Source organism: uncultured Tissierella sp. (genome assembly GCF_902479755.1).
In the GTDB taxonomy this organism is placed as follows: Bacteria; Bacillota; Clostridia; order Tissierellales; family Tissierellaceae; genus Tissierella; species Tissierella carlieri.
This window is the reverse complement of sequence record NZ_CABSQO010000030.1, coordinates 1-50,571: the sequence shown is the minus strand read 5'-3', so window position 1 is coordinate 50,571 and position 50,571 is coordinate 1. Positions and strand designations below refer to the sequence as shown.

At 32.1% G+C, this 50,571-nt stretch carries 42 protein-coding genes and 1 other annotated feature; of the genes, 38 read left to right on the top strand and 4 right to left on the bottom strand.

What is annotated here, in order from left to right:
- Positions 1-278 precede the first annotated feature (278 nt).
- Both RDK80_RS14805 and RDK80_RS14800 read left to right on the top strand, forming a co-directional pair.
- Positions 279-1,601 carry a 5-bromo-4-chloroindolyl phosphate hydrolysis family protein gene (locus RDK80_RS14805; protein ID WP_094899935.1) on the top strand — a complete coding sequence of 441 codons (1,323 nt, stop codon included), beginning with the start codon at positions 279-281 and terminating at the stop codon, positions 1,599-1,601.
- 18 nt (positions 1,602-1,619) lie between these two features.
- On the top strand, positions 1,620-2,768 hold the full coding sequence (locus tag RDK80_RS14800; protein WP_094899936.1) for a toxic anion resistance protein: 1,149 nt from the start codon (positions 1,620-1,622) through the stop codon (positions 2,766-2,768).
- Positions 2,769-3,016: 248 nt separating this feature from the next.
- Here the strand turns inward: RDK80_RS14800 and RDK80_RS14795 are convergent, their stop codons facing one another.
- Positions 3,017-4,846 carry an acyltransferase family protein gene (locus RDK80_RS14795; protein WP_308524718.1) on the bottom strand — a complete coding sequence of 610 codons (1,830 nt, stop codon included), beginning with the start codon at positions 4,844-4,846 and terminating at the stop codon, positions 3,017-3,019.
- A 118-nt stretch (positions 4,847-4,964) separates the two neighbouring features.
- Between RDK80_RS14795 and RDK80_RS14790 the strand changes: the two genes are divergently transcribed.
- From RDK80_RS14790 to RDK80_RS14705, 18 genes are all read left to right on the top strand, one after another.
- On the top strand, positions 4,965-5,246 hold the full coding sequence (locus RDK80_RS14790; RefSeq protein ID WP_308524717.1) for a hypothetical protein: 282 nt from the start codon (positions 4,965-4,967) through the stop codon (positions 5,244-5,246).
- A 294-nt stretch (positions 5,247-5,540) separates the two neighbouring features.
- The gene (locus RDK80_RS14785; protein ID WP_308524720.1) at positions 5,541-6,236 is read left to right on the top strand and encodes a response regulator transcription factor; all 696 of its coding nucleotides are present in this window, start codon (positions 5,541-5,543) and stop codon (positions 6,234-6,236) included.
- A gap of 1 nt (position 6,237) precedes the next feature.
- Entirely contained in the window at positions 6,238-7,152 is a 915-nt protein-coding gene (locus RDK80_RS14780) for a HAMP domain-containing sensor histidine kinase (RefSeq protein WP_308524716.1), read from the top strand.
- Between the two features lie 68 nt (positions 7,153-7,220).
- Positions 7,221-8,138, top strand: coding sequence for an ABC transporter ATP-binding protein (locus RDK80_RS14775; RefSeq protein ID WP_308524715.1), 918 nt, complete (start codon positions 7,221-7,223; stop codon positions 8,136-8,138).
- Complete coding sequence (locus RDK80_RS14770; protein ID WP_094899939.1) at positions 8,135-8,869, top strand: ABC transporter permease; 735 nt, start codon at positions 8,135-8,137, stop codon at positions 8,867-8,869. Before RDK80_RS14775 ends, RDK80_RS14770 begins: the two co-directional genes overlap by 4 nt.
- A gap of 301 nt (positions 8,870-9,170) precedes the next feature.
- A complete protein-coding gene (locus tag RDK80_RS14765; RefSeq protein WP_308524714.1) occupies positions 9,171-9,692 on the top strand; it encodes a TetR/AcrR family transcriptional regulator C-terminal domain-containing protein in 522 nt (173 codons plus the stop codon).
- A 302-nt stretch (positions 9,693-9,994) separates the two neighbouring features.
- Positions 9,995-11,788, top strand: a complete 1,794-nt coding sequence (locus RDK80_RS14760) for an oleate hydratase (RefSeq protein WP_308524713.1) — start codon at positions 9,995-9,997, stop codon at positions 11,786-11,788.
- Positions 11,789-11,927: 139 nt separating this feature from the next.
- Positions 11,928-14,039: a hypothetical protein gene (locus tag RDK80_RS14755; protein ID WP_308524712.1), complete on the top strand. Its 2,112-nt coding sequence runs from the start codon at positions 11,928-11,930 to the stop codon at positions 14,037-14,039.
- On the top strand, positions 14,036-15,268 hold the full coding sequence (locus RDK80_RS14750) for a hypothetical protein (protein ID WP_308524711.1): 1,233 nt from the start codon (positions 14,036-14,038) through the stop codon (positions 15,266-15,268). Before RDK80_RS14755 ends, RDK80_RS14750 begins: the two co-directional genes overlap by 4 nt.
- A gap of 11 nt (positions 15,269-15,279) precedes the next feature.
- Positions 15,280-17,223, top strand: coding sequence for a VWA domain-containing protein (locus RDK80_RS14745; protein WP_308524710.1), 1,944 nt, complete (start codon positions 15,280-15,282; stop codon positions 17,221-17,223).
- Positions 17,224-17,518: 295 nt separating this feature from the next.
- Entirely contained in the window at positions 17,519-18,343 is an 825-nt protein-coding gene (locus RDK80_RS14740) for a MerR family transcriptional regulator (RefSeq protein ID WP_308524719.1), read from the top strand.
- Between the two features lie 61 nt (positions 18,344-18,404).
- Entirely contained in the window at positions 18,405-19,775 is a 1,371-nt protein-coding gene (locus RDK80_RS14735) for an MATE family efflux transporter (protein WP_308524709.1), read from the top strand.
- 293 nt (positions 19,776-20,068) lie between these two features.
- A complete protein-coding gene (locus tag RDK80_RS14730) occupies positions 20,069-20,557 on the top strand; it encodes a MarR family transcriptional regulator (RefSeq protein ID WP_308524708.1) in 489 nt (162 codons plus the stop codon).
- A gap of 3 nt (positions 20,558-20,560) precedes the next feature.
- Positions 20,561-21,913: a serine hydrolase gene (locus RDK80_RS14725; RefSeq protein ID WP_308524707.1), complete on the top strand. Its 1,353-nt coding sequence runs from the start codon at positions 20,561-20,563 to the stop codon at positions 21,911-21,913.
- Between the two features lie 108 nt (positions 21,914-22,021).
- Entirely contained in the window at positions 22,022-22,522 is a 501-nt protein-coding gene (locus RDK80_RS14720; RefSeq protein ID WP_308524706.1) for a C39 family peptidase, read from the top strand.
- Positions 22,523-23,122: 600 nt separating this feature from the next.
- Complete coding sequence (locus RDK80_RS14715; protein ID WP_308524705.1) at positions 23,123-23,557, top strand: MarR family transcriptional regulator; 435 nt, start codon at positions 23,123-23,125, stop codon at positions 23,555-23,557.
- A gap of 3 nt (positions 23,558-23,560) precedes the next feature.
- Positions 23,561-24,271 carry a hypothetical protein gene (locus RDK80_RS14710; protein WP_308524704.1) on the top strand — a complete coding sequence of 237 codons (711 nt, stop codon included), beginning with the start codon at positions 23,561-23,563 and terminating at the stop codon, positions 24,269-24,271.
- Between the two features lie 4 nt (positions 24,272-24,275).
- Positions 24,276-24,893, top strand: a complete 618-nt coding sequence (locus RDK80_RS14705; RefSeq protein ID WP_308524703.1) for a cation transporter — start codon at positions 24,276-24,278, stop codon at positions 24,891-24,893.
- Between the two features lie 568 nt (positions 24,894-25,461).
- Here the strand turns inward: RDK80_RS14705 and RDK80_RS14700 are convergent.
- Complete coding sequence (locus RDK80_RS14700; RefSeq protein ID WP_308524702.1) at positions 25,462-26,952, bottom strand: PLP-dependent aminotransferase family protein; 1,491 nt, start codon at positions 26,950-26,952, stop codon at positions 25,462-25,464.
- A gap of 116 nt (positions 26,953-27,068) precedes the next feature.
- Between RDK80_RS14700 and RDK80_RS14695 the strand changes: the two genes are divergently transcribed.
- Both RDK80_RS14695 and RDK80_RS14690 read left to right on the top strand, forming a co-directional pair.
- Positions 27,069-28,496: a pyridoxal-dependent decarboxylase gene (locus tag RDK80_RS14695; RefSeq protein WP_308524701.1), complete on the top strand. Its 1,428-nt coding sequence runs from the start codon at positions 27,069-27,071 to the stop codon at positions 28,494-28,496.
- 161 nt (positions 28,497-28,657) lie between these two features.
- The gene (locus tag RDK80_RS14690) at positions 28,658-29,452 is read left to right on the top strand and encodes an endonuclease/exonuclease/phosphatase family protein (RefSeq protein WP_308524700.1); all 795 of its coding nucleotides are present in this window, start codon (positions 28,658-28,660) and stop codon (positions 29,450-29,452) included.
- Between the two features lie 57 nt (positions 29,453-29,509).
- Here RDK80_RS14690 and RDK80_RS20125 read toward each other — a convergent pair whose 3' ends face one another.
- Both RDK80_RS20125 and RDK80_RS14685 read right to left on the bottom strand, forming a co-directional pair.
- Positions 29,510-29,632, bottom strand: coding sequence for an IS3 family transposase (locus tag RDK80_RS20125; protein ID WP_374041675.1), 123 nt, complete (start codon positions 29,630-29,632; stop codon positions 29,510-29,512).
- Between the two features lie 27 nt (positions 29,633-29,659).
- Positions 29,660-30,487: a MerR family DNA-binding transcriptional regulator gene (locus RDK80_RS14685; protein ID WP_308524699.1), complete on the bottom strand. Its 828-nt coding sequence runs from the start codon at positions 30,485-30,487 to the stop codon at positions 29,660-29,662.
- Between the two features lie 111 nt (positions 30,488-30,598).
- On the opposite strand from RDK80_RS14685, the gene RDK80_RS14680 reads away from it, so the two are divergent.
- The 16 genes from RDK80_RS14680 (at position 30,599) to RDK80_RS14605 (ending at position 50,540) form a co-directional block, all read left to right on the top strand.
- Positions 30,599-31,216, top strand: a complete 618-nt coding sequence (locus RDK80_RS14680) for a GNAT family N-acetyltransferase (protein ID WP_308524698.1) — start codon at positions 30,599-30,601, stop codon at positions 31,214-31,216.
- A gap of 705 nt (positions 31,217-31,921) precedes the next feature.
- Positions 31,922-32,440, top strand: coding sequence for an AAA family ATPase (locus RDK80_RS14675; RefSeq protein ID WP_308524697.1), 519 nt, complete (start codon positions 31,922-31,924; stop codon positions 32,438-32,440).
- A gap of 246 nt (positions 32,441-32,686) precedes the next feature.
- Positions 32,687-32,943 (top strand) — a binding site (T-box leader).
- A gap of 64 nt (positions 32,944-33,007) precedes the next feature.
- The gene (locus RDK80_RS14670) at positions 33,008-35,380 is read left to right on the top strand and encodes a valine--tRNA ligase (protein ID WP_308524696.1); all 2,373 of its coding nucleotides are present in this window, start codon (positions 33,008-33,010) and stop codon (positions 35,378-35,380) included.
- Between the two features lie 464 nt (positions 35,381-35,844).
- Complete coding sequence (locus RDK80_RS14665) at positions 35,845-37,380, top strand: ABC-F family ATP-binding cassette domain-containing protein (protein ID WP_094899968.1); 1,536 nt, start codon at positions 35,845-35,847, stop codon at positions 37,378-37,380.
- A gap of 10 nt (positions 37,381-37,390) precedes the next feature.
- Positions 37,391-38,599: an MFS transporter gene (locus tag RDK80_RS14660; RefSeq protein WP_308524695.1), complete on the top strand. Its 1,209-nt coding sequence runs from the start codon at positions 37,391-37,393 to the stop codon at positions 38,597-38,599.
- A 61-nt stretch (positions 38,600-38,660) separates the two neighbouring features.
- Positions 38,661-39,611 (top strand): aminoglycoside phosphotransferase family protein, encoded by a 951-nt coding sequence (locus RDK80_RS14655; protein ID WP_308524694.1) that lies wholly within the window; start codon positions 38,661-38,663, stop codon positions 39,609-39,611.
- Between the two features lie 364 nt (positions 39,612-39,975).
- The gene (locus RDK80_RS14650; protein WP_308524693.1) at positions 39,976-41,340 is read left to right on the top strand and encodes a S41 family peptidase; all 1,365 of its coding nucleotides are present in this window, start codon (positions 39,976-39,978) and stop codon (positions 41,338-41,340) included.
- A 244-nt stretch (positions 41,341-41,584) separates the two neighbouring features.
- Positions 41,585-42,025 (top strand): GNAT family N-acetyltransferase, encoded by a 441-nt coding sequence (locus RDK80_RS14645; protein WP_308524692.1) that lies wholly within the window; start codon positions 41,585-41,587, stop codon positions 42,023-42,025.
- A gap of 34 nt (positions 42,026-42,059) precedes the next feature.
- The gene (locus tag RDK80_RS14640) at positions 42,060-42,608 is read left to right on the top strand and encodes a GNAT family N-acetyltransferase (RefSeq protein WP_308524691.1); all 549 of its coding nucleotides are present in this window, start codon (positions 42,060-42,062) and stop codon (positions 42,606-42,608) included.
- 278 nt (positions 42,609-42,886) lie between these two features.
- Positions 42,887-44,056, top strand: a complete 1,170-nt coding sequence (locus RDK80_RS14635) for a GGDEF domain-containing protein (RefSeq protein ID WP_308524690.1) — start codon at positions 42,887-42,889, stop codon at positions 44,054-44,056.
- Positions 44,057-44,227: 171 nt separating this feature from the next.
- Complete coding sequence (locus RDK80_RS14630; RefSeq protein WP_094899975.1) at positions 44,228-44,623, top strand: helix-turn-helix transcriptional regulator; 396 nt, start codon at positions 44,228-44,230, stop codon at positions 44,621-44,623.
- A gap of 24 nt (positions 44,624-44,647) precedes the next feature.
- Positions 44,648-45,523 (top strand): methionyl aminopeptidase, encoded by an 876-nt coding sequence (locus RDK80_RS14625; RefSeq protein WP_308524689.1) that lies wholly within the window; start codon positions 44,648-44,650, stop codon positions 45,521-45,523.
- A gap of 345 nt (positions 45,524-45,868) precedes the next feature.
- A complete protein-coding gene (locus tag RDK80_RS14620; RefSeq protein WP_094899977.1) occupies positions 45,869-46,525 on the top strand; it encodes a biosynthetic peptidoglycan transglycosylase in 657 nt (218 codons plus the stop codon).
- 205 nt (positions 46,526-46,730) lie between these two features.
- Positions 46,731-47,462 carry an ABC transporter ATP-binding protein gene (locus RDK80_RS14615; protein WP_308524688.1) on the top strand — a complete coding sequence of 244 codons (732 nt, stop codon included), beginning with the start codon at positions 46,731-46,733 and terminating at the stop codon, positions 47,460-47,462.
- On the top strand, positions 47,449-48,192 hold the full coding sequence (locus tag RDK80_RS14610) for an ABC transporter permease (RefSeq protein ID WP_308524687.1): 744 nt from the start codon (positions 47,449-47,451) through the stop codon (positions 48,190-48,192). The genes RDK80_RS14615 and RDK80_RS14610 overlap by 14 nt, the downstream gene beginning before the upstream one ends.
- A gap of 413 nt (positions 48,193-48,605) precedes the next feature.
- Positions 48,606-50,540: a UvrD-helicase domain-containing protein gene (locus tag RDK80_RS14605; protein WP_308524686.1), complete on the top strand. Its 1,935-nt coding sequence runs from the start codon at positions 48,606-48,608 to the stop codon at positions 50,538-50,540.
- Positions 50,541-50,571: the final 31 nt, after the last annotated feature.

Here is a 50,571-nt window from a genome sequence, read left to right as displayed (position 1 = left end):
GTGAGATAGAAAAGAGATACAGTTATTAAACTGTAACTATATTATACGAGGAGGAAGATGTATAAGGAGCAATGTAAATTTATGATAATATATTGTGATGAATTGATTCTGCAAATTTGCGTATTCTAAAGTAAGGTAGATAGATATATACAATAAAAATACCCTTTCAATGATAGTTGATTTCGAAAATAAGATATGGTATGATTTACGCAATGATAAAAATATATTTAGTACTATAGAGAAAGACATATTCTAAAGTTAATCACTTGGAGGGAAATATGAATAGGCGGGGTAATTTAAATTTAGGGAACCAAATTAAAGATATAGTTCAGGATGCGTTGAATAATGGGAATTTTAAAAGCTTAAATCGCGATATTGAGAGTGTTGTTAAAGGTGCGCTTGATGAGGTTAAAAGATCAATTGATTGGAAACAAGAGAATCATCATAACTGGAACAATCAAACTTGTAATAGTAAGCGTATTAAGATTAATGATTATAAGCATAGATACCAAAAGGATTCACAGATACTGAATGAACAAAAACAACAAATAAACAACTATAATACCATGAGTAATTACAATAACTCTTACAGTCGTGGTAAGGTAGCTTTAAGACCAACTAAGTTCACTGTTCCTGTTGGACAAGTATCAGGTATATTGCTTACTGTATTTGGAGTTATAGGAAGTACTGCATTTGGAATAGCAGTAATTGTATTAACCTTATTAGGATATCTGATTGGAGGAAGGGGTGTATTTCATACCATTGCTATGGGATTGTTTCCTCTTTTTATAGCAGGTATAATTTTATGGGTGAATGGAAGCAGGATTCGTAAAAGATTAAAAAGATTTCAAAGGTATATAGTAAAGATGTATGGGCGTAATTACTGCTTAATTAAGGATCTTTCTTCTACAACAGGATTAAGTAATAAAGCTACGGTGAAAGATCTGCGAAAAATGATTGTTAAAGGTATGTTTCCTGAAGGACATATTGATGATAAAGAGACCTGTTTTATGTTAAATAATGAATGCTATGAGCAGTATCTTGAACTGCAGGAAAATATGAGAATAAAGGATTTAGAGGAACAGCAAAAACAGAAGGCTCAGACCATAAACCAAGAGTTTACTGAGGAAGAAAAGAATAATGAAACTGATGGGTTGAAACCAGAAATTAGAAAAACAATTGATGAAGGGCGAAAATTCGTCATGGAAATTAAAGATGCTAATATCGCAATTCCAGGTGAAGAAATTTCACGTAAGCTAGATCGGTTAGAAGAAGTAACAGGAAAAATCTTTGATTATGTGGAGCTTCATCCGGAAAAATTCCCTGAAATAAAGAAGTTCACGGAATATTTTCTGCCAACAACATTGAAACTGGTGGATGCTTATAAGAAATTGGACTATCAACCTATAGAAGGAGAGAATATTTCAAATGCCAAGAAAGAAATAGAGGAAACAATGGATACCATTAATCTTGCATTTGAAAATTTATTGGATGGTTTGTTCGAGGATGTGGCAATGGATATATCCACAGATATATCTGTATTAGAAACCATGTTTGCACAAGAAGGATTAACAGAGAAGAATATGAAAGTTAAAAAATAAAACGGCGGAGGATAAAATATGAATAATGAAATACCAACACTAACTTTTGAACCTTTTGGTGATGATACATCAACTCAAGAAGTACTAAGCAAAGATATATTGAATAAAGATGATGTGCAGATTCAAAAGCAAGTATTTGATGAAAGCTATCTTTCACCTGAAGAGAAAAAGATGGTTGACGATTTTGCAAATCAGATTGATTTAAATAAATCGAATCAGATTCTCCAATATGGGGTAGGAGCTCAAAAGAAGATAGCAGACTTTTCTGAAGCAGCCTTAAATAATGTGAAAACTAAAGATCTAGGTGAAATTGGTGAGATGCTTTCAGGTGTTGTAACAGAATTGAAAAGTTTTGATGTAGAGGAAGAGGAGAAAGGATTTTTAGGGTTCTTCAAAAAATCATCAAACAAACTTACAGCAATGAAAGCAAAATATGATAAGGCAGAAGTTAATATAAATAAAATTTGTGAGGCCTTGGAGAAGAATCAGATACAGTTGCTGAAGGATATAGCAATGCTTGATAAGATGTATGAGCTTAATAAGACATATTTTAAAGAGCTTTCTATGTATATTATGGCAGGTAAAAAGAAACTGGCTAAGGTTCAGGCGGAAGAACTACCTGTACTGATAGATAAGTCTGCTGCAAGTGGTTTACCAGAGGATGCACAGGCGGTTAACGATTTAACTGCTATTTGTAACCGTTTTGAGAAAAAAATTCACGATTTGGAATTAACTAGAATGATTTCGATTCAAATGGCGCCACAGATTCGTTTGGTTCAAGGCAATGATACTATAATGGCTGAAAAAATTCAGTCTACCATCGTAAACACAATTCCGCTATGGAAAAGTCAGATGGTTTTAGCTTTGGGGGTTACTCATTCAAGTCAGGCTGCAAAAGCTCAAAGAGAAGTAACGGATATGACGAATCAGCTATTGAGGAAAAATGCTGAAACACTTAAAATGGCAACTATTGAAACAGCAAAGGAATCAGAGCGAGGAATTGTGGATATTGAGACACTTCGTATTACTAATGAATCATTAATATCGACTCTAGATGAAGTTATGCGTATTCAAGCAGAAGGTCATCAGAAGAGGAAGGAAGCAGAAATTGAGTTAAATAGAATTGAGGAAGAATTGAAAACTAAACTTTTAGAAATCAGAGGTTAATGAAATATGTCAAATGGGTATTGCAATACCCATTTGACATATTTCTTTGTGCAAATTAGAATTGTAAAAATAGCTAATATTCCATATCTATGGAGAGAAAGAGTAAGTAGTTCTTGAAGCTTAAAAAATTAGAAAGATAATCAAGTAATCCAATAACTCATGACATCATTAATCCACTTCATTAGAGTTGCTGATGATGAGCCGAAGGATGAGCCCTTGAGGATACCATATATCAAAATGTAATAAAATTATATCTTTAGATTTTTGCTAATAAGACCTACTAGAGCTTCACTTCCTTTGGAATTTAAATGTACACCATCTTGTTCAAAGTATTCAGGATGTTCAGAAGCTATAGAATACCAGTCAATTAGGGTTATATTTTCTCGTTCTTCAGCTTTTTCTTTTAAGATTTTATTGACCTTGCTTTCCCAAGAACGTGGTACACGAGTATTTACTAAAAAAACATGTGACTTTGAAAAAGAGTCAAGGAGTTCATCAATTTGTTTACTTGTAAAGTAGCCATTTGTTCCTAGTTCAATAATAACTGCTTTATCAGAATCATTAAATTCAGCATACTTAGTAGCTAAAGTTATTGCTTCTGACATTTGCCTTCCAATTTTTCCGTCAATTGTAATACTGTTATATGTCTTATTAAGGGTTGGAGTAATATCTAACATAATAGAATCTCCAATAGCCAATATCTCATTATAATCTTCCGCTGCTGTTGATGAAATATCTTCATCATTTTCCGTAGATACATTTATATCTTTTTCATTGGTTTCATTGGAATCTCCATTAGAACCCTCGCCCTCAGAAGTTTCATCTGTATTTGTTTCTGATGAATATATTTCTGCATTTTCTAGGTTCGATTTTATTCTTACTATATTATTGATACCAATAGCAAGGGATATAATCACTAGAACTGATATTATAGTTGCAGTTTTTTTTGTAAATGCTAAGGAATTCCTCTTAAAAAAACTAATGGTTAAGTAATTATAATATTTTCGAAACTCAAGTTTTCGTATTGGCAGCTCTATAAATCGATATGAAAATTCTGCAATAATACATGTAATAGTCAGTTGAATAAAGACACGTAAGTAGGATGGATTGCCTATTTCGTATATAGGGGTGCTTAGTACCATAATAGGGTAATGCCAAAGGTATATTCCATATGATCTTGTGCCAATCCAGCGCAGAGGTTTCCATGAAAGCATGGGACCTAAAATCCCTTTTGGATGACAAACACATGCTATAAGCAAAGCTGTGTTTAGACTAAACAGGAATAATCCACCTCTATACAAAAAAGAATTATATTCATCTATAAATGCAGCACTAAAAATAAAGATAGAGAAAGTAATAATGCTTAAGAGTTTCAGCTGGTTTTTGTGTTTTATAGAAACTTCCTTAGTAAAAGGTTTTTTATTTGCTGAAACAGCTGCTAGAAAACTTCCTATTAATAATTCAAAAGCACGGGTATCTGTGCCATAATATACACGGCTTGGATCAGCAGCTGGATCATAAAGTATACCCATCAAAGTTGCTGAAAGCAAGGCTCCGATAAAAATTATATACGAAAGCTTCTTAGTTTTTTTAGTATTTTTTAATACTATCATAAGTATAAAAGGCCATAAGATGTAGAATTGCTCTTGTACTGCCAAAAACCAAATATGTTTCAAGGGAGACGGTGAACCAAAGCTATCAAAATAGGAAAGCTTATGAAAAATAAACCACCAATTAGTTGTATATGAAATAGAAGATATTGTATCACCTAAGAGGTTTGTCAAAAGTCTATGGTTAAAAAAGATTACCCATAAGACGGTAATCATAATCATTAAATAAGCAGAGGGTAATAGCCTGCTAATACGATTTTTCCAAAAAGTTCTTAATTTGAAATTTTCTTGTGATAATAAAATCTTAGAGGTTACTAAATAACCAGATAAGACAAAAAAGATGTCAACTCCTAAGAAACCTCCCTTAGCCCAACTAAAACTAAAGTGATAAAAAACTACTGATAAAATTGCAAAGGCACGAAGTCCATCTAATCCTGATATATAACGACGATTATGTATAGTATTCAATATGTAAGTTCTCCTCCTACTTCCTCAATTTAAACTAATGTTAATTATAATTTTTAATTTAATTATACTAGTTAGGGAGCTAGAAAAAGTTTCAAACAGGTTATATAAGGATTACAATATGGTTACAAATATATTATTGTTCATATTTTTAACTATTCATCTAAATAATATCTCATGGCCTAAGTGGCTACAAATTCCGCTTCATTCTCCATCAATATTATTTACCATAATAAAGAACAGGATTTTATCTAGAGGAAAAAATCCATCAATCGTTTCAAGAATTCTTAATTATATAGAATTAATTAAAAAATTATTAAAAAAGTTAGATGACTTATTAGAGAAAATAAAATATTATGCAAGTACATCAGGATATAAAATTACAATATTACTAAAGGTTTAATATAATTATGAGAGAGAATGTCTCTATTGAGTAAAAGAAAGCGCCTTTAAATAATTATAGAAAATTTAAGTTTTCACCAAATGGATACCAACTATTTACTATATCATTGTGGTATACTTAAGGCATTGTGAAGTTTATTGTTTATAATAGGTTGGAGTAATATTTGTTGTTATAGAAAAATATAGGATATAAAATAAGGAGATAGGTGCTTTATTTCTATGGATTTAATTTTATTTAATATTGATCTGCAATAAGAAAATTTATATTTAGATTGGAGGAAATGATTTGGAAGAGGTGATGAGAATACTAATTGTTGAGGATGATATTGATTTAGGAAGATTACTTGTGAATTGCCTAAAGAAAGAGGACTATCATACAATACATGTTGAAAATGGAATTTTAGGATTGGAGAAGATGAAAGAAATCAAATTTGATTTGATTATTTTAGATATAATGTTGCCAGAAGTAGACGGATTTTCTGTAATAGAAAATATAAGAGAAATTAGTAGTATACCTGTTTTAATGCTAACTGCTAAAAGTGAAGAAAAAGATAAGGTAAAGGGTCTTAAATTAGGAGCAGATGATTACTTAACAAAACCCTTTGGTATTGATGAATTCTTAGCGAGAGTTAATTCAATTATAAGACGAGCAAATTATTATAATCAAGATCCAGAGAAGGGGATTATTAAATATGGAAATATTGAATTAAATAATTATTATAGAACTTTAAAAGTGAATCTTAGGGAAATTCCTTTGTCAAATAAAGAATTTGATTTACTGCTACTTTTAATGACCAATGAAAATCATATATTTACAAAAGAACAATTATATGATCAGATTTGGGGGTTAGAAGAGTATGATTCTTATGATGAAAAGAATATGGTATCATTTATTAGTAAATTACGAAGAAAGATATTTATGGATGAAGAAGAGTATGGAGGATTTATTGAAACAGTCTATGGATTAGGATATCGCTGGAGGATAAAATAACATGTTTTATATGAGATTATTATTGCCTTTTATGTTTTTCACTATTTTTTATTTAGTTTACAAAAGATATATGGAAAGGAAAAGATTAAATCAGTTAGTAAATCTTTTAAAGGAAGTAGAATCAGGGAATTATAGTAAACGAGGAGTGATTCCATTAAATGATGAATATTCGGAAATCTACTATCTTATTAATAAGATAATAAGAAGAAATCAAAACGATATTATCGAGATAAATAGGTTAAATCAGGGAAATAAAAGAATACTTACAAGTTTATCCCATGATATAAAAACCCCTATAGCCTCACTTTTAGGTTATTTAGAAGCCATAGATAAGAAATTAGTAGATGAGGATGAAAGAGAAGAATATTTTAAAATAGCACTGAATAAAGCTTATAAGTTAAATGAATATACAAATGAATTATTTCAATTGCTTCAACTGGAATCAGGAGAATATATATTAAGAAACCAGTCCTGCAATATATGTGAGGAAACTAGAAGAAGTTTTATAGCATGGGTTCCTATATTGGAGAAGCACAATATTAAATATAAGGTAAATATTCCAGAAGGAAGTATTATTACTACATTGGATGTACAAGCATATGAAAGAATTCTGGATAATTTGATTAAAAATGCAATAATTCATAGTAGATGTGAGGAAATAAGTATTGATTTAATAGAAAAAGAAAATATGATACAAGTAAAAATAAGTGATGACGGAATAGGTATACCTAGGAATTCTAAGGATATGATTATTGATAGATTATATAAGGTTGATACATCAAGGAAAACTAAAGGAAGTGGACTAGGACTTGCTATAGTAAAGGAATTGGCGGATAAATGTAATATATCTTTGAAATATGATAGTGAAGAAGGGAAAGGTTCATCATTTATCTTAGGTGTAAAGAAGGCTCTTTAAGGGCTTTTTTAATTGGCAATGATTTGGCAACATTTCATAGATATAATTGAAAGTGAGGAGGGATAAGAATGGAAAGTATTATTGAAATAAAGGGATTAACCAAAGAGTATAGTAGTTTTTTAGCTTTAGATAATATTTCATTAAAGATTAAAGGGGGTAAAATTTATGGTCTTTTAGGAAGAAATGGAGCAGGAAAAACTACAATTATGAAATCTATTTTAGGACTTACATTTCCTACTAAGGGTAAAATCTATATTAAAGATTCTCTTATAGATTATAAAGATAAGGATCAATTTTCAATAATTGGGTCTATGATAGAAACTCCTGCTTTTTATTCTAATCTATCGGCGAGAGAAAATTTAGAATTATTTGCCTTAATAAGAGGAGTCACCGAAAAGAATGCTATAGAAAAATCTTTAGATTTAGTTGGTCTTGATAGTAATTCTAATAAAACTTTTGCCTCATTTTCAATGGGAATGAAACAAAGACTTGGAATAGCCAATGCTATATTACACGAGCCAGAAGTGTTAATATTAGATGAACCTACTAATGGATTAGACCCAATTGGGATTGTTGAAGTAAGAAATATCTTAATAGATTTATGTAAGAATTATAATAAGACTATTTTAATTTCTAGCCATATATTATCTGAGATTGAGAAAATTGTTGATGATATCGCTTTTATTGAAAGAGGTAAGGTGCTGGAGGAGTCTTCTATTGAAGATATCAAAAATAGATATGAGAAATATACATCTTATATAGTTTCAGATGTGAATAATTCAGCTAGAGTATTGGAAGAAAGCTATAAGAGTTTAAATTATATTGTTATAGATAATCATGAAATCAGAGTTTTTGGACTAGATGATAGAACAAATAGGATTAACAAATTATTGATAAATAATGGTATTGATGTGTTTCAGATAACTACACAAAATGAAAGCTTAGAAGATTATTTCAAAAAACTTACAGGTGGTGATAAGAATTGAAAAATGGGATACTTGTTGAATGGAAAAAGATAAGACATAGAAAGCTATTAAAAATTTCTTTAATAACCATATTTCTATTTATAAGTTTATTAGTGCTTAAAGACATATTTATAAATATAAGAGTTAGAGAATTAGGGATAGAACATTGGATTTTTTCAATAGATACTGTATTAATCTTCTTGATTACATCAGTAATTAGTGGAATATTTTATACATTTATGATTAATAATGAATATGCTGAAAGGACAATTATAAGTTATATGCCGGCTATAGTTAACAGAAATATTTTTATTATAAGTAAAGTAATAGTATGGTTGTTCTGTCATTTATTGATGATTTTAATAGTGTATTTAGTAAGTTATATAGGGTCATTAGTAATATTTCCTACCGCTAATTTATTTATAAGGTTCTGTGATTTTGGAATTCATTTCTTTAGATCTGCTTTACTAAGTTTTCTTTCACTTGCATTATTAGTGCCTATATCTATATTTCAAAGAGCATCCTATATTCCTTCAATTGTAACAACCTTAGGAATAACGGCAGCTGGAATTTCAGCAACACAGTTGACAGGGATGTTGCCATTTATATTACCTTGGACATCTGCCGTTATTTTAAGTCAGCCAGCTGTTTTACCTAGAAATTTAATGTTTTTAGGACATATAGTTATAATTGTATCTTCATTATTATTCTATAGCTTAGGCTTAGTAATTATCAATCGTCAAGATATATAGAATTATTAATGATAGGTAAATTTTTTAGAAGAATATTGAATAGATGTTGTCTATATAGTTTTAGCATAACTATAGTTGTTTTATTGCTTAAGCATTCTTGTGTCAGTCGGCAGATGACTCGCTCTGAAGCTTCTGTTTTTGAATATAAGAAAATGTAAATAGGCATATAATACATCATACAATGAATTATTTGCAAACAACTTACTATGTGTTATAATTTTAAATACATATAAGGGGTTAAGGAGGTGGCAACTTGGCACCGCAATATACCAGAAAAATGATTCGTGAGGCATTCATAAAGATGCTCAACGAACGTCCGCTTAATAAAATTACAGTTAAAGATATTGCTACAGCATGTGAGATCAATAGAAATACTTTTTATTACTACTATACGGATGTATATGCACTTCTATCAGAAATATTCCAAACAGAACTTCAGACAGTAATTGATGAATATAATGATACACTCTCATGGGAAGAGAGCTTCATTGTGGCCGCTAAATTTGCTTTAGAAAACAGAACGGCCGTTTATCATGTATATAATTCAATGCAGAGAGAAGAATTAGTGAACTATATACACAATGTATCAGGAAATGTCATGATGCGGTATGTTGAAAAAGTAAGCAACTGTATCCCAGCTTCTTCAGGAGATAAAAAACTAATTTCTTCCTTTTATCAGTGTGCCCTTACTGAAATGGTACTACGCTGGATTGCTTCTGGAATGAAGGAAGACCCTGATACTATCATTAGGAGAATCGGACAGCTCTTTGATGGAAACATTGAGTTATCCCTTAAACGAAGTGCTGATTTAAATAGTGTATAGTAAAAGGCAACAGGAGATTTGTTTTTATCAGGCATTTTAACTCTGGTGCCTAAAAATTAGATAAATAAACTGCAGTGTTCAAACTTCGAACACTGCAGTTTATTTATCTAATGAAAAAGACATAAAAAAACTATATTATAGATTTATACAGATCTTATAGATAATAAGTACTCAACAAATAAAAGGAAAACTTATTATCTATTACACCATATTGGCATGCTAATAGAGTGAACAAAGAAGAACTCTAAATATGATAGTAGGATTTAGAAGAATATTAAAAAATTAAGAAAGAAGGAGATATAATGAAATTAAAGACATATGATGATAGACTTAAACTTACAAATGGAACTTATCATGCTTTAGTGAATGCAAGAAAACCTAAAGGAATTGAAGACAAAAAAGCGTATTTAATTGGTACTGGAATTGGTGCTTTGGCTGCTGGTTGTTTTTTGATTCGTGATGCTCACATGGATGGCAGCAAGATTACGTTTTTAGAACAATTAGACATTCCTGGGGGATCTTTGGATGGTGCAGTTCGTCAGAATGCTGGTTATGTAGCACGTGGTGGACGTGAAATGGGACATTATTTTGAAGTTTTATGGAACTTGTTTAGTTCGTTGCCATCTACAGAAGATCCTAATATGACTGTGTTAGATCATTTTTATTATACAAACTACGATGATCCGAACTTTAGTAATTGCCGTATTACTAAAAGCCAAGGTGAGCGATATGATAATGGAAAATTTAATTTGGGTCAAGACTTAGCAAAAGAATTAGCTGCTTTTGTAAATATTTCAGATGAAGAACTTCAAAACAAATCTATCGAAGATATTTTTTCTGATGAACTTTTAAACAGTGATTTCTGGACATATTGGAGAACAATGTTCGCTTTTGAAAATTGGCATAGTGCCTTAGAGATGAAATTATATATGAATCGCTTCATTCACCATGTTGGAGGCTTACCAGATCTTTCAGCTTTACAATTTTCACGACATGATCAATACACTTCATTTGTAAAGCCAATGGTTAAATATTTGGAAGACCATGGTGCTAAGTTTGAATATGGAGTCACTGTTGATAATGTTGAGTTCTCAATTTCAGATGATAAAAAAGTTGCAAAGAGAATAGTTGCAAAAGATAGAAATGGCAAAGATATTTCTATTGAGTTAACAGAGAACGATTTAGTATTTATCACTAATGGTTCTATGACTGAAGGTTCTGGATATGGTGATGATAATACTCCGGCTCCATTTAATAAAGAGCCAGAAGGATGTTGGAAGTTATGGAGAAATATAGCAGCTCAATCAGATGAATTTGGAAGACCAGATAAATTCTGTACAGAGCCAGAAAAATCTAATTGGGAGTCCTGTACAGTAACCTGCCATGATGAACGTGTTCCTAAATATATTGAAAAGATTACAAAACGTTCTCCATATGGCGGACGTACTGTAACAGGTGGTATAGTAACAGCCCTTGATTCTTCATGGTTAATGAGCTGGACAATAAATCGTCAAGAACAATATTATGGACAGCCTGAAAAGGATGTTGTTGTTTGGGTATATGGTTTATTCTCTGATACTCCTGGTGACTATATTAAAAAACCTATGAGAGATTGTACTGGTAAGGAAATCACAAAAGAATGGTTATATCATATAGGAGTTCCTACAGAGGAAATAGAAGAATTAGCAGGATCATGTACTGCGGTTCCTGTTATGATGCCATTTATTACATCTCAATTTATGGTTCGTGAATTTGGAGATCGTCCATATGTTGTACCAAAGAATGCAGTAAACTTTGCTTTCCTTGGACAATTTGCTGAAACATTAGATGATCCAGGACGTGATACAGTATTTACTATAGAATACTCAGGACGTACAGCCATGGAAGCAGTATATGTTTTAACTGGAGTTGAAAAAGGAGTTCCTGAGGTATATGGTTCAAGATATGATATACGTTATTTATTAAATGCGGGTAAATGCTTGCTAGATGGAGAAAAACCAGAAATTAATCTATCACCAATGGCTAAACGTAAAATTTTGAAACAAATAGCAGGAACAGATATTGAAAAATTATTAAGAGAGTATGGAATTGTTTAATAACATTTAAAATTAGATAACTTGATTAAAATCCCGAATTTCCAAAAATCGGGATTTTAATTTATATATATCTACTACTCATATTGTTACTTGATATCTTGGCAATATAATAGAATATCATATAAAGGAGGAAATTTATGTGAAAGGACAAAAAAATCTTAAGCAAGTTCATATTCCTACTATAGAAGAAATGCAAAGTTGGTATGAAGAGTATTTGCGCAAAAAAGCCTTAAAATCATCAGGATATGAGAATAGTAAAAAAATAGAAGAACAAGGATCATTTTTTAAAACTTTTCGAAAATTTGAAGAAATGGATGACAAAATTCCTTTTGATTCTAAGAAGAATAATGTCTATTACGAAAAGTATAAAAAGTATGTAGAAGAAGAAACAGTAAATAAGGGCAAAGAGATACAGGAAATTGAAAATTTAATTGAATATGAAAAATTTTTTCTTCGTTGGGAGAGGAGAGTCAGTAGCGAGAGTAATAACTATGGTCATTATGGTAGTAATTCAGCTACGAGATATCGAGTTAATTGCATAAAAAAGTTGAGAAAAGAGTTAGAGTTAATTATAGAAGATTCTCCAGAAGCATGGGAATTTTATTATAAACGTCAATTGATAAACGATATAGAAACCCAACATCAACAGCGTTTGTTAACGGTACCTTATGTAGTTAAAGCAAAGCAAAAAGTAATGGATTCCTTGAATTTAGGAGTCCCTGTATATATTGCAGGACATTTAGGAAGTGGAAAGACACAATTAGCAACCGAAGCTGCCTTGGATTTTACTATTCAAAATAAAATACAAAGTGAATTAGAAGATAAAATGGAGGATTGGTTTTCTGCAAATCCAAACGCTACAGAAAGAGATGCTATTAAAAAGTTTAGAGAACTTAATGAAGAAAGAAAGCTGTACTATAAGAACATTTTAACTAATGGAAGTAAAGAGGAGATAGAATCTTTACAGCCTCTATTTATATCTGGGTCGCATAATTTAACTTATGAAGATATGTTTGTAGAGAAAACTTTGTCTCTTCAGCGCAGTTTTTCTCAAGGTTCTTTTGTGGATTATCTTAATATGATTATAGAAGATTTTTATGAGTGGATGGATGAGCACAAAGCAAGACTAGAACAGATGACTGATGAAGAACAGCTGCAGCTTAAGATTCAAATATGGAAAAGTTTTTCTGATTTATTAGTAGCAAGTAATAGTGCTTTTGGTACTGAAATAAAAAAAATAGAAAGAGAAGTTTTAATTGCAGTGAGAGAAGGTCGACCTGTAATCGTAGACGAATTAAATACAATTGCCATGCAAAATTTAATTGCTTTGAACGATATTTTACAGCGTCACGCGGGAAGTACAGCTTATATTACAGGGGTTGGTCCTGTTTTGATTAAACCTGGATTTGGATTTATTGGCACAGGAAACTTATCCACTCAAATGGTCAACTATGAAGGAACAAATGAATTAAATCCAGCATTTAAATCACGGTTCCTAACGATCGAATATAATTATGTACCCCAAAGGATAACTGGTTCCTTAGAAGACCAAGAGTTTCCAGAGAAAAATGAACTTTTTAGAATAATAATAGCACGATTGGCTGATAAAAACGGAAATATCCATATTCCTGATTCCAAAAGGACCTTAGAAGAATTATTTCGCTTTTCCCAATTATGTAGGATGACTCAGAATGTTTTTATGGGTAAATGGAAAGATAATGAAATCCAAAAAGATTCTGGAATGGATGAACCAGAGCTGAGAGAGTCTGTACTATCAATCCGTAATATTTTACATGTTTTAGATAATTGGAATCAAGGGGAAGAAAAAGATTTGACCAAAGCTTTATGGGATGGTTTTATTAGTTCAATCACTTATCCTGACGACCAAAATTATATTCTCTCACAAGCGGTGCGTTTTGGTTTTTTCCCTATAAGTGAAGGATGGAAGGTTGAAACAAAAGGTATAGGAGAAGCAACGACAACATATGATGAGATCCGTACTCGTCCATATCGCTATATTCGTCCATCAATAGAAACTTTAAGCTATTTAGATGTAGTTCATTTGATATTTGGGAAAGGAACTCCGAGAAAAATTTTGCCAAAAGAACTAGCAAAAGTTTTTGAAGATGATATTGATGATTTAACGCGAATTGATGCAAAGAAATATCAAGAATTAGACCAACGATTATCTCATTTAGAGCATTCAAAATATCTACTTGAATACCTAGAGGATAATGGAGGAGAAAGATGAAAATGAATTTGGATGGAGAATATTTTAAGAGTCAAGTTAAAGCTTTAAGAAAAAAGTTAAATGAATGTCAAGAAAATGGAATTTTAGATGATGGTTTTGAAGAACAATTAGATAAACTTTCACAAATAGAAGAAAATCTATTAACTGACTTAATTCCTTATTACCGAGTTTATGTAAATAATATTAAAAGGACTTCAATGGAAATAAATCCGATAAAGCAATTGGGAACTTTTAGTTTTGATAGTTTTTTACAAAGTACATTGAGGATTAATAGAAATCTTTTTATTATAAGCAGTATAAATAGTAAGGTTCAATTTTTCTATATAGATATTCCAAATGATTTTTTTGATTATAATCAACTTGAAGTAGAGTGGAGTCCCCCTATTAAAGAAATAAAAGAGACAATTTCATTTATATATAAATTGAATGATAGAGAAATCTTACTTTTAGGAGTTACAGGGGGATGCTATCTACTTTCAAGTGATAATTTTGATAAGATACCAGATGTTAATGAACAGATTAGAGTTAAAAGGATTAGAAATGATTATAACTTTAATGGATTTGGAAGATGCTTAGCAATTAGAGATGGTTTATTTGTAGTGGAAAATGGAGAAGATACCTTAATTCTATTTGAAATAATGAAAGAAAATGATGAATATTATTTGGTTTTTCATAAAGATATATATTGCACTATTCCAGATTGGACTGTATTGGAAAAAATAAATGACGATTATTTCATAGTTGGAACAAAGAGGGGAGAATTATATTTTATCAAATATGAGAATAGACAATGTACTATTACAGAAAAAAAAGATTTTTTAAATGATGAAATAAGACAAATTAGATGCTTAGAGGATGAAAATGGTAATGAGAATTCCCTTATAGTGACAGGCAATAAGGGGCAGTTTAAGATATTTTCTTTATATGAAGACTCAAAAGCCATAAAAATAGAATTGAATGACTTAAAAGGTAATTTGTTTGATGTTCAATCTAAAAAAGGCACAGCTATAGTTTTAAGTGAGGATGGAATCATATACTTACTTGAAGAGAATTTTGGAAATTGGTATCTAAATGAAGAGGCGATGATTAAAGATGTCTTTTTCACAAATGTCTTTAAATTAGGTATTTCAAAATATTTGCTTATGGATATAGAAGGTAAATTAAATCTATTAAACATTGATCGAATTGATACACCAAAAGACTTGTGGAATCTGCCACTGTATCAATAGGAGGGATGAGTATGTTTGACTTTGATGAACTAACCCTAATTGAAGAATCTAAAAAACATTGCGAAGAATTTCTGCAAAAAGAACAACGCTCATTAGCTACATTTACGGGAGATTCTAGCTTGATGTATATTCCTGATTCAAAATTAGAAAGATTTTTATTAGATCCTTCCAAGGGCGTTTTGTACTTGCCCTTGGAAAGTTTTTTAGATAGAAAATTAGATGACAATCAAATTATGTGGCATATCTACTATGAGTTAGCCTTATACTCTGATTGGAAAAAGCAAACAAAAAAATATTTGAATAGAAAAAAAGATTGGCAGAAAGAAATTGATCGGATGACAAGCTATATTCTAGCTAGGATAAAAAAAGAAGGACTAGAAAAAGACCCTGCATATCAACCTAAAATTACTTCGAATTATGTAAAAAAAGAAATCCTTGATATGTTATATCTATTGGATAAGTATACATCTTTTCTAAGGGTTTTGCAGATGTGCCCCATATATAGAGATGAAGAAAATTTTGAAAAAATTTTTTCATATATGAAAGAAACAGGTAAGACAATTGAGTCAATTTCTCAAATGCCTAGACATAGAGCTTTTGCAAATAGTTTCTTAATTATTGAATTATATAAAATTGAGCCTAAAATAGAGGGGTGTATTGAAAATCCCTTTGATAGGAAAATTTTTAATGAACCCTTTTTTGATTTTATTCATTATCAATTAGTTAGACGAATAAATAATGATCAAGGAATTATAGAAAGGGACCCATTCATTCGTTCTTTCATCTTTCCAACTTTTGAGAAATTGTGGAAGGAAGAAATTGACGAGATGATATTCTATAAATCAAAGGGACAACAAAAAGAAAAGATTAAAGTAAGTGAAAATTCTTTTGAACAATCTAAAGCAGATGAAATATTAGATTCACTAGAATCTACTCAGGAAGAAGAGAGAAAGATTCTAGAAGAAATGCTAGAGCAGCAAGACCAAATAAGTATCAGCGTACAAAATATTATACAAGGTAATATAGATTTAAAGTCTTATGGAATTAGCCAAGCAGATCAACAATTGTTTCAATTCTATTCAAATAAAATGAAATCGGAAAGAGAACAAATGCGTCAATTTTGGAAAAAGTTAATAGGAGATGCAAAAAAAGAAATAAGTGTAAAAAAGGATGGTCAGATAAAGGGAAAACTAGATATAGATAGCTTTATTAAATTTTATCCAGATTTTGTAGAAGCTGAAAAAAAGGGAAATTATAAGAATCTTCCAATTTTTAATAGATATTTATTAGAGCCTCGGACAGATATATTACCTGAAAGAATAGAAATTTCTTTTGTTATAGACAATTCAGGATCAATGAATCAGTCAAAAATTGAGGCGGCAAGAAAAGCTTTAGCTGTGACTTTGTTGTCAATAGATGATTTTAATCAATATTTGAAAAGCAATGCAGAACAGTTGAATCAAAAAGTAGAAGTTCTAAGTGAAACTTGGTTTTTTGGCAGCAAGTATTATAATGTTAAAGAATTTAATCATAAAAATGTGAAAGAAAAAGAAAAAAGTGATATAATTCGCTCAATCGTAAAGCTAGATGCAGCAGATGGAGCAACTGACGATGCAAGTTGCCTTAGAGAAATATTCAATAGGATTACGCCTATGCAGGAAAGTGAACTTAAAAAGGGCAAACAAGTAAAGATAATCTTCGAAATTACAGATGGTGCATCGAGTTTTCCAGGATTAGCAAAAGAAGTTGTACAAGAATTATTATCTAAGCATGTCCAGATCTATGCATTTCAAATAGGAAAAAATAGCAAAGCAAATGAAAAAATCTTTAACTTTGTATGGAATGAAGGGTACAAACAACCACACGGAGTAATAATTGGTGAACAAGTGGAAAAGCTACCAAAAGAATTGCTAAAAGCAGTAGGAAAAAATATGCAGTCTATTTTTAATAATTAGTAGTTACAAATTCATAGGAATTTTTACTCTCAGAATCGTCTAATTGCAGTTTCCTTTTTTCCTTATATTCCATTGGTGTCAAATAGTCTAATGAACTGTGTAACCTATGATTACTAGAACAATTATCTAGAAATGATATATCATTTGAAATGAGGAAATGCAGGTTTCGAGGTGCATTTTGCATATGGGAATTGCCGTGGATTTTTTCATAATTTCTTGGTATGATTATTCTATCGTAAGAATGGGATAAACCGAAATTTGACACCGACAATTCCTTAGGAGGTTAGAGGTAGTGATGAAGGAAAAAATGACAATAGGGGAGTTTGCCAAATTAAAAAATATAACGCCAGAAACTTTACGGCACTATGACAGATACGATTTATTAAAACCAGCATATATTGACGAAGAAACAGGGTATCGTTTTTACTCTATTTTTCAGTTTGAAAAGCTATCAACAATTTTAGAATTACGACAGCTTGGAATGAGCCTTTCAGAAATCAAAGATTTTTTTGATAATCGCAATGCTGGAAACTCATTGAAGTTACTGGAAGAACGCTATCAGAAATTAATAGAAGAAATAGAAAAAATGGAACATTTGAAAGAGAGTATTTCACGCAAAATCAGCCATCTGAAAACTTTTCTAAATTTGGAGTATTTGAATCAAAATGATTTTAAAAACATTCCAGAAAGAAAAGCTTTGTTATGGAAAAAAGGTCTAAATAGTGGTATGGATGTTGAGTATGGATATGCCGAACTTGAACAGCATTTAAAAGAATTTGCACCAATCTTTGCAGAGAACAGATATGGAATCAGAAGAACGCTGAACGAGTTAAATGAGTGGAATTCTTATCTGATTTTATTTGTGGATGAAAATTTGCCTTTATCTGATTATAGCATCACAGATATTCTAAAAATTCCTAGCGGGTTATATGCCACAACTTTGTGTCAAGGAACAGAAAATGATGTAATCCAACATATACAGAATATAAAAAATGAATTAGAGGGTAAAGGTTATAAGATTTCTGGTGACATTATTCAAATTGTACAGATTGACCTTTCTGTTACAGGTGCAATAGAGTCGCTATTGTATGAAATCCAAATTCCCATCAAAAGCTCTTGACTTTTGTGTTACACAAAGCTTTATAATATCTCCCGTGATTGTTTTTATAGGAGGTATTATTATGAATGAGAATATTTTATTAAAAGAAAAAATACCTAAACTGTATCTGAAATTTGTTATCCCTGCCATTATTGCTATGGTTCTGGAAGGGACTCAGGGAATGGTGGATGGTATTTTTTTGGGTAACTTCGTAGGTATAAATGCCATGGCAAGCGTAAATATTGCCAATGCTTATTTACAAATTATTATTGGAAGCAGTATGGTTATCTGTACGGGAACTATGAGCTCTCTTGGTCGTGCTTTAGGAGGAGGCGATGCTAAAAAAGCAAAGGATATCTTTAAATCTGCTATTATTGCACTTGGAGTCATATCTGTTACCATTCTATTAATCGGTTTCTTTTTTTCTAATGGAATTGCTCGTTTTCTTGGGGCAAATAATGTATTGCTTTTAGATACCAGCAGATATATCCAAACGATTGCTTTGTTTGTTCCGATTATATCCTTTAAGATTTTATTTGGTTTTATAGGAAGATTAATTGAAAAACCACAGCTATACTTGGCAGGAACCATAAGTTGTCTAGTCTCTAATATGGTTTTAAATTTTATAGCCATCAAAATTTTACGACTTGGTGTAGTTGGTGCCGCTGCTGCCACTGGAGTTGCTTATCTGATAGGGTTAATTGTTGTAATCAGACCGATATTATCTAAAAAAACCATTATCAATATCTATGATGGGAAGTTTTGTTGGAATGAATTTAAGAATTTAGCTTTTAATGGTTCTTCTGAAGGAGTAACCTATGTTGCAAACGCACTGACCTTGTTCCTGCTTAACAGGTCTTTTATGAATTTTGCAGGAGAAAGTGGGGTTGCTGCATTTACAATAATTAATTATATTGGAAATTTTGTTATACTGATTATGTTTGGAATATCCGACGGAATCAGTCCAATTATAAGCAGTAATTATGGCGCAGGTAAAATGGAGAGAATACGGAAAACTTTGTATACTGCGGTAATGGCGAATTTGGTAATCGGCATTGGACTTTTTTCAGTATTTAATCTGTTTAGCGAAAATTTGATTCGTATCTTTGTTAATGATAACAAACCAGTCATAGATATGGCGGTAGGTGGAGCTAAAATATATGGATTATGCTTTTTATTAAGTGGGTTCAATATCATCCAATCTGGTTATCATACAGCATTGGGAAATGCTGTTGCTTCCATCATAATAGCTTCAAGCAGAGGGATTGTTTTTGTTGCAATCGGTCTTATGATTTTTTCAGTTTTTTGGGGAATAAATGGAGTTTGGTTCACACTTCCATTTGCAGAAATAATGACATTTGTATGCTGTCTGATTATTTTATTCTTCCAAAGAAAACAAGGAGAATCTTTAATATCTACATCTTTCAGATTAACAAATAGAAAAATCAAATAAGTATCCACTGGATGTAGATGTTATGAAAAAACATCTACATCTTTTTTTATATACCAAAGGAAGTATCATATGAAAAAATTAGCAATAAGAAATGCATTAAATCTAAGGAAGATCGCTCTTGGGAATTTTTAAGATATCTTGGTTTTGTTCCTATTAATTCAAGAGATTTTTAAGCTGAAATTTGATTAGCATATGAAATTTACCTTTGATTGGGATTTCTCTAAATATTTCTTGACAAAAGCATTAGGTAAATTTATAATTAAGGTGACTTAAATATTAAGGAGGATGAGACATTGACTTCGAAGATGGATAATGAGAGGGAAAATGAATTATTCAATTTGGTTACAGAAATTAGTGAGATAACTTATTCTATGAATGCTAGTTTGATAAAAGTGCGTCAGTCTTTGTTTAATGAAGATCTTTCAACCAAACAAATTATATTAATGGATTTAGTGAAAAAAGAATCTAGATTATCAATAAGCCAACTGGCTGAATTGATGAATGTTACTTCAAGTGCTGTAAGTCAGATTGTATCTAAATTAGAAAAAGAGAAATATCTATTAAGGACAATTAATCCTAACAATAGAAGAGAAATAATTGTGCAGTTGGATGAGCAAGGATACCATTACTATTCAAAGGAAGAAGAGATTAACAAGGAAATTGTAAATCGTTTTTATTCTCGTATGAAAATGGAAGAAGTGATACAATTACGAGACATTTTAGTAAAACTTAATCATGTGGTTGAAGAGGAATTGTCAAGACAAGAAATGAAAGGAGAATAAAAAATGAATGATAAGAGAGTAATATTAAAAAAGTTTTTTGATGAAATTCAATCTGAAAAATTAATTAATGGAACTGTCTTAATAGCCAAGGATGGTGAAATATTATATAAAGGAGCTTTTGGTAGGGCTGACTTCTATTCTAAACGAAAACTAAAAATAAATTCGATATTTAATCTTGCATCAGTTTCAAAACCGATAACTGCTTTAGGGATAATGTTGTTAGTGCAGGCTAACAAACTTTCTCTTGATGATCCTATAGAAAAATGGTTACCTGATATTCCTTATAAAGAGATTACAGTAAGGCAATTGTTGAATCACACTTCTGGATTACCTGATTATTTAGAGTTATTCGCATGTTACTGGAATAATTCCAAAATAGCGGTGAACCAAGACTTATTTGAACTACTCGTTAAGTATAAACCAGAACGGTTATTCGAACCTAACGAACGTATGGAATATAGCAATACGGGATATGTAATGCTTGCTCTTATTATTGAAGAAGTTTCAGGCCTTTCGTTTGCAGAGTATATGAAAGTAAACATCTTTTTACCTGTTGGAATGCAAAACACTGAAGTATTTTGTCAAAGATTAACTGAACAGGCTATGGATAACTATGCATATGGTTATGTTTTCGACGTATATACAGGTAAACATGTTTTGCCAGATGAATTTCCCGAAACAGATTTTGTTGTTTATCTCGATGGGATCGTTGGAGATGGAGCGATTCATTCCACAGTCGAAGACCTTTATTTACTTGATCGGGCATTGAGAAATGGGACACTTATTAATGAGACTTTACTGAAGGAAGCCTATTCTCCAGTTTTTCCAAGACTTGAAAGCCCTTTTAAATATGGATTTGGATGGATTTTAGAGAACGAAAAGAAAAAGGGAAGGGCTGTGTGGCACAGCGGTGGTTGGCCAGGTTATGCTACATACTTTAAAAGATACATTGATAATGATCTAGTGATTATTTTTTTAAGAAACAAAGAACAAGACTTTGATTTTGAACAATCTATTATACAGTCAATTGAGAATATGCTTTTTGATGAACCATATGAGATTCCAAAAGCACCAAAATTTCAAAAAGCGAAAATACTACATCATGAGATTTTAAACAGATATGTTGGAGAGTATCGATTAGAAGAACATACTGAACTGATTGTAAAGGTTACAATGAAAGATCAGCGGTTATTCATTGAACTGCCAGGATCGATGAAACTCGAAATGTACGCATCTTCAGATAATGAGTTTTTCCTTCGCAGCTTATCAGTAACAATTAATTTTGTAAATGATGGGGTTAATTATTATTTGACTATTAATGATGGCAGTGACTCTCAAACTGCTAAGCGTATTTAAAAAATGAAAGTTTAGTATTGACTATCATTCAAAATCTTGAGTAGATGTTGAATATCAATCTACAAGGATTAGTCTTTATGATACTAATGGAGAGGAGTATAATCAATTATGTATAGAAATTATTTTATTAGCCAAAATGAACAAAGTTTTTATCCAGAATATGCATGTGGAATTGCTTGCTTTTCTATGTTATTAAAATATCATCAGATAACTGGTTACGAAAACTTTGAGAAACTTGCTATTGAATTAAATTTTAATGTTTCACCAGAAGAAAAAGGATATGATAGTGATGATATGAAGTATGGGACTTTTCCTGAAGATATATTCAGATATCTTGTTAAAAATAACATTAATTTCAGAATGTCTTTTTATGAAGATGAATGGAAGGAAGCTCTAAAAAAGTCTCCGATTATGGTAATGATGACTGGTAATGAAGAAGAGTTTGGTCTTAGGAATAGTCATTGGATTTTATTAGTGAACAGAGATAAAGATTTTTTTACGTATCTTGATCCATATGAAACATTGATATCAAATAATTACGTAAAACATATTTGGTCAGGTGATTTTCAAAAATATTATACAGGAATAGCCTGTCAAGTAATCATATGAAATTACTTTTCATTATTTGTACCAATACCCTACAAGTTTAAGACTAAAATAATTAAATCTTATTACAAGAAAATGTTGAAGATGATAAATTAGTTATTGCAATCCACAGTATAATGTACATATTATTGGGTCAAAAAATTTTGTAGTTAATGTAATATTTCCAATCAGTGATTTTTCTCTTTATGAAGTATTACAGTAAGTCAATCATGATATATACTTGATGCTGGAATTAAATATATATATACTTAATGAATTATCTTATTACAAAAGAAATAATATTCTACCACCAAGAAAATACCAGATACTTATGACATAATTATTGTACTCTCAAGGCATGTTGAGACCGTGGTATTGATGTCAAAGGGTGAAAATAAATAGGGATGAAAATATTAATAAATTAAGGGTTTTCGAACATTGAGGTTGCCACAGGTAGATATCACCTGCGGGCACGATGCTTGGAAACCCTTGTTTTTTATGTTCATAGTAATAGTTTAATTGTTCTAATATAGATAGGGTTATAGCAGTGTTCATAATCAAGAAAATAGTTGACCTGTCAACTATTTTTCCATATAATCATATTTAAAAAGGGGTGATTATGCTATGTTATCAATACGCAATATTTGGTTGGATATGAAAGGAATTTTGCGCTCGGCGCGGCAAATCATCAATGCGGAGCTTGAACCACTAAACTTATCAGGTGCTGAAGGTGACATACTTTTTCACCTTTTGACAGGCAGCAATAAACTTCAGCAGGAACAACTTGCAGAACAACTTGACATAGGAAAGGCTGCCGTTTCACGAGTAGTCGATTCTCTTGAATCCAAAGGGTACGTCATGCGTATACGGCAGCATGAAGACAGACGAGCTTACAGTGTCTCTCTTACTGACAAGGCTTTCTCAGTTTGTTCAGATATTAAGGATATTTACGAGAATCTATATATGCTTGTGAGAGAAGGTATCACCGATGAGGAGTTTATCCATATCGAATCGTTGCTTTCCCGCGTTGCGGCAAATCTTCAATTTAGGGGGGGATAGATAATGCAGCTTGAATTTATAAAAGGTTATGGAATACTACTTGGGTATTTTGCAGTTTGCGCCTCGGGTGCGCTTGTCTTGCGTCGGCTTGTTTCAGTACCTACGGAGGTCTTCCGTAAAACATTGCACATCATACTCTTAGGTTCAATATTCGTCTGGACATACGCATTTAAGACATGGTGGGTATCGGCAATCGCAGCAACTGTATTCATAGCGATGGTGTATCCGATACTCGTGTTCGCTGAGCGTATACCCGACTATTCCGAACTGCTTACAGAGCGCAAACCCGGAGAAATTAAGAGTAGTCTGGTGGTGGTTTTCAGTATGTTTACGGTGTTGATATGTGTTTGCTGGGGGTGGCTCGGAGAGAAATATTTGGTAATTGCATCGGTGCTTGCTTGGGGGTTAGGTGATGCAGCGGCAGCATTGGTCGGCAAGTGCTTTGGACATCATTATATAGAGGGGAAACTGGTTGAAGGGCGCAAGACCCTAGAGGGAACTCTTGCGATGTTTGCGGTGTCATTTGTCTCGGTGCTGGTTATTTTGCTTGTGCATGGCTCAGTGGAGTGGTACGGCTACGTGCCGATTGCGGCGGTAACTGCGGCAGTATGTGCAATCGTAGAACTTTATACGAAGGGCGGCATGGATACACTGACCTGCCCGTTTGCGGCGGCGGCAATTATGATTCCGTTGGTTCATTTATGGGGGGGGTAATATTGTGAAATTAAAATCAGGAGAACGTACGCTCCTCGCTTCGGTAGTAATGAGTTCGCCCGGCCCCATAGTCGTGGGCGTAGCGCTTTTTTTTGGCCGCTCATCTACGCAAATTGCGGACTTCATTCGCCGTGCGGCAGAACTGGTCTCGATAATCGTATCATGGATAGTGTTTCGCATTCTGCATAAAAGTGGTGAGCCGGACGTAGTGCGTAAGGATAAGCTGGAACGTACTGCAAATTTATGCGTGGGAATAGCAATGTGCCTATCCGGTGCAGCTATGCTGTTCATCGCTTTGTTCTCACCTAATATAGAAAAGGGAAACGTCATTCCCGGTCTAGTAATTGCGGTGTTGGGCGTGACGACAAACTCATGGTTCTGGCTACGCTACCGCAAACTCAATCGTGAAAAACCAGATGCGATATTCGCCGTACAAAGTAAGCTCTACTGTGCAAAGTCGGTCGTGGATGCTTGTGTAACGATCTCTTTGACAGTCGTTGCTGCTGCTCCCACTTCGCCTACTGCGCGGTATGTGGACTTGGGTGGTTCGATAATTGTTGCGGTTTATCTCATTATGAACGGTATTATTATGATACTTACTAGAAATGATATAGTGATTTGAAAAGAAAACTTATAAATGAACTGGACCCGCCTTTGAATGTTTTAAAAAATAGATCACCTATTGGCGAGGCGTTTAGAAAAGAATTAAAGAAGCTTCGAAACTAAAGGCAGAAATATTCCCGTCGCCAAGGGAGTACCAGCATCAATTGGAATCTTTTTTGTTTCTTCAAGGTACGTTGAATCCATAGTCCTGCTGCAAAAGAAAAACAATTAAAAATATAGGGACAAACCTAATGAGTTAGGTGGATAGATGAAAAGCATATAAGAGAAGTACTAAGATTAAGACCAGTTATTGCTATAGATGCTATTGGGTATGTACACTCATATACGAAAAGTTTATGGTACTAAAGATCATGTTTCCTATAATCTGTAGCAAGTTAGAACTTTCAAATGGAAGAATTAAAAGCAATTGTTGCACCATATCAATCTCAATTACAGCAGTACCCTTAATCATGTTGTCACGAAGCTCTTTTCCAGCAAATTGCGGAGTGCACTTCTCAACCAGCTTATTCAGTACTTTACGCTTTTTATCCAAATCCTCAAGCAACGGAGCATTTCCATAATGTTATTTAAACTATAGGAATATCTTCAATATTATTTTTTTTGTTTATAAATGAGGATATAATTTTACTTAAAGTAATAATACTTTTTTCTAATTGTTCTTGCTCCAAAGAAGAAAAGCTTATACGTATATGATTGAATTCAGGTTCACTTGAATAACAGGTTGATCCAGCGAGAAATGCAATATTATTATTTTGAGCTTCAAAAACAAGACTTTCTGCACTCAGCCATGACGGAAGAGTGATCCAAATATTTGGTCCTCCCATTGGAGAGGTCCATTTAACAGTGCTAGGCATATACTCCTTAAGGAGTTCTAAAACTAAATTGCGTCTATTAAATAGAGTAATATTCAAACTTTTTAAATGTTTTTTCATAAAGTCTAATTGAACAAAGGGCAATAATGCTTTTTGAGTTAATAATGAACTTCCAAGATCAGAATTAGTTTTAGCAGCAATGAGTCTATTTAGTATTGAACCTGATGTTACCAAAGTACCAATTCTGCAGCCAGGTGATAGAAATTTACTAAATCCTTTTATATATATTACATGTCCATCAGTATCCATACTTTTCAATGTAGGTAAAGGGTTCCTTTCAAAAGAAATTTCACGCCAGGGATCATCTTCAACAATTAAACAATTAAAGTTTTTAGCAATATCAATTAATTCTTTTCTCCTTTGCATACTCATAACAGTTCCAGTTGGGTTATGGTAGGTTGGTATAGTATAAATTAATTTAGGAGAATACGTATCACATAGCCTTAAAAGCAAGTCAATTCGCATTCCATCTTTATCAACAGGAACAGATAAAATAGTAGCTCCCTGCCAACGGAAAACGTCAATAGCAGCTGTATAGGTTGGTGCTTCCATAACTACAATGTCACCTGCACCAATAAATGTTCTGGCAACTAAATTAATTGCTTGTTGTGAACCGTTCGTTATTATGATTTCGTTCTTAGATGCTGAAATACCGCTAGATTTTAAATAGTCAACTATAGCACCGCGAAGATCTAAATCTCCTTGCACAGGTCCGTATTCCGAAAGGATACCTGGATTTTTCAAGATGAAGGATGATATATGTCTGGAAATAAGATATTCAGGAAGCAGAGAACTGTGAACAGAGGCGGCTGACAGCCAGATTTGTGATTTTGTTGTTAAGCTAATATTTTGCCTCCAGAATTGAGCTCTTGGAAGGTGATCTGTGATTGAAAGCTGCCAATCAAGAGAAATCAAATCATTGTCATGATCTTTATTATTCATTATTTTTTCAGATTGAACAAAAGTACCTTTTCCCTGTATTGTAGAAATAAAGTTATCTTCTTCCAGCATTGAATACGCTTTAACAACGGTAACCATACTTACTTTTAATGCTTTAGAAAGGCTTCTGACAGAAGGTAATTTGGAACTTTCTTCTATTAAGCCTGAAGATATACGATCAGCAATTGACTGATAAATTTGTTTGGGTAAAGATATATTAGTATTTCTATTTAAATCTATTTTCATATTCATCTTGCCCCTAAGTGTTATAGTCCGCTGTTGACTGTTATACATGCTATGTAGTAATTATATTATAACATACTATAACAATGTTAAGTAGAAAAATTGAAAGGAGCATATCTATGGATAAAAATTTAAAGAATGATTTAGACAACATTGATGTTTTATTAGAAAAAGTAAAAAATAACGCATTTGATTTTCTAAAAAATATTAATGATATAGCCGCATTTCCAGAGAATACAAATTTTTATACACCTTCAGAATTAAATAGAAATGGATTAGGAGGAGAAAATACATTAGAAGAATTTATGCAAAGATTTTATAAGGGAATTGTTTCAAGTGGGGGATCAAAGTATTTTGGTTTTGTAACAGGAGGGACAACTCCAGCAGCTTTAATGGGCGACTGGTTAGCGAGCACATTTGATCAAAATGCTACAGGTAGAGATGATTCAAGTGCAGCAAGGATTGAGGAAGAAGCCATCAGTTTATTAAAGCAACTTTTCGGATTACCGGAAATATTTTCAGGTACGTTTGTAACAGGTGCTACCATGGCTAATTTCGTAGGCTTAGCAATTGGAAGACAGTGGGTGGCTGATGAATTAGGCATTGATATATCCTTAGAAGGAATATATTCCATTTCCCCGATAAAGATTGTAAGTGCCACTCCTCATTCGAGTATTTTGAAAGCTTTGTCTATGTTAGGTATGGGAAGAAAAAATATGCATTCCATTCCAACCATCGATGGAAGAGAGGCTGTAGATATCAAGGCATTAGAAAATTACTTAAAGCAATTAAATGGAGAACCATGCATTGTTGTAGCAAATGCAGGGACAGTGAATACTGTTGATTTTGATGATTTAAAACAAATTGGAGAATTAAAGAAAAAATACAAATTCTTTTTCCATGTAGATGGAGCATTTGGTGGCTTTGCTTCTTGTTCCACAAAGTATAAAAAATTAGTAGAAGGAATGGAGGAAGCAGATTCTATTACTATAGATGCACACAAATGGCTCAATGTTCCTTATGATAGTGCAATGCAGTTTACAAAACATCCGAAACTTCAGCTTCAGGTTTTTCAAAACAACGCAGTATATTTAGGTGAGTTTTCTGATAAGCCTGATTTTGTTCACTTGGTTCCAGAGAATTCAAGGAGGTTAAGAGCGCTTCCTGCATGGTTTACACTAAAGGCATATGGTCAAGACGGATATGAGGAGATAATCGAGAGAAATTGTGATTTAGCACAATTGCTAAGTGAAAAGATAGAGGAATCGAAAAATTTCAGGTTATTTTCAACTACTAGATTAAATGTAGTCTGCTTTACTATTAATTTTGGTGAACATAAGGTTACTTTAGAGAACATACAGCAATTTTTAAATTTAGTTAATAAAGATGGCAGAGCATTTTTTACTCAAACAATATATAAAGGAACACCGGGAATAAGGGCAGCTATAAGCAATTGGAGGACAGAGGAAAAAGATATTGAAATTGCATGGGAAGTATTAAATAAGGCATATAACATCTATGTTAAAACAATAATAGCAATTGATTGAATCGCAATAATCAAGAAAATTCGTACAAATTTTCTTGAAGAGGGATTGTATTGATGTTAAGATATAGAAGTAGCTATTTAATGTCTTCAAAATTCGATGAAATAATATCATTGTTTACGTTGATGTGGAATTCAGGGTATAATTAACTCAGGGGGAATAATATGAAAATTGCAACATATAATATTTGGAATTCTGAAACTGGAATGCCTGAAAGAGAAAATCAGATAATTGATGAAATAAATGCCTTGGATTCAGATGTTATTGTATTACAAGAAGTAAAAGACAGAATGCTCAGTGAAAGGTTATTACAATGCACTAATTACAAAAATTACTGTTTTGTTCCGCACGAAGGTAAAGCAACGGAAACAGTAAATTCAGGGGATGAAGGATTAGCAGTTTATAGTAAATATCCTATTATATACTCTAAATATATTGATTATGCATTGATTGTTATTGTTAAACATATGAGTAATTTGATTCTTCTTGTCAATGTTCACTTGCCATGGGATAGTATTATGGTAAAAGAAGAATGTATGATAAACATCATTAAGGAAATTTCAACTATTTCATCTGATTATCGATTTATTTTGGGAGACTTTAATTGTTCTGAAACAGCCAGTATTCATCAATATTTGTTGGGTAATATAAGTTTAAACGGAACGGAGGTTAAGCCATATTGGACTGATCTTGCACTTGTTGCTGAGGAGTTTTTGGGTATAAAAAAAGAGATGACTTTGGATTTAACAAATAATCCTCGTTGGAAGGGAAAGAGTATAACAGATATTAGTACAAGGGTTGATTGTATTTTTATACATGATTGTTTTCCGAAACCATATCCAACATTAAAAACTTTTAGATATTTTGGAAAAGAGATTGATGAAAGATCAGGCATGTGTGCCAGTGATCACTATGGAGTATTTGCAGATATTCAAATGCCATACGAAGAACTATTTTAATGCGAAACATTATTATCATTCTGGACTGAACATGATTAGGTAGACTTGACAAATAGTCTATTTGCTCAGGTTCAGTTTTTTATATTCTAAAGGAGATAAATATCCAAGAGCAGAAAGATTTCTTTTTCTATTATAAAATAACTCCATACATTCAAATATAGCCCTTTTAGCCTCTTCAATTGACTTTATTAAAGAATGAATTGGTTTTTAAACTGGGTTTTGGGGAAAGTATATTTCTACAAAATATTCGTGTTCCATACTTTTATGAAGTAGTGCAAACTTGTATTTTACTAATATGGTAGAATCGTGCAAGTCAAAATGGCGGTATAATTTATATAGATATTCCATTAAATCCCTTTTTACACCCCAGAACATAATAGTGGCATAACAGCCTGTTACATGATGCTGTGCTACAATGTTATGTACAGCCGCAGATATAAATTGCTTTTGAAGTATAGTTGTATTTATCGTACTGTCAGGAAATGAAAATCCAATTATCTCGTCATTCTCTACTATTGTTCCATCGGATTCACTATGATAGAAAGCCCATTGCTCGAAAGATTCTATCCCTTCTACTTGCTGTGATTCAGTATCTTGGTGCAGTAATGTTTCCAAATCTATTCTATAGATGGTAATATCAACTTCTTTATAAGCTGAAGCAGCAGAAAATGTGTAATCATTTTTAAATTTAGAAATAGTCGTAAGTACCGCTAACATATTCTCAACATATTGATCAAGTTGATTTAATAACCTTTTTTCTTCGTTTATATGTTCCTTTTGTTCTTTTACCATTGATAAATATCCATCGATACTTTCCGAATTTATTCTTTCGTTCATTTGATCTAGGGGAATTTTCATATATTTTCCAACTAAAATCATTTCTAGGATATCTAGATGTTCTAAGGAATAGTAACGATAATCATTTTGAGGATCAACGATAGGCTTTAACAATCCTTTTCGATCGTAGTGACGTAAAGTATCAAGTGATATACCATACAATTTACTTACTTGTCCAATCCGTAGTAACTCTTTCATTTTATCCTCCTCAAAAAAATTAACAATGCCCGTTGACTCTTGAGCAGCTCAAGGGTTTATTATAAGCATAGTACCTGAAAAAATCTAATTTGTAAAGGGGGCAATGTACTGATGGACAATATTTATATTGAGAAATATCAAAATACCGATTTTAGAGATGTAATTGCTTTATTAGTACAATCTTTTGAAAGCAAGTTCTGCCGACACCAAAAGTTAAGTAATAATGATATAGAAAATATTTTATACGCTTCCTGGCATCTCAAATCTGATGATCCTGCGTATCTTCATTTTGTAGCTAAACAAAATGAAAAGGTAGTTGGCGTAATTCTAATACGTTGCAGAAAAACAGAAAATGCAAATAAAAACATTCCTATTATATCACTATGTAGACGGTATGGTGTCTATAATGTTATAATGATGTACACTAAAATGGCACTGCTAGAAGGTCACAAACTAAATGAAGGAGAATGCTATATAGAACATATTGCGGTTAATGGAACATGTCGTGGAAAAGGTATTGGCATATTACTTCTTCAGCAGGGAGAACAGGCATTATTACATAGGGGGTATACATCCTATACATTAGCAGTTGCTGGAGGAAATCCTGCAAAACACCTTTATTGCCGATTTGGTTTTGAGGATATAAAGAGGACAAAAAGTCGCTTAAAGGGGTACTTTCTTGGAGAATCCCAATGGACTATAATGAAGAAGGTTTATAAGCATGTGTAGAGGTAAAGAATAAAACGGTGATTTTTAGAGTTTGCATAATTTATAGAATAGTTATAATAATTGGGTCATTAGCTATTTTGCTTCAGAATCATTCTTATATAATAGAAAAATTCGTTGAAATAAAAATTTCAAGTGGAAGTTTAAGTGGCACTTTAGTCCCGTAAAAGTTATATGATTTTAGTTGATAATGATATCAATTGTAGTGGTGAAATAAAATTTGAAGACTTGTTTGATTCTAGTGTTGAAAATAAACCCAAAATAAGTTAAAATTGGGACCGTATACAGGAAATTACCGATATATTAAAGCATCTGTCTCAGATAGATATCAATGCAGCATACAAATAGATGCTTTAATAAGCGTATGACAGAAGATTTAGTAAGAGGCCACCTTCGAAAACTTGATTACTGTAGTTCAGAATAAGGTATAAGGAAGTGAATAAAATGACAAATCAACTAAATTGAGCAAGAAGTATGCCTTTATTTTCACAAGTGATAACCGACTTTTGCCGGGGGATATTTTTGAACGGAGATGTCCTCAACTCTGATATTGACATATGAATATATTATACGAATCGGAAGGTGTTGAATTTAGTAATATTGACAAATTATTTATATAACACATTTATATATAGAAATTTATCGTTAGGATAAAATAATTTGTGTAATGGAAAACGAGCTTAAAATTTATCAATTAGGAGGTATACTATGTTGAAAAAATCGATATACTTAATCACTGGCGTTATGGCATCTGGAAAATCAACAGTTGCGGAACTACTTGCCTCGAGGATGGAAAAGGGAGTGCATCTGCGGGGTGATGTATTTCGAACAATGATTGTATCAGGACGTGCTGAGATGTCAGAACAGCCGTCTGATGAGGCAATACGACAGTTGCATCTACGTTATCGTTTAGCCGCAGATGCTGCAAAAACCTATTATGATAATGGATTTTCCGTTATTTTGCAGGACAACTACTATGGTGAAGAGATTTCTCGGATATTGGATATGTTGAAACATTACCCCGTTCATGTAATAATACTCTGTCCTAATGTAGAGACAGTAAAAAAGCGTGAAAAGATGAGAGGAAAGGTTGGATATACTGGATTTACAGTAGAGGCTCTATATGCAGATTTCATGGAGACGACTCCAAGAATCGGCTTTTGGCTAGATACATCGGAACAGTCTCCAGAACAATCAGTTGAAGATATTTTGTTATACTTTAGGTAGTTATAGAACTCAATAGGTATGCCATTATTTTTCCCTAACTCGCGTGAAATGCTATGTACTATTGTATCGAGAAAATAAATAAAAATATTTTATTAATAGCTTATATTAAGTGATTTTCATTAAGTATATTATAAATTTATTGCTGGATATATTGATACCAGTTTAATTCTAAATTTTTGAAAAATAGAAACATAAATGTTGACTTTTTGAGTATAATAAAATATCATAATATAAACGAACACGAACAAAATGGCGTTGATGAGGAGGAGTACATACTCACCTGAAGCAGAGCGAGAAGATGGTTGGTGAAAATCTTCGTGAAGGAAGTATGGAAGTAGCCTTTGAGCTGTGAACTGAAAAGATATAGTCTTAGTAGGCTTCAACGGAAATTTCCACCGTTAAAAGGAAAGCAGTATCGGATTATGTATTCCCGTACTGTCAGAGTGCAGATAGTTTTATCTGAATTTAGGTGGTACCACGGACGCATACGATTCGCCCTAAGCAAATGTAAAAAAGCTTAAGGCGGATTTTTTGTTTTGTGTTCGTAAAAATTAAGGAGGTATTACCATGAAGAAAAACTATGAATTTAAGCAAGTAGAAAAGGAAATGCAAAACTTTTGGAGAGAAAACACTATCTACAATTTTAACCAAGAAAGTCAAAATGAAATCTATTCTATTGATACTCCACCGCCAACTGTTAGTGGTAGTTTACACATTGGACATATATTCTCCTATACACAGGCAGAAATGATAGCCCGTTTTAAACGCATGCAAGGCTATAATGTTTTTTATCCTTTTGGTTTTGATGACAACGGTCTGCCAACGGAAAGGCTTGTTGAAAAAGAGGAAAGTATTATTGCAAAAAACCTTCCAAGAAGCGAATTTATTAAAAGGTGTGCTACAGTCTCTGAAAAATACGAAAAAGAATTTAAAGATTTATGGCAATCTTTGGGGTTCTCAGTTGACTGGTCGCTTCAATACGAAACCATTAATCCTATGGTTCAGCGAATATCGCAAAAATCCTTTATCAAACTTTTAAAATATGGAAAGGCGTATATGAAAGAGTCGCCAGTTTTATGGTGTACTGAATGTCAGACTTCAATAGCCCAAGCAGAGTTAGAGACTATCGAAAAAGATACTACCTTTAATTACCTCAAATTTAAGGTAGGTGAAGAAAGTTTATTAGTAGCTACAACCAGACCTGAATTACTATATGGATGCGTTTGTCTATTTGTAAATCCAGAAGATGATAAGTATAAAAAATATATTGGCAAAAATGCCACTGTCCCTTTATATGATTATAAAATCCCTATATTAACAGATAACAAAGTTGATATGGATAAGGGAACAGGTGTAGTTATGTGTGCGACCTTTGGTGATAGTACTGATGTAGAGTGGTATGAAACTTATAAACTGCCTTACCGAAAGGTTATTTTATCTGATGGCACAATAGATGAAAGTGTTCCATTAATCGGAGGTTTAAAAGTCTTAATAGCTCGAAAACAGATTGTTGGCTTACTTTTAGAAAATGGATTTATTTTAGAGTCAAAAAATATCACGCATACTGTTGCTGTACACGAACGCTGTGGGAAGGAAGTTGAAATTCTACCGTCAAAACAGTGGTATATTGATATTCTCACTAATAAAGATCAATTTTTAAAGGCTGCCGATGAAATTAATTGGTACCCTGAATATATGAAAAACAGATACGTATTATGGGTTGAAAATCTTAAGTGGGACTGGTGTATATCTCGTCAGCGTTACTTTGGTGTTCCTTTCCCAATATGGTATTGTAAAAATTGTGGTAATGTTATAATTGCAGATGAGGAGATGCTACCTATAAATCCTCTTGAAACGAACCCAGATAAGTCCTGCTCTTGTGGTGCTAATGAATTTATACCTGAGAGTTCTGTATTTGATACATGGGCTACTTCATCAGTTACTCCGCAGATAAATGCAAAATGGGGTGAGGAGAATGATATTTCAAATAGAATTTTACCAATGAGTTTAAGAACACAGGCTCATGAAATTATACGTACATGGGCATTTTATACTATAGTTAAAAGTCTTTATCATACGAACCAAATTCCTTGGAAGGATATAATGGTTTCTGGTTTTGTTCTTGCAAAAAAAGGTGAGAAAATAAGTAAATCAAAGGGGAATTCTCAGTTAGAACCAAAATTGCTTATTGAAAACCATTCTGCTGATGTTATAAGATATTGGGCTGCCAATTCTAAACTTGGAACAGACACATTTTTTTCAATTGATGAATTAAGTATAGCTAAAAGGTTTATCACAAAGTTATGGAATGCATCTAAGTTTTCAATATCTCATTTACAGGACATTAATCTCAATGCTGATGTAGATTTAAAGCCTGTAGATAGATGGATAATTGAGACATGTAAACAAACTACTGTTAATGCAAGAAAGCTTCTTGACCAGTATGAAATAGGACCAGCTCGCCATGAAATTGATGATTTTTTCTGGAAGGATTTATGTGATTATTATCTTGAAATTGTTAAAGAACGCTTATATCAACCCGAAATACATGGACATAAAGAGCGTCAATCGGCACAATATGCCCTATATTATTGCATGCTAAATATATTGAAGTTATACGCTATTTACGTTCCACATATCACCGAATATATTTATCAAGAATTTTTTAGACAGAAAGAGAATAGTATTTCTTTACACAAATTGTATTGGGAAACTGAAGAATTTATTGATGATGAGATTATTCTTTTCGGAGAGAAATTAAAGGAAATTATTGCTGAAACAAGAAAGTATAAGTCTGAAAATGCTCTATCAATGAAAACAGAAATAGAAGAGGTTATAATTGCTACAGATGATAAATTTATGGAATTATTTAAACAAACTATAGGTGATATAAAAGCTTGTTGCCGAGCAAAAAAAATAAAAATAATCCAAGATATTTAATTAAACTATAAAAAAGACTGCCATAAGATTTTAGATTATTTTATTTATTATTTACAACCTCAAGTAAATGTGATATTATGGAGGAGCTTATATGTAGTAAATTTGGGGGTCATTATGGTGAATCGTATTATTATAGATAAAATGACAAGAGAAATCTGCTCTGTACAATTGAATTCGATGAAGCATTGTACCGAGCTTAAACTGAAAGCATAAAGCTTTCCATTCATCGGTAAATAGGTTGTTTTAAGCGTATTTTGTTACGCTTTATTTTCGTACCTATTTTCCGAGTAATTATGATTGGTTTATTAGGCCGTGGACAATGTTTTGTCTGCGGCCTTTTGTGTGAGCTCAAACTAAATTTTGAGCGGTAGTGTACGTTAATAATACGGTACTATTAGGAAGCAGAAGGTTGTGTGTTTATGCACAAGACCTTCTGCTTTTTTTATTAGAAAGGAGTTTTAGACATGAGCTTATTAAAAATTAAAAATTTGTCTCATATTTATGGAGACAAGATCTTATACAAAGATGAATCACTTGTATTGTTCAAGGGAGAACACATGGGCATTGTAGGGTGTAATGGTACAGGAAAAAGCACCTTAATTGGAATGTTATCAGGAGAAATTATCCCCGATAGAGGGCGTATTGTTTGGCAACCAAATATAAAACTTGGGCATCTTGACCAACATGCAGTTGTTCTGGGAGAATATACAGTTGCAGAGTACTTGAAAACAGCATTTCAAAATTTATATATTTTGGAAGAAAGAATGAACAAGCTGTACGAAAAATATGCTTCTACTAGTAATGAAAAAGATTTATTACAAGCAGCAGAGTGTCAAACTATTTTGGAAACTCGAGAATTCTATCTTATAGAGTCACGAATAGAAAAGGTAATGAATGGACTTGGGTTATCTGCCATTGGTGGGGATAGACTGCTTTCAAAGTTAAGTGGGGGTCAACGAGCAAAAGTAATTCTTGCGAAGTTACTGCTGGAAGAACCAGATGTTTTATTACTTGATGAACCTACGAATTTTTTGGATAAGGAGCATGTGCTGTGGCTTTCAGAATATCTATCTGTGTTTCCAAATGCCTTTGCCGTAGTTTCACACGACTATGATTTTCTTGAAAAGATTTCGAGTTGTATTTGTGACATTGACGGAGGAATAATCAGAAAATATACGGGAAAGTATTCTGATTTTCTAAAACAAAAAGAACACTTAAGAGAGGAACATATTCGCAGATACCATGCTCAACAGCAGCAGATTAAAAAGACTGAGGAATTTATCCGCAAAAATATCGCAGGTGTAAACAGTAAAAACGCTAAGGGAAGACGGAAACAACTTGAACGTATGGAACGAATAGCTCCACCTTCTGTTACAATTTCAAAGCCTGATTTCTGCTTCTTAGAAAGTCCTAGTTCAGCCCATGAAGTTCTAAAAGTAAAAAATCTTGAGGTGGGTTATTACTATTCTCTTCTTCCACCTCTAAGTTTTATTATAAATGGTGGTCAAAAAATCGTGATTACAGGTTTTAATGGAATCGGAAAATCTACCTTGCTTAAAACTTTAACTGGATGTATTGAAAAAATATCAGGTGAGTTTATGTTTGACAGTTCTGTGAGACTTGGGTATTATGAGCAGGATATTATATGGGAAAATCCTTCACTTACACCCATTGAGATAATTACTAAATATTACCCGTCTTTAAACATCAAAGAAGTACGCCGCCAGCTTTCACGATGCGGCATAAGCAATGATCATGCAATACAGGCAGTATCAACATTAAGTGGGGGTGAACAGGCAAAAGTGAAGTTATGTAAGCTAATACTATCTCCTTGCAACTTTTTAGTTCTTGATGAACCGATAAATCATCTGGACTTTGTTGCTAAAGAGGCGCTTCAAAATAGTTTAAAGGATTTTGGCGGCACTGTATTAATAGTGTGTCATGAAGAAACATTTTACCGTTCATGGGCAGATAGGGTAATAAATATAGAAATAACATAGGGGTGTTACGATGAAAAACAATAATCAAAATCAATGGAAAAATAAAATAATACGTTTTTTAACCGCTCAGACAGTTTCTCTTTTGGGTTCTTCTCTGGTTCAGTATGCGATTGTTTGGTATATTACTTTATCAACCTCTTCAGGTGTAATGCTTACAATATCTACTATCTGTGGATTTGCTCCTCAAATTATTATTTCTTTTTTTGCAGGAGTATGGATAGATAGATATAGCCGTAAAAAATTGATAATGCTATCAGACGGTATTATAGCTGTTGCTACTTTAATTTTGGCAATACTATTTTTAACTGGATATAAAAATATTTGGGTTTTGTTTGCTGTTCTTCTAGTACGCTCTACGGGTACTGGAATACAAACACCTGCTGTAAATGCATTGATTCCACAAATTGTTCCAAAAGAGCATTTAATGAAAATTAATGGGATTAATAGTACTATTATGTCACTGATAATGTTTTTGTCACCAGCACTTAGTGGGGCTGTTTTATCTGTATACTCGCTGGAAACTATTTTGTTTATTGACGTAATAACAGCAATTATCGGTATTAGTATCACCTCTAATATTGTAGTGCCAACTTATAACAGAGATAATATAGGTAAGTCAAGCTTGTACGAAATCAAGATGGGCTTTGTCTACTTAAGAGAAAATCCATTTGTGAAGCGATTGCTGCTTTTTCAAATTATGGTACTATTCTTAATAAGTCCATCTGCTTTTTTAACCCCCCTTATGGTAAGCAGGACATTTGGAACAGAAGTATGGCGTTTAACACTTGGTGAAATGACATATAGTGCTGGTATGACTCTTGGCGGAATCATAATTGCAGCGTGGGGTGGATTTAAAAACAGGATGGATACCACTATTTTAGCAGGTGCAGCTTATGGGTTGCTTATGGTTGCAATGGGATTAGCTACAATATTTCCGCTTTATCTTGTATTTAATTTGCTAATAGGAGTGACTGCACCTTGTTATAATTCGCCTATTATAGTTATGATACAGGAAAAAGTAGAATCATCCATGCATGGTAGGGTGTTCAGCTTTATGCAAATTGCAACCTCATGTGCATTACCGATTGGTATGGTATTATTTGGACCTATTGCTGATAAGGTAAGGATACAAAGTTTGTTAATAGTAGCAGGCAGCCTTGTAGTGGTTTGTGCTATTTCTGTGCTGTTCTTTAATAGAAGGACAGCAAAGGATTTTTAGAAGATGTAGTGTTAATAATATTTATAAACTTAACCAATATTAAATTATTTTAGGAGGAACAATGAACAATACAATTAATTTGATAAAAGAACAATATGGAATTGAATGTGTAACAATTACACAGCAGATTGGTGGATGGTCTGCATTAGCATATAAATTAAGTGATGGTTTCAAAAATTATTTTCTTAAAGTATATGAAAAAAATAGAGCTTCTACGCCAAAACTTACAGCTCTCATTGGCACATATATCCCAATAACCCTGTGGTTAAATAAAAATACTGAACTTAGGGGAAAACTTCCTGTACCAATATTGACAAAAGATGGAGAAGCAAAATGTGAAGATAAATATGGAATATATTTACTTTATGAATATATAGACGGTGAAACCATTGGCAGTAAAGGGTTAACAATTGAACAGACAGTTCAACTCGCAGATATAGTAGCAACGCTTCATTCGTACGGTAAAGAAGTACCTGTTTCAACAAATGCAATTCGAGAGGAGTATTATTTAACATTCCTATGTCAAATGCAGAAAATATTTAGCGAATCACATTTCTATATTCCATATGATGTAAAAGCTTTGATAGGAAAATATAAGCAATCAGTATTGAAAATGATAGAAAAAGTTCGAAGTTTATCTAAAGTCTTACAGTTCAGTAAACCTAATATGGTATTATGTCATACGGATATTCATCCATGGAATCTCATACAAACCAGCCAGGGATTGATCCTCATAGATTGGGAGGGACTAAAGTTGGCCCCTCCTGAAGCAGATCTAGCACTTTTATCAGAGGAACCTTATTATGAGGAATTTATTAGAAGTTATAGAAAAAATATCGATATTGTAATTCATACAGATATAATGCAATTTTATAAGATGAGACGCAACCTAGAGGATATCTGGGAGTTCATTGAGCAACTTTTATACGATAAGCAGGAAAATGAAGAAAGGATAAAAACCTTAAAATACCTTGAAGGAGAATTATTCAGTATAGATAAAAATTTGTTATGAGAGAGAAACTAAATATATAGGAGATAATAATGTATAAATATTAATAGAGAAATACGGTGGAATAATTACTTTAGAAGGGATAAGTAATGAACTTAACAGACTAATGATTCTTATTATACCATCTAAGAAAAAAGAGTTTATATCATGAGGCTTGTATTGATTGTATACAAGCCTCATGATATTACTTTTGTTTATGGTATTGTGTTAATAAAAAAAGAATAGGTTAAAATAGTAGGATGAGGTAGAAGGAGAAATAAGATACAAGAATAAGTATATAGATGAAAATATTATATATAAAGCATTTATTAGTGGCTATAATGTTTTGGTAGGAGTATATTGAAGTATTAGAAAAAGGAGAGGGAGTATGAAAAGAAGAATAGGAATTGTTGTAATGTCAATGATTTCTCTTTGTATTGCAGGAGTATTTATTTTTCAGCAGATAAATAAAGGTACTCGCCCCAACATCAATGTTTCTAAGCGTGAAATTTGGAAATCTGAAGTTTATGACTATATAATAGAAACTGATCGTGAGCATGTTATTATTTATAACCATACTAAGGATAGTTTGTTGCCTTTTGCATACGGACGAATGGAAAAGGATGGCACAATTTATGCTGATAAACTTCATGGAAATCCATTGCTTAACATTATACTATGGAAGAGCATGCCTTTTGGCAAATTTCAGAATGGCGCTCTAAAAGACGATATGGGGTATGTAAAACATTTTTCAAAAATAGAAGAACTACCGAGAGTTAAGAATAATTCTTTTACAAAGAATCCAGTTCAAAATTTTGAAGTATTCTGGCAGATTTTTGACGAGAATTATAGTCTGTTTGGATTGATGAATTTTGATTGGAAACAGATATATGACGAATATAAGTCTAAAGTAACACAAAATACTTCCCAAGACGAATTGTGGCAAATATTTAAAGAAATGATCCTGAAGCTAGATGATAGACACATTCAGGTTATTACTGGTATTAGTAGTATAAGCTCAAAAGTGGAGGATAACCAACGGCAAAAACTATATTTAGATAATCATGAGGAAATGCAGAAAAACATACGCGGATATATTATAGGAGGACTAAAAAGTAAACTAAATGGTCGGATTCAATATGGGAAGATGGAAAAAGGTTTTGGTTATATTTTGCTGAATTCTTTTGATTTGTTTGACAAGAAGGAAATTGACAGGGCTCTTGATGAAGTAGTGGAAGAGTTTGAGGGAAATAGTGGGATGATTATTGATTTACGTTTTAATAGGAAAGGATCAGATGCGTTCGCTTTAGCTACTGCCAGTCGATTTACCAACGAGAAAAAATTAGTATTTTCGAAGCGTGTAAGAAGCGGAAGTTATTATGAATTTTTTGAGGCGCCTCCTATCTATATTGAACCTGATGTAAGTCGAATTAGAACAAATAAAATTGTAGTTATGACAAGTCAGGTAACTGCAGGTGCTGGAGAAATTGCTAGAATGGCATTTGGTGAGATAGAACATGTTACAGTGATAGGTGAAAGAACTAATGGAACTCATTCAGATATGTTGATAAATATTTTACCAAATGAATGGATTGTTACCCTTAGTGCCGAACAATATATTGCAGCAGATGGTAACATGTACGAAAAAATCGGCTTTAAACCAGATGAAGAAGTGCTTATTAGCGAAGAGGATATTAAAGAGGGCAAAGATACCGTATTAGAGGAGGCAATAGAAATATTGAAACAAAGATGAGATATCTAAAATAGTAGATTAAGGAATCAAGGGTATTATTAACAAAAAAATATACCTCATTATACAAATATGAACTAAAAAGGAAAGAGCAAATATAAATTGAAAAATAATAAAAAATTGTTATATATGATGTAATATTTAATTATAACGATTCTCTATTGTCATCCCACTTGTTTATGTTATATTATAATAATAGCCAGTGATGTTAAGGTACACAATTTATTGAAAATATTGAGGTGTTATGATGAAAGATAATATTTTAGTTTTAGAAGCTAAAGAATCAAATTATGAAGAATTACGAGAGATATTCTTTACTGTTCGTCGAAATACTTTTCATTGGATAGAACCAGAAACATTAAAATTATCTGATTTTGATGAAAGTACAAAGGATGAATTAATATTAGTTGCATCAATAGGAAATAAAATTGCTGGATTTATATCAATTTGGGTACCAGATAAATTTATTCATAATCTATTTATATTAGAAGACTTTCAAGGTAAAGGTATTGGGACAGTTCTTGTTAATGAGGCCATAAAAATGGTAGGATTACCATTAACCTTAAAATGCGTAAAATCAAATATTAATGCTTTAAATTATTATAAATCCCACAATTGGAAAATTGAGAGGGAAGAAATGGGGAGTGAAGGATTATATTATTTAATGAAATATAGTAATCAATCATAAAGGAATATATTATATAGTTGAAGGGGAGAAAAAGATGAGCACAAGTTTATTTCATTCATTGGAAGGTAGAAATGTCTGCTTCAAGTCATTAAGTATAAATGATGTTAAAGAGATACATAGTTATGCGTCAGATGAGGAGGTTTCACGCTTTATCGGCTGGAACTTAATGAATACTTTGGATGAAACTCATGAACATATTGAAATAATGTTAAAACGTGAGTCAGCAGGTACTCATCTATATGCTTCCATTGTTCTAAAATCAACTCAGGAAATTATAGGAACTGCCATGATTTTCAATTTTGATCAAAACGCAAATCATGCTGAAATTGGTTATGTCTTTCATAAAGAATACTGGGGTAAAGGTTATGGCACAGAGAGCGTTGCTTTAATAAGTGATTTCGCATTTGAAGCACTTAATCTTCATAAGATTCATGCAAGTGTAGTGGATGTAAATATTGGCTCTGCTCGCATACTTGAAAAGAATGGATATGAATTAGAAGGACGATTAAAAGACCATTATTTTATAGAAGATAAATATTATGATGCATTGCTTTTCGGCAAAATTGAAACTAAACAAAATTGATTTTCAAAAGACCTATGATTTTTTAAAAACTCTGCCAGAGCTGTAAAACAGATTTAAAATACAGAAGGGTTTAAGGCGAGGGATAATAAATTTATATCCAGACTATGATAATAGAAGGGATATTTGTTATGTTCAAATGAAAATACGATTATATCAATTGGAATTGGGTATTTATAGTGATAAAATGCCACGAAATCAAATGCAAAAATGGAATGATTTATTGATAAAGTCTTTTTCACGTGACATTTCAAAATCAAGTTGAATGGTGTGAGTAATAAATGAATCTAAATATTGACATAGAAACCATTATAATAGTCCTTATTTTAGGTCATCTTTTTTCTGGAATATTAGGTATTGCTTATATGATACAACGCAAAAAAGATATAACTACATATACATTTCTATTTTCTCGGCTATTTGAAACAGTTGCATGGATTCTGATTGGTCTAAGAAATATAATAAATAACTTTATTTCTATATCAATAGGTAATTCATTTCTAATTATTGGGACAACTTTACAAATAATCGCTTTTCTAATTATTAAAAATTGTTACACTAGTATAGTAAAAAAATTCTATGGGATTTCTACTATAGTTTCTATTTGTATCTTTAATCTTGTAGCTCTATTTTATAATATTGAGAGTGCAAGAGTTTCTGCCATATCTATAATCGTATCTATATTATGGTTCTTTCCAATATATGTATTATTAACAGATAAAAACTCTTCAGTATTACAGCGAGTTATTGCTGTTATTTATGCTGTAGAAATAGTTTTGCTTATTTTTAGAGCTTATATAGGAATAAAATTAGGTGAATTGATGAATTTGATGTCTCATAACTTATACAATGTCTTGTTTTTTATTTGTTTATATCTAATAATGCTAATGGGGAATGTTGGCTTTATTCTTCTCGCAAAAGAAAAATCTGATTTTGATTTAATAAAGGCAGCTACTTATGATGAACTTACAAATATCTTTAATCGTGGAACATTTCTATTACATGCAAAAGAGAGCATTTCACTATTTTCAAGAAGAAAGGAGCCTGTATCATTTCTTCTTATTGATTTGGATAATTTTAAAAGGATTAATGATGTTCATGGTCATTTTGCAGGAGACATGGTACTTAAAGATTTTGCAGCTATTATAGAAGGGCAATTACGAAATTATGACTTGTTCGGAAGATTTGGCGGTGAAGAGTTTACTATATTGCTTCCAGGAACTAATGAAAAAGAAGCTTTGGAGGCTGCAGAAAGATTGAGAAAGAGTACGGAAGATACTTCTGTTAATATCAGCGTAAACAGTATCATAAAATACACTATAAGTATAGGGATAGTAACAACCATCCCAGATGAAAACACTTCTATAGAGACACTATATAAATTAAGTGATGATGCTTTGTATATGGCGAAGAAGAATGGCAGAAATCGGATAGAAATTATTAAAGCATAAAAATAAAGATAACAAATACTAATTCAAATATTGTCACCTGATTTAGCATCAGGTGTTTTTTTACTCCAAGAACATTAATATCATATTAATCTTATTAGTATTGCAAGTCATATCAAGTTTTTATTAGTAATGGATGATATAATAATACTATGAGGGAAGGAGGGATAATAATTGTCTTTAAAAACGATAGAAATTATGGTTGATTGGATTGAAGATAATATAACAGAAAATCCAACTCTGGTTGAAATGTCCAATTATGTTGGGTACTCCCCATTTTATTGTTCAGCAAAATTTCATGAAAATGTTGGAATTACATTTAAGCAATATGTATCTAAACGAAAATTGAGTCTTGCTGCAATAGAAATCAGAGATACGGAGTCTAGGTTTTTAGACATAGCATTAAAATATGGTTTTTCTTCTCAAGAAGCCTTTACAAGAGCTTTTGTTGACGCTTTTGGATGTACTCCTTCTCGATATAGGAAGCGATTAACTGCTATTCAAATATATATGAAGCCGAATGTATTTCTGATGCCAGAAGAAGAATTTCTTGGTACTTTAAAAGATTGAATTAGTAGATAGAAGGAGGATAAAATGTTTAAAAAAATAGGAAGAAATGATTTATGTTGGTGTGGGAGTCATAAAAAATATAAGAATTGTCATGGTGAATTTGATAATAAGATTGAATTGTATAAGCTGCAAGGTCATTTAGTACCTTCAAGAGAAATGATTAAGACACAGGATCAAATTTCAGGAATACGTGAAAGTGGTAAAATCAATATAGCAGTTTTAGATACCATAGAAAAATATATTAAAGAAGGTATAACCACTGATGATATCGATAAACTCGTCTATCAAAAAACCAAAGAACTAGGAGGAATCCCTGCGCAACTTGGATATCAGGGATTTACAAAAAGCGTATGTACTTCTATTAATGAACAAGTTTGTCATGGAATACCATCAAAAAATGTAGTATTGTGTGATGGGGATATTATCAATGTAGATGTTTCAACGATTTATAAAGGATACTTTTCGGATTCATCAAGGATGTTCTGTATTAGTAATGTGGATGAAAAAAAGAAAAAACTGGTTCATGTAGCACGGGAATGCATAGATTTAGGATTAAAGCAAGTAAGACCTTGGGGGTTTCTTGGGGATATGGGTCAAGTAGTTCATGAACACGCTATTAAAAATGGATACTCTGTTGTGAAAGACTTTGGGGGACATGGGATCGGTATAGGTTTTCATGAAGATCCTTGGATAAGTTATGTTTCAAAGAAAAATACTGAAATGTTAATGGTACCGGGCATGATATTTACAATAGAGCCTATGATCAATATGGGTACAGACGAAATATTTTTGGATAGGGAGAATGGCTGGACTGCTTATACAGTAGATGGCAAGCCATCGGCACAATGGGAAGTGATGGTACTAGTGACAGATGATGGCTATGAGGTATTGGCATATTAAATTAGCTGTAGAAATAAGAATTTATTAATTAAATTACATTGATAAAGCAATGAGCCTAGGTAGGTTATTACTTACCTAGGTTTTTTATGTATAAATATATAGTGTTAAGAAAGTCTATATTTTACTAATGAAGAATGCAATGTTTGGGATACTCTCAAAGAATAATATATATCCAGATGGGGCGAGAAGTATATTATTCTATGGTGAAGATGTCTTTAAAAAGATTAAGAATTTATCACTTTCATATTCTTACAAAATTGTTAGGAGATTGTAAGGTAAATGTATGGCAAATCTATGGTTGATATACTATAATTAATTGATAGAATGCGAAAGGAGCAAATAAAAATGAAAAAGAAGATAATTACTTTCATTACATGTATTTTTCTTATTGGTATTTTTGTACTAGGTATATTTACAGCTCCGACTATTATTACTGGATATAAAATGTATCAATCTGTTATAAATGATATAAGTCTTGAAAATGCAATTAATCAAGTTAGGGATGATGAAAATTATATAAAACTTGATAAAATCTCAGATGAGTATTTACAGCTTGTTTTAAAGTCGGAGGATAAGCGATTTTATCGTCACTTCGGTATTGATTTTCTCGCAATAGGGAGAGCTATGTATAATAATATAAAGGCTCACTCCTTAGTGCAAGGAGGAAGCACAATAACTCAACAACTTGCGAAAAATTTATATTTTTCTTTTGAAAAAAAATACGAACGCAAGATTGCAGAGACTTTTGTAGCAATTGACCTTGAAAAGATGTTAACAAAAGATGAGATACTGGAATTATACTGTAATATTGTCTATTTTGGTGAGGGATGCTATGGGATTAAAGAAGCAGCTAATTATTATTACGGAGTAGAGCCTAGTGACCTATCAACTGAGCAGGCATATGCTTTGGTATATACATTAAAAAGTCCAAATAATTATAATCCAAATGTCTATAAACCAATAGCTGTTTATAAATTTTTATCTTATCAAAATGCTATCTAGAACAATGATATTAATAATAGAATTTAGTGTAAGTTGGAAAAGTATATCCATATAACTTAATCTATTGGTTAATATTGATGCAAATTATATTTGAAGTTGATTAAAAGTTATTCAAGAATAAATTAATATGAAGGTTACAGTTTAACACCAGACTTATTTCTGGTGTTATTCTTTTTATATACTAAGAAAAAGGAGGTTTATAAATATGGAAACAATTAGAATCGATGCTTTGTGCAAATCATACGGAAATACACAGGCTGTAAATAACCTTAGCATATCAGTTGAGCGGGGAGAAGTATTTGGATTGCTTGGTGCAAATGGAGCTGGGAAAAGTACTACAATTGAATGTGTTTTAGGGACAAAAAAGTTTAGCAATGGGTCGATCTCAATTTTAGGAATGAATCCGCAAACAGAGAGAAAGGAATTATTTGAACGAGTTGGAGTCCAATTTCAAGAATCAAATTATCAAGACAAAATAACGGTAGCAGAACTTTGTGAGGTTACACAAGCTCTTTATAAGCATCCATCAGATTATGTAGCATTGCTAAAACAATTTGGACTTTCTGATAAGTTCAAAAGCCAAGTAAATGAGCTTTCAGGAGGACAAAAACAACGCTTATTTATTATACTTGCTTTAATTCCTAATCCGGACGTTGTTTTCCTAGATGAATTAACAACAGGATTAGATGCCAGAGCAAGAAGGGAGGTATGGAAATGCCTTTCAGATTTGAAAAAGAGAGGGCTTACTATCTTTTTAACCTCCCATTTTATGGATGAGATAGAAGTATTGTGTGATAAAATTTGTATTCTTAAAAAAGGAACCAGCATTTTTTATGGAACTGTACAAGAAGCGATTTCAAAGAGTCCATTTGAAAAATTTGAAGAAGTTTATCTATGGTATACAGATGAGGAGGAATGTAATAATGAAAATATTTAAAACAATGTTAAAAACTGAGTTGAAATTATCCCTACGAGGAATGGATATGTTTATTTTTGCAATTTGTATGCCTATAGTGGTAACAATTATTTTAGGTATTATATACGGAAATAAGCCGGCTTTTGATGGTGCAGGATACACATTTTTAGAACAATCTTTTGGAGCTGTTGCTACGATTGCAATATGTGCAGGAGGTGTGATGGGTTTACCCTTAGTTGTGTCTGACTATCGCCATAAGAAGATTTTAAAGAGATTTAAGGTAACGCCTATAAATCCCGCTATGATTTTAGCAGTACAAGTGGTAATTTATGTACTTTACTCTATTGCTTCACTTATACTTGTTTATGTTGCAGCAGCAATTTTCTTTGGTTTTCGATTTAATGGTTCATGGTCTCAGTTTATAGGTTCTTACTTTTTGGTAATGATATCCATGTTTAGTATAGGTATGATGGTAGGTGGTATTGCTCCAAATATAAAGATAGCAAGCATTATTGCAAGTGTATTATATTTTCCTATGTTAATTTTTTCAGGAGCAACTTTGCCTTATGAAGTTATGCCAATGGCACTTCAAAAAATTGCAGATATTTTACCTCTAACGCAAGGAATAAAACTTATAAAAGCGGTTTCACTTGGTTTGACGATAGAAAGCGTAACAATGCCTATTATTGTCATGATTGCTCTTTCAATAATATGTACTGGTGTGGCTCTTCGATTCTTCAAATGGGAATAATAGAAGGAGCTTTATGATGCGTGATATTACTATTATAAGAGAAGTAAAAGGAAATAATTTAAAAAGTATTTCAGTTAAAATTCCAAAGAATAAAGTTATTAGCAAAAAGTGAAAGTTAAAAACATAGATTGGTTTACATAATATGGAAAAAAGGTCATTTCTCTAGAGAAAATGACCTTTTTTCTTTCTTCATTATATTATAGCCTACAAACACCAAAGATGCAAGAAATAATTTGAAATATTACGAATTATAGAGATTATATGATATAATACTCTTCTCATATAATAGGGCCATGTATTTATTAGTATCATGGACTTTATTTTTTTCTGTATATTATATAGAATTAATGTACTGTCATTTCACCGCTTAAACGTTTTTTTATTTATACTTTTATATTGGAGGTGTAAGTCTTATGCAGGCTCAAAAACATCCAGCATTTAATGCGGAAGATAGATATCTAAAGGATACTTGCAAATGTATAGACAGCGAGATAGATTATCTTGCAGATGAAGTAGAAAAAATGGATGAAGAATTGTTAAAACTTAAGAGAGCTGTAGGTGGTAATTATAGCGATGATGTTATTGTAAAAGCTACAATTCATGAAGCGAATAAGAGAAAGCTTAATCAGCTTAGAAGAGCTGAAGATAAACCGTACTTTGGAAGGATCGACTTCAAAGAACTTGGGAAAAGTGGATACGAAACCTTTTATGTAGGAAAAACAAGTTTAACCAAGAAAGATGATAATAAAATGCTTATTATTGACTGGAGAGCTCCTATGGCAAGTTTATACTATAGTGGTGAAATAGGAGAGGTAATGTATAAAGCACCTGGAGGATTAATAATAGGAGATTTGGAGCTTAAAAGGCAATATGAAATACAGAAAAAGGAACTAATTAATATTTTTGATAAAGGACTTACTCCTATGGATGAGTATCTTCAAACAGCATTATGGGAAAAGAAGGATAATAGACTTAAGGATATTGTCAATACCATACAAAGTGAACAAAATGACATCATAAGGGCAGATAAAGGAAAGGTTCTGATAGTCCAAGGAGTAGCAGGAAGTGGAAAGACTACGATTGTTTTACATAGGATAGCATATCTTATGTATACCTATCAGGAGATATTCGATGCTGAAAAGTTGCTTATTATAGTACCCAACAATCTTTTTCTAAACTATATTTCCGATGTATTACCAGATTTGGGAGTTGAAGAAATAAAGCAATCTACATTTGAAGATATTGTAATGTCTTTATTAGATACAGAGTATAAGTTGGCAGATATTGAAACTAAGTTTTATAAGCTGCTAGATTATCAGAATCTATCAGCAGAATACAGAAAAAATTTACAGTTAAGTTCGTTTTTTAAAGGCTCTATGATATTAAAAAATATAATCGATAAATATGTTATTGATTTATCTTCGAGTTTAGTCCCTAAAATTGACCTTAAAATCAATGACATTATTATATATTCATATGATGAAGTTCTAAAAATGTATGAAGAAGATTATAAATACCTTCCTATTGTACCACGTTCAAAGAGAATACAAAAATATATCGAATCAAATATTTCAGATAGAGTTAAGACTATTCAGGAGAAAGTTACCAGAAAATGTGATAAGAAAATAAAAGAGCTGAAGGATTCTGTAGAAGATATAGAGACTATTAGAGATAAGATTATACGGGTATATGACAAGAGGGATATGATTAATAAAAATCTGGAGGATTCCATGTATAAAGCCATAAAACGATATTTTGATCAATGGGAAGACCTCGATATCCTAACACTATATAAAGGTCTAATATCAGATTGTGAGAAATTGGAGAAATATAGTAATGGAGAGCTCGATAAAGGAAATATTACATTTATAAGTGACTATTCTAAGAAAATATTTGATAATGAAATGCTGGAGAGAGAGGATTTAGCTGCGCTGTTATATCTTCATTTAAAGCTTGAAGGACTATCTTTAAAAGGAAAGTATAATCACATAATAGTGGATGAGGCACAGGACTATAGTGAGCTTCAAATGTATATATTAAGGCAGCTTAGTAGTAATGATTCTTTTACAATAGTGGGTGACATTTCACAAGGAATACATTCATATAAAGGTATAGGAAATTGGAAAGAGTTAATGGATAATGTATTTACAGGTTCTGATAAGGAATTACTAAGCTTAAAAAAGTGTTATCGTTCTACAATGGAGATAATGAACTTTGCTAATCAAGTTATAAAAAAATGGAGAAAAGAAGAAATAACTCTTGCAGAGCCTGTATTAAGATCGGGAGATAAGCCCCTAATTATAAAAAAGAATAATGATAATGAGATCATTAATTTAAATATAGTATAATTAATAGTGAATAGATAGTTTAATATAACTA

Bases quoted from the DNA above. Each gene is read 5' to 3' on its own strand.
- RDK80_RS14805 (WP_094899935.1), top strand. From the start codon at position 279: ATGAATAGGCGGGGTAATTTAAATTTAGGGAACCAAATTAAAGATATA.
- RDK80_RS14800 (WP_094899936.1), top strand. From the start codon at position 1,620: ATGAATAATGAAATACCAACACTAACTTTTGAACCTTTTGGTGATGAT.
- RDK80_RS14790 (WP_308524717.1), top strand. From the start codon at position 4,965: ATGGTTACAAATATATTATTGTTCATATTTTTAACTATTCATCTAAAT.
- RDK80_RS14780 (WP_308524716.1), top strand. From the start codon at position 6,238: ATGTTTTATATGAGATTATTATTGCCTTTTATGTTTTTCACTATTTTT.
- RDK80_RS14775 (WP_308524715.1), top strand. From the start codon at position 7,221: ATGGAAAGTATTATTGAAATAAAGGGATTAACCAAAGAGTATAGTAGT.
- RDK80_RS14765 (WP_308524714.1), top strand. From the start codon at position 9,171: ATGCTCAACGAACGTCCGCTTAATAAAATTACAGTTAAAGATATTGCT.
- RDK80_RS14760 (WP_308524713.1), top strand. From the start codon at position 9,995: ATGAAATTAAAGACATATGATGATAGACTTAAACTTACAAATGGAACT.
- RDK80_RS14750 (WP_308524711.1), top strand. From the start codon at position 14,036: ATGAAAATGAATTTGGATGGAGAATATTTTAAGAGTCAAGTTAAAGCT.
- RDK80_RS14745 (WP_308524710.1), top strand. From the start codon at position 15,280: ATGTTTGACTTTGATGAACTAACCCTAATTGAAGAATCTAAAAAACAT.
- RDK80_RS14740 (WP_308524719.1), top strand. From the start codon at position 17,519: ATGAAGGAAAAAATGACAATAGGGGAGTTTGCCAAATTAAAAAATATA.
- RDK80_RS14735 (WP_308524709.1), top strand. From the start codon at position 18,405: ATGAATGAGAATATTTTATTAAAAGAAAAAATACCTAAACTGTATCTG.
- RDK80_RS14725 (WP_308524707.1), top strand. From the start codon at position 20,561: ATGAATGATAAGAGAGTAATATTAAAAAAGTTTTTTGATGAAATTCAA.
- RDK80_RS14720 (WP_308524706.1), top strand. From the start codon at position 22,022: ATGTATAGAAATTATTTTATTAGCCAAAATGAACAAAGTTTTTATCCA.
- RDK80_RS14715 (WP_308524705.1), top strand. From the start codon at position 23,123: ATGTTATCAATACGCAATATTTGGTTGGATATGAAAGGAATTTTGCGC.
- RDK80_RS14710 (WP_308524704.1), top strand. From the start codon at position 23,561: ATGCAGCTTGAATTTATAAAAGGTTATGGAATACTACTTGGGTATTTT.
- RDK80_RS14700 (WP_308524702.1), bottom strand. From the start codon at position 26,952: ATGAAAATAGATTTAAATAGAAATACTAATATATCTTTACCCAAACAA.
- RDK80_RS14695 (WP_308524701.1), top strand. From the start codon at position 27,069: ATGGATAAAAATTTAAAGAATGATTTAGACAACATTGATGTTTTATTA.
- RDK80_RS14690 (WP_308524700.1), top strand. From the start codon at position 28,658: ATGAAAATTGCAACATATAATATTTGGAATTCTGAAACTGGAATGCCT.
- RDK80_RS14685 (WP_308524699.1), bottom strand. From the start codon at position 30,487: ATGAAAGAGTTACTACGGATTGGACAAGTAAGTAAATTGTATGGTATA.
- RDK80_RS14680 (WP_308524698.1), top strand. From the start codon at position 30,599: ATGGACAATATTTATATTGAGAAATATCAAAATACCGATTTTAGAGAT.
- RDK80_RS14675 (WP_308524697.1), top strand. From the start codon at position 31,922: ATGTTGAAAAAATCGATATACTTAATCACTGGCGTTATGGCATCTGGA.
- RDK80_RS14670 (WP_308524696.1), top strand. From the start codon at position 33,008: ATGAAGAAAAACTATGAATTTAAGCAAGTAGAAAAGGAAATGCAAAAC.
- RDK80_RS14665 (WP_094899968.1), top strand. From the start codon at position 35,845: ATGAGCTTATTAAAAATTAAAAATTTGTCTCATATTTATGGAGACAAG.
- RDK80_RS14660 (WP_308524695.1), top strand. From the start codon at position 37,391: ATGAAAAACAATAATCAAAATCAATGGAAAAATAAAATAATACGTTTT.
- RDK80_RS14655 (WP_308524694.1), top strand. From the start codon at position 38,661: ATGAACAATACAATTAATTTGATAAAAGAACAATATGGAATTGAATGT.
- RDK80_RS14650 (WP_308524693.1), top strand. From the start codon at position 39,976: ATGAAAAGAAGAATAGGAATTGTTGTAATGTCAATGATTTCTCTTTGT.
- RDK80_RS14645 (WP_308524692.1), top strand. From the start codon at position 41,585: ATGAAAGATAATATTTTAGTTTTAGAAGCTAAAGAATCAAATTATGAA.
- RDK80_RS14640 (WP_308524691.1), top strand. From the start codon at position 42,060: ATGAGCACAAGTTTATTTCATTCATTGGAAGGTAGAAATGTCTGCTTC.
- RDK80_RS14635 (WP_308524690.1), top strand. From the start codon at position 42,887: ATGAATCTAAATATTGACATAGAAACCATTATAATAGTCCTTATTTTA.
- RDK80_RS14625 (WP_308524689.1), top strand. From the start codon at position 44,648: ATGTTTAAAAAAATAGGAAGAAATGATTTATGTTGGTGTGGGAGTCAT.
- RDK80_RS14620 (WP_094899977.1), top strand. From the start codon at position 45,869: ATGAAAAAGAAGATAATTACTTTCATTACATGTATTTTTCTTATTGGT.
- RDK80_RS14615 (WP_308524688.1), top strand. From the start codon at position 46,731: ATGGAAACAATTAGAATCGATGCTTTGTGCAAATCATACGGAAATACA.
- RDK80_RS14610 (WP_308524687.1), top strand. From the start codon at position 47,449: ATGAAAATATTTAAAACAATGTTAAAAACTGAGTTGAAATTATCCCTA.
- RDK80_RS14605 (WP_308524686.1), top strand. From the start codon at position 48,606: ATGCAGGCTCAAAAACATCCAGCATTTAATGCGGAAGATAGATATCTA.